Annotated in this window: 45 protein-coding genes and 1 pseudogene (1 of these 46 running past the window's edge); 32 read left to right on the top strand and 14 right to left on the bottom strand. The window is 68.0% G+C overall.

Going from position 1 to position 57,671, the window contains the following annotated elements:
• From LPU43_RS26890 to LPU43_RS26850, 9 genes are all read left to right on the top strand, one after another.
• Window positions 1-214, top strand: partial view of an LLM class flavin-dependent oxidoreductase gene (locus LPU43_RS26890; protein WP_229403341.1) — the 3' portion only. 1,124 nt of this gene lie to the left of the window's left edge; 214 of the gene's 1,338 nt are visible here — the last part of the coding sequence; its start codon lies off the left edge, out of view; its stop codon occupies window positions 212-214.
• Between the two features lie 20 nt (window positions 215-234).
• Entirely contained in the window at window positions 235-1,299 is a 1,065-nt protein-coding gene (locus LPU43_RS26885) for an aldo/keto reductase (protein WP_229403340.1), read from the top strand.
• Window positions 1,296-1,847, top strand: a complete 552-nt coding sequence (locus tag LPU43_RS26880; RefSeq protein ID WP_229403339.1) for an NAD(P)H-dependent oxidoreductase — start codon at window positions 1,296-1,298, stop codon at window positions 1,845-1,847. The genes LPU43_RS26885 and LPU43_RS26880 overlap by 4 nt, the downstream gene beginning before the upstream one ends.
• A gap of 99 nt (window positions 1,848-1,946) precedes the next feature.
• Window positions 1,947-3,008 carry an LLM class flavin-dependent oxidoreductase gene (locus LPU43_RS26875; RefSeq protein ID WP_229403338.1) on the top strand — a complete coding sequence of 354 codons (1,062 nt, stop codon included), beginning with the start codon at window positions 1,947-1,949 and terminating at the stop codon, window positions 3,006-3,008.
• 163 nt (window positions 3,009-3,171) lie between these two features.
• Window positions 3,172-4,128, top strand: coding sequence for an ABC transporter permease (locus LPU43_RS26870; RefSeq protein WP_229403337.1), 957 nt, complete (start codon window positions 3,172-3,174; stop codon window positions 4,126-4,128).
• Window positions 4,125-5,117 (top strand): ABC transporter permease, encoded by a 993-nt coding sequence (locus tag LPU43_RS26865; protein WP_229403336.1) that lies wholly within the window; start codon window positions 4,125-4,127, stop codon window positions 5,115-5,117. Before LPU43_RS26870 ends, LPU43_RS26865 begins: the two co-directional genes overlap by 4 nt.
• Window positions 5,118-5,146: 29 nt before the next feature.
• Window positions 5,147-6,811 carry an ABC transporter substrate-binding protein gene (locus LPU43_RS26860; RefSeq protein WP_229403335.1) on the top strand — a complete coding sequence of 555 codons (1,665 nt, stop codon included), beginning with the start codon at window positions 5,147-5,149 and terminating at the stop codon, window positions 6,809-6,811.
• 105 nt (window positions 6,812-6,916) lie between these two features.
• Window positions 6,917-7,618 (top strand): ABC transporter ATP-binding protein, encoded by a 702-nt coding sequence (locus LPU43_RS26855; protein WP_229403334.1) that lies wholly within the window; start codon window positions 6,917-6,919, stop codon window positions 7,616-7,618.
• A gap of 172 nt (window positions 7,619-7,790) precedes the next feature.
• Complete coding sequence (locus LPU43_RS26850) at window positions 7,791-8,078, top strand: hypothetical protein (RefSeq protein ID WP_229403333.1); 288 nt, start codon at window positions 7,791-7,793, stop codon at window positions 8,076-8,078.
• A 794-nt stretch (window positions 8,079-8,872) separates the two neighbouring features.
• Here the strand turns inward: LPU43_RS26850 and LPU43_RS26845 are convergent.
• On the bottom strand, window positions 8,873-9,835 hold the full coding sequence (locus tag LPU43_RS26845; RefSeq protein WP_229403332.1) for a tyrosine-type recombinase/integrase: 963 nt from the start codon (window positions 9,833-9,835) through the stop codon (window positions 8,873-8,875).
• A 270-nt stretch (window positions 9,836-10,105) separates the two neighbouring features.
• Here LPU43_RS26845 and LPU43_RS26840 point away from each other — a divergent pair, with 270 nt between their 5' ends.
• Entirely contained in the window at window positions 10,106-10,768 is a 663-nt protein-coding gene (locus LPU43_RS26840) for a hypothetical protein (protein ID WP_229403331.1), read from the top strand.
• Window positions 10,769-10,925: 157 nt separating this feature from the next.
• Here LPU43_RS26840 and LPU43_RS26835 read toward each other — a convergent pair whose 3' ends face one another.
• The 5 genes from LPU43_RS26835 to LPU43_RS28595 all read right to left on the bottom strand — a co-directional run bounded on the left by LPU43_RS26835 (window position 10,926) and on the right by LPU43_RS28595 (window position 17,329).
• Window positions 10,926-11,609, bottom strand: a complete 684-nt coding sequence (locus tag LPU43_RS26835) for a hypothetical protein (RefSeq protein WP_229403330.1) — start codon at window positions 11,607-11,609, stop codon at window positions 10,926-10,928.
• Window positions 11,606-12,784 carry an AAA family ATPase gene (locus tag LPU43_RS26830; protein ID WP_229403329.1) on the bottom strand — a complete coding sequence of 393 codons (1,179 nt, stop codon included), beginning with the start codon at window positions 12,782-12,784 and terminating at the stop codon, window positions 11,606-11,608. The genes LPU43_RS26835 and LPU43_RS26830 overlap by 4 nt, the downstream gene beginning before the upstream one ends.
• Window positions 12,785-12,830: 46 nt before the next feature.
• Entirely contained in the window at window positions 12,831-16,817 is a 3,987-nt protein-coding gene (locus tag LPU43_RS26825; RefSeq protein WP_229403328.1) for an Eco57I restriction-modification methylase domain-containing protein, read from the bottom strand.
• Complete coding sequence (locus LPU43_RS28600) at window positions 16,814-16,942, bottom strand: hypothetical protein (RefSeq protein WP_255686655.1); 129 nt, start codon at window positions 16,940-16,942, stop codon at window positions 16,814-16,816. The genes LPU43_RS26825 and LPU43_RS28600 overlap by 4 nt, the downstream gene beginning before the upstream one ends.
• A 264-nt stretch (window positions 16,943-17,206) precedes the next feature.
• Complete coding sequence (locus LPU43_RS28595) at window positions 17,207-17,329, bottom strand: hypothetical protein (RefSeq protein ID WP_255686654.1); 123 nt, start codon at window positions 17,327-17,329, stop codon at window positions 17,207-17,209.
• Between the two features lie 79 nt (window positions 17,330-17,408).
• On the opposite strand from LPU43_RS28595, the gene LPU43_RS26820 reads away from it, so the two are divergent.
• The 4 genes from LPU43_RS26820 to LPU43_RS26805 all read left to right on the top strand — a co-directional run bounded on the left by LPU43_RS26820 (window position 17,409) and on the right by LPU43_RS26805 (window position 20,613).
• Window positions 17,409-17,738, top strand: coding sequence for a hypothetical protein (locus LPU43_RS26820; protein ID WP_229403327.1), 330 nt, complete (start codon window positions 17,409-17,411; stop codon window positions 17,736-17,738).
• Window positions 17,714-18,883, top strand: a complete 1,170-nt coding sequence (locus LPU43_RS26815) for a hypothetical protein (RefSeq protein WP_229403326.1) — start codon at window positions 17,714-17,716, stop codon at window positions 18,881-18,883. The genes LPU43_RS26820 and LPU43_RS26815 overlap by 25 nt, the downstream gene beginning before the upstream one ends.
• A gap of 441 nt (window positions 18,884-19,324) precedes the next feature.
• A complete protein-coding gene (locus LPU43_RS26810; protein WP_229403325.1) occupies window positions 19,325-20,098 on the top strand; it encodes a DUF7662 domain-containing protein in 774 nt (257 codons plus the stop codon).
• Between the two features lie 26 nt (window positions 20,099-20,124).
• Window positions 20,125-20,613, top strand: coding sequence for a hypothetical protein (locus LPU43_RS26805; RefSeq protein ID WP_229403324.1), 489 nt, complete (start codon window positions 20,125-20,127; stop codon window positions 20,611-20,613).
• 52 nt (window positions 20,614-20,665) lie between these two features.
• Here the strand turns inward: LPU43_RS26805 and LPU43_RS26800 are convergent, their stop codons facing one another.
• Window positions 20,666-21,241, bottom strand: a complete 576-nt coding sequence (locus LPU43_RS26800) for a hypothetical protein (RefSeq protein ID WP_229403323.1) — start codon at window positions 21,239-21,241, stop codon at window positions 20,666-20,668.
• Between the two features lie 147 nt (window positions 21,242-21,388).
• On the opposite strand from LPU43_RS26800, the gene LPU43_RS26795 reads away from it, so the two are divergent.
• Both LPU43_RS26795 and LPU43_RS26790 read left to right on the top strand, forming a co-directional pair.
• Window positions 21,389-26,491: a hypothetical protein gene (locus LPU43_RS26795; protein WP_229403322.1), complete on the top strand. Its 5,103-nt coding sequence runs from the start codon at window positions 21,389-21,391 to the stop codon at window positions 26,489-26,491.
• 90 nt (window positions 26,492-26,581) lie between these two features.
• Window positions 26,582-26,767, top strand: coding sequence for a hypothetical protein (locus LPU43_RS26790; RefSeq protein WP_229403321.1), 186 nt, complete (start codon window positions 26,582-26,584; stop codon window positions 26,765-26,767).
• A 119-nt stretch (window positions 26,768-26,886) separates the two neighbouring features.
• Here the strand turns inward: LPU43_RS26790 and LPU43_RS26785 are convergent, their stop codons facing one another.
• Together LPU43_RS26785 and LPU43_RS26780 are read right to left on the bottom strand one after the other, a co-directional pair.
• Entirely contained in the window at window positions 26,887-28,509 is a 1,623-nt protein-coding gene (locus LPU43_RS26785) for a DUF8426 domain-containing protein (RefSeq protein WP_229403320.1), read from the bottom strand.
• 419 nt (window positions 28,510-28,928) lie between these two features.
• On the bottom strand, window positions 28,929-30,245 hold the full coding sequence (locus tag LPU43_RS26780; RefSeq protein WP_229403319.1) for an IS256 family transposase: 1,317 nt from the start codon (window positions 30,243-30,245) through the stop codon (window positions 28,929-28,931).
• A gap of 53 nt (window positions 30,246-30,298) precedes the next feature.
• Between LPU43_RS26780 and LPU43_RS26775 the strand changes: the two genes are divergently transcribed.
• Window positions 30,299-30,529 carry a LexA family protein gene (locus tag LPU43_RS26775; protein ID WP_229403318.1) on the top strand — a complete coding sequence of 77 codons (231 nt, stop codon included), beginning with the start codon at window positions 30,299-30,301 and terminating at the stop codon, window positions 30,527-30,529.
• Between the two features lie 317 nt (window positions 30,530-30,846).
• Here the strand turns inward: LPU43_RS26775 and LPU43_RS26770 are convergent, their stop codons facing one another.
• From LPU43_RS26770 to LPU43_RS26755, 4 genes are read right to left on the bottom strand one after another with little or no spacing between them, the layout of a single operon-like run.
• The gene (locus tag LPU43_RS26770; RefSeq protein WP_229403317.1) at window positions 30,847-32,166 is read right to left on the bottom strand and encodes an AAA family ATPase; all 1,320 of its coding nucleotides are present in this window, start codon (window positions 32,164-32,166) and stop codon (window positions 30,847-30,849) included.
• Window positions 32,166-33,599 carry a hypothetical protein gene (locus LPU43_RS26765; RefSeq protein ID WP_229403316.1) on the bottom strand — a complete coding sequence of 478 codons (1,434 nt, stop codon included), beginning with the start codon at window positions 33,597-33,599 and terminating at the stop codon, window positions 32,166-32,168. The genes LPU43_RS26770 and LPU43_RS26765 overlap by 1 nt, the downstream gene beginning before the upstream one ends.
• Entirely contained in the window at window positions 33,596-34,762 is a 1,167-nt protein-coding gene (locus LPU43_RS26760) for a hypothetical protein (protein WP_229403315.1), read from the bottom strand. The genes LPU43_RS26765 and LPU43_RS26760 overlap by 4 nt, the downstream gene beginning before the upstream one ends.
• Entirely contained in the window at window positions 34,759-35,586 is an 828-nt protein-coding gene (locus LPU43_RS26755; RefSeq protein ID WP_229403314.1) for a hypothetical protein, read from the bottom strand. Before LPU43_RS26755 ends, LPU43_RS26760 begins: the two co-directional genes overlap by 4 nt.
• 141 nt (window positions 35,587-35,727) lie before the next feature.
• On the opposite strand from LPU43_RS26755, the gene LPU43_RS26750 reads away from it, so the two are divergent.
• The 15 genes and pseudogenes from LPU43_RS26750 (at window position 35,728) to LPU43_RS26680 (ending at window position 57,257) form a co-directional block, all read left to right on the top strand.
• Window positions 35,728-36,990 carry a metallophosphoesterase family protein gene (locus LPU43_RS26750; protein WP_229403313.1) on the top strand — a complete coding sequence of 421 codons (1,263 nt, stop codon included), beginning with the start codon at window positions 35,728-35,730 and terminating at the stop codon, window positions 36,988-36,990.
• Window positions 36,978-39,977, top strand: a complete 3,000-nt coding sequence (locus LPU43_RS26745; RefSeq protein ID WP_229403312.1) for an AAA family ATPase — start codon at window positions 36,978-36,980, stop codon at window positions 39,975-39,977. The genes LPU43_RS26750 and LPU43_RS26745 overlap by 13 nt, the downstream gene beginning before the upstream one ends.
• A 249-nt stretch (window positions 39,978-40,226) precedes the next feature.
• A complete protein-coding gene (locus tag LPU43_RS26740; RefSeq protein WP_229403311.1) occupies window positions 40,227-41,678 on the top strand; it encodes a hypothetical protein in 1,452 nt (483 codons plus the stop codon).
• The gene (locus LPU43_RS26735; protein WP_229403310.1) at window positions 41,675-42,433 is read left to right on the top strand and encodes a hypothetical protein; all 759 of its coding nucleotides are present in this window, start codon (window positions 41,675-41,677) and stop codon (window positions 42,431-42,433) included. The genes LPU43_RS26740 and LPU43_RS26735 overlap by 4 nt, the downstream gene beginning before the upstream one ends.
• Window positions 42,433-47,076, top strand: coding sequence for a coiled-coil domain-containing protein (locus LPU43_RS26730; protein WP_229403309.1), 4,644 nt, complete (start codon window positions 42,433-42,435; stop codon window positions 47,074-47,076). The genes LPU43_RS26735 and LPU43_RS26730 overlap by 1 nt, the downstream gene beginning before the upstream one ends.
• The gene (locus LPU43_RS26725; protein WP_229403308.1) at window positions 47,073-48,173 is read left to right on the top strand and encodes a hypothetical protein; all 1,101 of its coding nucleotides are present in this window, start codon (window positions 47,073-47,075) and stop codon (window positions 48,171-48,173) included. The genes LPU43_RS26730 and LPU43_RS26725 overlap by 4 nt, the downstream gene beginning before the upstream one ends.
• Window positions 48,174-48,490: 317 nt before the next feature.
• On the top strand, window positions 48,491-48,718 hold the full coding sequence (locus LPU43_RS26720; protein WP_229403307.1) for a hypothetical protein: 228 nt from the start codon (window positions 48,491-48,493) through the stop codon (window positions 48,716-48,718).
• A gap of 47 nt (window positions 48,719-48,765) precedes the next feature.
• Window positions 48,766-48,936 (top strand): hypothetical protein, encoded by a 171-nt coding sequence (locus tag LPU43_RS26715; RefSeq protein ID WP_229403306.1) that lies wholly within the window; start codon window positions 48,766-48,768, stop codon window positions 48,934-48,936.
• Window positions 48,937-49,055: 119 nt separating this feature from the next.
• Window positions 49,056-49,310, top strand: a complete 255-nt coding sequence (locus LPU43_RS26710; protein ID WP_229403305.1) for a transposase family protein — start codon at window positions 49,056-49,058, stop codon at window positions 49,308-49,310.
• Window positions 49,311-49,372: 62 nt separating this feature from the next.
• Window positions 49,373-50,224, top strand: coding sequence for an ISAs1 family transposase (locus LPU43_RS26705; protein ID WP_229403304.1), 852 nt, complete (start codon window positions 49,373-49,375; stop codon window positions 50,222-50,224).
• A 343-nt stretch (window positions 50,225-50,567) separates the two neighbouring features.
• Complete coding sequence (gene haaT / locus LPU43_RS26700) at window positions 50,568-53,252, top strand: cyclophane-containing RiPP biosynthesis TPR protein HaaT (protein WP_229403303.1); 2,685 nt, start codon at window positions 50,568-50,570, stop codon at window positions 53,250-53,252.
• A gap of 48 nt (window positions 53,253-53,300) precedes the next feature.
• Window positions 53,301-53,441: a hypothetical protein gene (locus tag LPU43_RS26695; RefSeq protein ID WP_229403302.1), complete on the top strand. Its 141-nt coding sequence runs from the start codon at window positions 53,301-53,303 to the stop codon at window positions 53,439-53,441.
• 17 nt (window positions 53,442-53,458) lie between these two features.
• Window positions 53,459-54,553, top strand: coding sequence for an FxsB family cyclophane-forming radical SAM/SPASM peptide maturase (locus LPU43_RS26690; protein WP_229403301.1), 1,095 nt, complete (start codon window positions 53,459-53,461; stop codon window positions 54,551-54,553).
• Window positions 54,554-54,565: 12 nt separating this feature from the next.
• On the top strand, window positions 54,566-55,051 hold the full coding sequence (locus tag LPU43_RS26685) for a GNAT family N-acetyltransferase (protein ID WP_229403300.1): 486 nt from the start codon (window positions 54,566-54,568) through the stop codon (window positions 55,049-55,051).
• Between the two features lie 797 nt (window positions 55,052-55,848).
• A pseudogene (locus LPU43_RS26680) lies at window positions 55,849-57,257 on the top strand (IS3 family transposase).
• 114 nt (window positions 57,258-57,371) lie between these two features.
• Here the strand turns inward: LPU43_RS26680 and LPU43_RS26675 are convergent.
• Window positions 57,372-57,671 (bottom strand): HAD family hydrolase (locus tag LPU43_RS26675; protein WP_505846359.1); only part of this gene is annotated, 300 nt, incomplete at its 5' end.

Here is a 57,671-nt window from a genome sequence, read left to right as displayed (position 1 = left end):
GCAGTGGTACCGCGGCGGCGCGGCCGACGGCTTCAACATCATGCCTCCCGTACTGCCGTCCGGGCTGGAGACGTTCGTCGACCACGTCGTGCCGATCCTGCAACGCCGCGGGCTGTTCCGCACCGAGTACACCGGGACCACCCTGCGCGAGCACTACGGGTTGCCCCGACCGGCCAACCAGTTCACGCGGCTGCCGGCGGCAGCGAACCGCTGACCCGACGCGAAGGAGGAACCATGGTCGAGCAACGGCCCTTCGGGCGCACCGGCGTACGCATCAGCTCCCTGACACTGGGCGCGATGAACTTCGGGCAACGGGGCAACCCGGACCACGAGGACGGCATCCGCATCATCCACCGGGCCCTCGACGAGGGCATCACCGCCATCGACACCGCGGACGTCTACTCCAGCGGCGAGTCGGAGGAGATCGTCGGTAAGGCCCTCGCGGGCGGGCGACGCGACGACGTCTTCCTGGCCACCAAGTTCCACGGCCAGGTCGGTGACAACCCGCAACACCGCGGCAGCTCCCGCCGTTGGATCGTCCGATCGGTCGAGAACAGCCTGCGCCGGCTGGGCACCGACTGGATCGACCTCTACCAGGCACACCGTCCGGAGCCGGACACGGACTTCGACGAGACCCTGGGGGCACTCACCGACCTCGTGCGCCAGGGCAAGATCCGCTACATCGGCACGTCCACCTTCGAGCCGTCCGCGATCGTGGAGGGGCAGTGGATCGCGCAGCGGCGCGGCAGGGAGCGGGTGGTCAGCGAGCAGCCGCCGTACTCGATTCTGGCCCGCGGGATCGAGCGCGAGGTGCTACCGGTGGCCCAGCGGTACGGCCTGGCGGTCATCCCGTGGAGCCCGCTGGCAGGCGGGTGGCTGTCCGGCCGCTACCACTCCGGGCTGAAAGCGCCGATTTCCCGACGCGCGGAGAGGCTTCCGGCCCGCTTCGATCCGACCCTGCCCGCCAACGCCGCCAAACTGACCGCCGTCGACGAACTGGCGGCGCTCGCCGACGAAGCCGGACTCACCCTCGTCCACCTCGCGATCGCCTTCGTCCTGGAACACCCGGCGGTCACGTCGGCGATCATCGGGCCGCGCACCCTGGCGCACCTGGAGTCGCAGCTCGGCGCCGCCAAGGTGACGCTGTCCAAGGACGTGCTGGACCGCATCGACGCCATCGTTGCGCCTGGCACCACGCTGAACCCCGCCGACTCCGGCTACCAGCCAGCGTGGCTGGCCGATCCGGCGTACCGCCGTGGCGGCGGGTCGTCGGCGCGGCGAACCGGGGTGGCCCCGTGAGCGACGGGCCGTCGTCGACCCCGGACGTCGTCGTGCTGGTGGGTAACCCTCGTGCCGGGTCGCGTACCCGGGGCATCGCCGAGGCGGTCGCCGTGGCACTGCTGGATCGGCTGGACGGACCACCGGGCGCCGTCCAGGTGCTGGAGCTGGCCGAGATCGTCGGAGTGTCGTTCGGACCGGAACCGGCGTACGGGGCGAAGGCCGGCCCTGATCCGTTCGCGGCGGTCCGGTCGGCGCGGCTGCTGGTCGTCGCGACGCCGACGTACAAGGGCAGCTACACCGGGCTGTTGAAGGTCTTCCTGGACCAGTTCGGGCACCGGGAGTTGGCCCAGGTGGTCGCGGTGGCGATAGCCGTGGCCGCCTCGCCGGCGCACGCCGACGCGGCCGGGTCGGCCCTGCGCGACGTGCTCGTCGAACTGGGCGCGCAGGTCCCGGCGCCGCCGCTTGCCGTGGTCGAGTCGCAACTGGCAGACGGGTACGAGATCGCGGCGCAGTGGGCCGAACAGCACACCACCGCGATCGGCGCACAGCGGGCCGGCGTGGCGTGACACGACCCTGACCCGGCTCACCCCCGGGTGGCACGGTCACCGCCCGTCCTGCGGGCGGTGACCGCTGTCGCCATCCCACCGAGCTGGAAGGCCGCCACGATGAGTTCCGAGTTCCTCTGGTACATCCCGAACCAGGTCCAGCCCGGTCACCGCGGCGACGACGTGATCGACAACCACAACAGCCTGGAGACCCTCACCAGCCACGCCAGGGCTCTCGAGGAGCACGGGTGGGGCGGCGCGCTCATCGGGACCGGCTGGGGACGGCCCGACACGTTCACGGTCGCCACCGCGCTCGCTGCCCGGACGACCACGTTCCAGCCGCTGGTCGCGATTCGACCTGGCTACTGGCGGCCCGCCAACTTCGCTGCCGCCGCCGCGACCCTCGACCACCTCAGCGGAGGCCGAACGCTCGTCAACATCGTCTCGGGCAGGGACGACCTGGCCGCATACGGCGACGGCGAGAGCGATCCGGCCCACCGTTACGCCCGAACCAGGGAATTCCTCCAGATCGTACGCAGGCTGTGGACCGAGGAGAGCGTCACCTACCGGGGCGGACACTTCGCCGTCGCCGGCTCCACCCTGGCGCTCCGACCGGTCGTCCGCGGCGAACGCCGACACCCCCGGCTCTACTTCGGCGGCGCCTCCCCCGCCGCCGAAGAAGTGGCCGCCACCGAGGCCGACGTCCAACTCTTCTGGGGCGAGCCACTCGACGGCGTGGCCGATCGGATCGAGCGACTCAAGCAGCTCAGCGAGAAGTTGGGGCGCGAGCACGCCCCGCTGGAGTTCGGGCTGCGGGTCACCACACTGGTGCGAGACACCACCGAACAGGCCTGGGCCGATGCCGAAGCCAAAGTCGCCGACATGGCCAGGGGCACAGGCTCCGCGCGCGACCAGAACTGGCAGACCGCCGTCGGTCAGCGCCGGCTGCTCGACCTCGCCGCACGCGGAGAGGTCCTCGACGACAACCTCTACACCGCGCCCGGCAGGTACGGTGGCGGCGGAGCGGGCACCACCTGGCTGGTCGGCTCCGCCCAGGACGTGGCGAACTCGCTGCGCAGATACCAGCGGCTGGGCATCAGCCACTTCGTGCTCTCCGACACGCCCTACCTTCGCGAAATCACGCGCCAGGGCGACCAACTGCTGCCACTCCTGCGCGCTTGAGGCCGTGGGACGGAAGCTGTCCGGGCGTCCGTCACCGGGCGACGGCCCCGTTCGTCGGCCTGGCGCCCCGGACTGATCCCCCGTGTTCACCAATTCCTATTAATCCGGTCTATGTTGTAGGTCTCCCCGGCCCACCCACCCCTGGACCCCGTAAGGAACCAACGTGTCCGCCGACACCCACCCCGCGCCGCCGGCTCCGACCCGACCACCGAGCCAGGCCCGCGGCGCAGCCGCCCGCCAGCTCTGGCGCCGGCTGTCCGCCGATCGGTGGGCGCTGGGCGGAGCCGGCGGCGTGGCCTTCTTCCTCGTCGTCGCGGCCGCAGCCCCACTGCTCAGCGCGATCGCGGGTCAGGACCCCTACACCTACGACCTCGACGCCCTGTCGGACTCCGGGGCGCCGAAGGGCTTCGGCGGCGGAATCAGCGCCCAGCACTGGTTCGGGGTGGAACCGATGACCGGGCGCGACCTGTTCGCGATCGTGGTACACGGCACCCGTACCTCGATCCTCATCGGTGCCGGGGCCACCACCGTCTCGGTGCTGCTCGGAGTGATCGTCGGCCTCACCGCCGGCTTCTACGGCGGCTGGTACGACCGCATCGTCACCCGGATCATCGACGTCCTGCTCGGTTTCCCGTACCTGGTCTTCGTGATCGCACTCGGCGCGATCGCCCCGACCAGCCTCCCGAAGCCGCTGCTCCTCGTCGGCGTCCTCGCGATCTTCGGCTGGCCCTCGATCGCGCGCGTGGTCCGTGGCCAGACGCTGGCGTTGAAGCGGCGCACCTTCGTGGTCGCATCGACCGCCCTCGGCGCCGGTGGCTGGCACCTGCTCGTACGGCAACTACTGCCCCACATCACCGCCACGATCATCGTCTACGCCACCATCATGATCCCGTCGATGATCGGAGCAGAGGCCGCACTCTCGTTCCTCGGGGTCGGGGTGCCGCCGCCGACACCGGCGTGGGGCCGCTCGATCGGCGACGCGGTCGGCTGGGTCCAGACCGACCCGATGTTCCTGGTCTTTCCCGGCGGGGCGCTCTTCCTCGCCACGCTCGCCTTCAACCTGCTCGGCGACGGCCTGCGCGACGCACTCGACCCGAAGACGCGAGGGCTGCGGCGATGAGAGTTCTCCGACTGGTCTCCGGACGTCTGTTCAGCATGATCATCACGCTGCTCGTGATCAGTCTGATCACGTACGCGGTGTTCGTCCTGCTGCCCAGTGATCCGGCGCGGCTCTCCTGCGGACGACCCTGCACACCCGAACGGCTCGCCGACGCCCGCGCCTTCATGGGCTACGACCAGCCCTGGGCCCAGCAGTACGTGGCCTTCCTCGGCGGGATCGTCACCGGCCGCACCTTCGGCACCGGAGCCGCCGCCGTGCACTGCGCGGCACCCTGCTTCGGGTACTCCTTCCAACTGAACGAATCGGTCACCCACCTCATCCTGGAACGCATCCCGGTCACCTTCTCCATCGCCGTCGGCGCCGCCGTGCTCTGGCTGATCATCGGCGTCGGCACCGGAGTCGTCTCGGCCGTCCGCAGGGGCACCACGATCGACCGGGCAGCGATGACGTTCTCCACGATCGGTGTCTCCGCTCCCAGCTACCTGGTCGGCCTGCTCGGCATCCTGCTGTTCGGCTTCACCCTCGACATGGTGCCCGTCAACGGGTACGTGCCGCTGACCGAGGATCCGGTGGGCTGGTTGTGGCACCTGGTGCTGCCCTGGTGTGTGCTCGCCCTGACCTCCGCGGCGGTCTACGCACGGCTGACCCGGGGTCAGATGCTCGACGTGCTGGGCGAGGACTACATCCGCACGGCTCGCGCCAAAGGGCTGCGGGAACGGCGGATCGTCGGTCGGCACGCCCTGCGCAACGTCCTCATCCCGGTGGTCACCGTCTTCGGGCTCGACCTCGGGTCGCTGCTCGGCGGCGCGGTCATCACCGAGCGGGTCTTCAGCATGCCCGGCCTGGGCGCCCTGCTGCTGGACGCGGTCGGCAACGTCGACCTCCCGCTGATCATCGGGGTCACCCTCTTCTCCGCGTTCCTCATCATCCTCGCGAACTTCGTCGTGGACCTGGTCTACGGCGTCCTCGACCCAAGAGTGGCGCCCTGATGCGCCAATCATCGAAAGGTAAGGCACTGATGAAAAGACGCAGCGCACTCGCGCTCGCAGGCGTACTCGCCCTGGCTGGTTGCAACGCGAACCCGGACGTCACGCCGGACGCCGGCGGATCGACCGGGGGCACCGAGAAGGGTGGCACGTTGACCATCCTCAGCGCCGCCAGCGACATCAACTTCGACCCCGCCAAGAGCCAGAACCTGGCAATCACCACCCTGGGCCTGGTCCTGCGCCGGCTCACCACCTGGGAGGTCCAGCCGGGCAAGGCGGCGCAGGTGGTCCCCGACCTGGCGACGGACACCGGTAGGACCACCGACGGCGGCAAGACCTGGACCTTCACCCTGAAGGACGGGCTCAAGTACTCCGACGGGGCACCGATCACCGCAGGCGACGTCAAGTACGGCATCGAACGCTCCTTCGCGCCCGAACTCTCCGGCGGCCTCGGCTACCACAAGAGCCTGCTCGCGGGCGGCACCGAGTACAAGGGGCCGTACTCCGGAGCGGACCTGGCCTCGATCGAGACCCCGGACGCGAAGACCCTCGTCTTCCACCTCAAGACGGCCTACGGCGACTGGCCGTGGATCGCCTCGATGCCGGCGTTCGCCCCCGTCCCGAAGGCGAAGGACGACCCGAAGAAGTACAGCCAGAACCCGGTCTCGTCCGGCCCCTACCAGGTGGAGTCGTACCAGCAGGGTGTCTCGGTGAAGCTCTCCCGCAACCCGAACTGGGACGCCGCCACCGACCAGGTGCGCACCGCCGGACCCGACAGTGTCGTCTTCCAGCTCGGCCAGGACACGACGGTCCAGTCGCAACGGCTGATCGCCGACTCGGGTGACGACCGCTCCGCCTTCGGCGCCGGCTTCGTGGCGCCCGCCCAGCTCGCGCAGATCGAGCAGAACGCCGGCGCGAAGCAGCGGTTGGTCACCTCGGACGCCGGCGCGCTGTCGTACCTGGCGCTCAACACCCAGCGCGGGCCGCTGAAGGACGTCAAGGTGCGCCAGGCCATCCAGTACGCCGTGGACAAGCGGGCCTACCAGGTCGCCTCCGGCGGTGCCATCGGCGGCGACCTGGCCAGCACGTTGATCACACCCGGCATCCCCGGGCGCGTCGACTACAACCTCTATCCGGCCGAGCCGTCCGGCGACGTCGCCAAGGCCAGGCAGCTGCTCACCGAGGCGGGGCAGACCAGCCTGAACCTCACGCTGCTGTCCGAGAACGACCAGCCGACCCTCGCCAAGTCCCAGGCCATCCAGCAGGGGCTGCAGCGGGTGGGCATCACGGTGACCATCAAGCCGGTGGACGATGACGCCTGGACCGCCGAGGTGACCGGCGACAAGGGTGACTACGACCTGACCGTCGCCAGCTGGCAGCCGGACTTCCCCAGCGCCAACGGCAACATCCAGCCGCTGTTCGCGTCCACCGAGATCGGCGGCGGTGGCTACAACATCGCCCGCTACCGCCAGCCCGAGGTCGACACGCTCATCGGACAGGCCACGGCCGAGACCGACCCGACGAAGGCGCAGGCCCTGTGGGCACAGGCCGACAAGCGCATCCTGCAGGACGCGCCGATCGTGCCGCTGACCTACACGAAGAACTCGTTCCTGCGCGGGTCGAAGGTTCGGAACTTCTTCGTGCCCGCCTTCCCGGCCTACCCGAACTACCTGAAGGTATCGCTGAAGCAGGGGTGACGGTCTCCCCCACGGAGCCACACCTCGCGAAGGCCGCCCGGTCACCGCTGCTCGCGGTGGCCGGGCTGGCCGTGGAGTTCGAGGCGCGGACGGCCGGTCCGGGCGGTGGATGACGTCTCGTTACACATCGGGCAGGGTGAACTGGTGGCCCTGGTCGGCGAATCAGGCTCGGGCAGATCGACCCTGGGCCGGGCGATTGCCGGCCTCGCACCGGTGACTGCCGGCACGGTAACCGTCGCTGGCGTCGACCTGGGGCACGCCTCCCGTCGTGAAGTGCGCACGTTCCGCTCCCAGCTCGGCATCGTCTTCCAGGATCCTGCGTCGTCCCTGAACCCCCGCCGGACGGTCGGCGCGAGCATCGCCGAACCGCTGTCGCTGCACACCGATCTGCGCCCGGACGCGCAACGCCACCGCGTCGACGAGCTGTTGGACGCGGTCGAGCTGCCGTCGCGCCTACGCGACCGCCACCCGTACGAGATGTCGGGTGGGCAACGGCAGCGGGTAGCCATCGCCCGCGCCATCGCCCTCAACCCGGCCCTGTTGATGGCGGACGAGCCCACCAGTGCCCTGGACGTGTCGGCACAGGCACGGATCCTGGAACTGCTCCGGTCGCTACAGGGCCACTTCGGTTTCTCCTGCCTGTTCATCAGCCACGACCTGGCAGTGGTCGAGCAACTCGCCGACCGGGTGGCGGTCATGCATCGCGGCCGGGTCATGGAGGAGGGTCCGGCGGACGATGTGCTGCGCGCGCCCCGGCATCCGTACACGTCGCGGCTGTGCTGGGCTACGAGCCCGACCTGGCCGTGATGCGCTCCGCGGTCGGCGGACGATGGGTGCCGTACCGCCTGATTCCCACCCGGGAGACGACAGCGCTCCCGCTCGCCCCTGACGGGTTAGGCGGGGGCGCGGCGCACGGTTGTTGATATCCATCTATTCCTCTGGCAGGCTCGGCATTCGGATCGCACAGAGTGGAGCCCGCATGCACGCGCTTCGTCGGATGGTCGCAGCCGCCACGCTGGCCGGGGCGGTGTCCGGCTCCGTCCTGTTCGCCGGACCGGCATCCGCCGCAGAGACCAAGGCCTTCTACGGCAGAGGCATGAACAACAACTACTTCACGGCGCTCTCCTTCGCCACCGGCGACGCGCGCTCGCTCGCCATCGCGGAAGGATTCAATCCGGACACGCAGTGCAGCCACGGCGGAAGCTTCACGACGCAGCCGTGGCCGGGCCTCTACTCGGTGTTGGTGCAGATCAACTGCACCCGCTGATCGGGCGACCCTCGCTGCCTCACGGCGTTCAGCTACGACAGACGCCCGCTCTGGTCTGACGGCCGGGGCGGGGGCGTCTGCGTGTCCGGGCCCGGACGCCCGTGGCCTGCTGGCCCCGGCACCACACCGCCCGCAGTGTGGCCGGTGCCGGTCGGGTGAGCGTGCCCGGCGCGGGGTGGCCGGGGCAACCGGGCGGGATCGCCCGACGGCTTGAGGGCTCGCCGGACCGAGTTCCCCTACCTCGCCCTGCAACGAGTCAGGCCCCCTCCGCTGGAGGGGGCCTGACCTGCAAGTTCAGAGATCATCTACTGGTGTCCGAGGGGGGAGATGAACCCCCACGCGTAGCACCCAGGCATAAAAATGGGTGCTCATGCGATTAAGGATAGCTCAATACAGAGCGTAAGCGCTACAGGCGTAAGCCGGCCACGGGCACTCGTTTCCGCGACCAACGCGATATTTCATCCGCCTCTCCAACGCCCAGCGCATTTGTCAATTCGGCCAGGAGAACGAGGATTCCGGCGGGCAGAACCGGTGCGAGGTGCCCCTCGGCGCAAGGCTGTGCGGTGAAGCGCTACCAACCGATCCAGAGGGATGCGCTCTGGTGTTGTTGTCGCCCAACCAGGAATCTTCACCTGCCATGCTGCCGCGCTGCGGCGCGATGGGGAGCCACTCCCCCACCGCGCCGTCTCGGCGAGTCAGATTGGCCGGTCAGGGCAAGGTCCCTGTCGCCGGACGGTGGGAGGTCTCGCGCCGTGACGAGTGGGTGTGGTTGGCCGGTCATCGCCGACAGCGCGTCAGCGACGGCGTGGAGGTCGGCCCTTGATGTCGGTGGTGGTGGACGATCCTGGGCTGTCGGCGTAGGCGCGGGCCACACCGTAGCCAAAGTGGCGTTCCACCCAGATGCGGGTAGTGTGCCGCAGCCAGTGCGTGGAGATGCCCTGCGCGGCGGCCCAGGGCAAGCGCTCGCCGATGCGTTTCCACAGGTGGTCGTAGCGGCGGCTGCTGATCGGCTGCCCATTGCGGTAGCGCAACAGCCGGTCGGTGGGCAGAACGGCCCTGCGGACACAGGCGTGCTCCTGCAGGTGCTCGGCGAGGTCGAGACTGACCGGCTGCCACCGCACGACACCGTTCTTCTCGGTCAGTCGCACGAGCCCGTTGGCGGCGTTCAGGTCGACAAGCCCCAGGGCGAGGGCATCACCGCGCCAGCAGGCACCTTCGGTGTGCAGGCGCAGCAGCAGGGCGTCGAGGACGACATCGTTACCGCTGGCCCGCGTCACCACGTTGATCTCCTCCAGCTCGTGCGAGGTCAGGGCGCGGCGTGTGCTGGGGAGGCGGCGAAGTTTGGCGACACGGTGCGCGGGACTGGCCGATGCGTCGATCAGCCCGTCAGCGACGGCCCGGAAGTAGAAAGCGCGGGCGGCAGCGATCACGTGCTCGCCGGCGTGCCGACCGTTACGGCTGTTACGGCGCGACCGCGCTGTAGCGATCATCTGCTGTTTCATCGCCTCGATGTCGCTGGCCGCGACGCGGTCCAGGGGCCGGTCACCCCACCCGGCGGGAATCCGATTCCAGTACGTGCCGTACGTACGCCTGGCACCCGGGCCCGCCGCCGCGATCGCCCGCGGCAGATACTCCGCAACAGTGGGCACAGATATCAACACGTCGGCGTCGGACTCCAGATCGGCCACGGTGACGCCAAGGTAAGCCAGCACGTGACGGGCTGCGGCAACCATGGCGGGATCAGCAGGCACGGTCACCTCCCGCCACCTCGACGTGCAGGTCGGCGAGCAGACGAGCGACGGCGCCGGCCTCGGATCCACTCGTCACCTGGTCAGCGGGGGCGCGTTCGGGCCGATCGGCAGCGCCGAGCCGGCTGGGTAGCCAGCGGGCGCAGGCTGCGGGACGGCCGTGGGCGTGGCGGCTGCTGGCCCGGCAGGCGCACCGCCTGGAGTGGCTACCCGATCCGGTCGACAGCGCTGGATAGAGTGCCGGGCGCGCACCCACCCCCGCCCGCAAGGAGATCCGCCATGCCCGGTTGGCTCAATGGTCTGCTTGGCTGGCTGAACGTTGATCGTGCCGGTGTCATCGTCGCGCTCGCCGCAGCGGTCGCCGCCATCATCTACGCGCACCGACAGACCGGCGTCGCCAAAGAAGCCACCAAGGTCGCCAAGGAAGCCAAGGTGGAGGCGAAACGCTCCGCCGACGCCGCCGAGAAGCAGGCGCAGATCGCTGAAGCCGCGAAGATTGAGGCGCAACGTGCCGCCGACGCGGCAGAAGACTCGGCCAGCACCGCCCGCGACGCCGCGCGGATCGAAAGCCGCCGGGACCATCAGGCCGGCGCCAACAAAGACGTGGAACTCGTCAGGGTTGAGCCACGCAAACACGGGCGCCTTCCGCACCGAGAGCTGTGGGCGGTCTTCAAGAACAACGGCCACCGCGTCTACAGGTATCAAGTCCGGGTCGAGTACAACGCCAGAAGTCACTCTCCGATAGGCACGGGTCGCATCCACGCCGGCGAAACGGTCAGCGTCTGTCTCGGCCGGGAACGACTGGAGTACAGCGGCATCGAGGTTTGGTTCGATGGGGAATGCCCCTGCACCGAGCCGGACGGCCCGGATGGTCACTGGCGACGGTTTTGGCCAGCCCCGGAACCGGAGGAGCCGCCCTCGGCGATGTTCTACACCTTCTGAGTCGGCGGAACCGCCGGTCAATATGGCTCGCCGAAGTAGCCTTCCTGTTCGCCGAGTAGCAGCGGCACGTCGTACACTCTCCACCGCCGGCAGGCACCTACTCGGCATGGTGACCGCTAACCATCGCTCAATGTCGGAGATCTAGGTCTCTGTATCGTCACTGCGAACTCCTTTGCTGCGGGACGTGCTGCCGACAACAGGTGCTCACGTCGGTCCGAAACTGGTTCCACGACCGGTTGGTGCCACCCGGCTGATCGAGACAGCCAAGCGCGATCGCCTTGGCGAACACGTCCGGCGCATCGGTCTCCTTATAACGTCGCGCCGGGCCACTCACTGCATGTTTCATGATGTGTTTCGGGTCGCTCAGCGTCCCGGTGTCCCGATTGCGGAACTGCCTCGGCACGCGCCAGGAGGACACCGTCTCAGCCAGCGCATCCGGAAACAGCAGCAGCCACGCCTCGACCTCCGCTGTCGACAGCACGTAGTGAGCGGTGCGGAACCGCTGTTCGAGCGCCATCTGCACCCGGTCCCGCTTCTCGAGGTACTCGGCACCGTCGGAATCGTCGAGATCCTCCTGCACGAAGACGCAGGCAAGGTCAGCGTCCTCCCGCGCAGCGCGGGCCCGAACCAGCCTCGCGAGCGCGTCGACCCGAGAGTCGAGCGTTCCTTTTGCACTCCGCAGCCGCGCTGGGTCCTTCACCTCCACAAGCTGACCCCGCAACTGCGGGCAGAACTCTTCCAGCAAGATGCGCAGGCATTTCCGGTCGTTGCTGTCCTCCCCGACCAGCACCACGACCGGCTTACGGGCGGCGCGTATCCGGGTCCCGCCGCGTGCCGTCACAGGTCACCGCCGAGCGCCCCCGAGAACCACAACCTGCCGAGCGGCTCACCCTCACTCGCCTCAACGATGCGCTCGATGTCTTCGGTCGATACGGCAGGAATCACCGATGAGCCATCATCGCCTCGCTCGCAGACGATGAGCTCCGGCGGCGCGAGCCGATCGGCCAAGGCCGGGGAGTGAGTTGCGACCAGCAGCTGCGTACGTTCGCTGGCCTCCCGTAGCCGCGTCACGAGTAACTCTAGCGCCTGGGGATGAAGGCCATGGTCGATCTCCTCAATACAGGTCAACGCTGGCGGATCCGAGTCGTAGAGCAGCGCCAGGAGGCCCAGCAGCCGGATGGTGCCGTAGGAGGCGTCAGCCAGCTGCGTTGCCCGCCGCAGGCCGCGTTCACGGAGCATCACGACGACTTCTCGGGCGGCGCCTGAGGGGCGGTCGAACTCGATGTCGTCGAGCTGCGGCAGGACCGCCATCGCATCCTCGACCAACTGCCGCCACGCGTCCGGGTCCTGTTCAGACAGCGTGAAGAGAAACGCCGCAAGGTTGGAGGAGTCGTCGCGCAGCGTCTCCCTGCCGCGCTGTGGGAACCGCGACGGCCGGCGGGCGGCGTCCACGTGCACCTCGAACGCCCGGAACGACGAAAGATTCTCCGCTATGGTCGTGACCTCCTCTCCACCCCATTGGTGACTGAGCCGCGGCAATGTCGAGAGGGCTCCACTGAACCGACTTATACCGATCTTTTGCTTGGTGGGCTTGATCCCGTCCTCGTCGATGGTCTCGACGATCAACTCCTCCCCGCTGACCGTTATTTCTTGGCGACCTCCCCCGGGGAGAGCATAGCGAAAGAATTCGCGACGATAGAGCTCGTTCGACAATCGCCACACTCTCAACTCATATTCGTCCGGAGTCTCCGGATTGCTGAATGGTGTCCAGGTCGCCGTCAGGTTGATACGCACACCAGAAGGCCGCTCCTCACCACCGCAGAAGAGCACCTGATCGAACCCGCCTCGCTCACTGAGGGCCGGCTCTAGATCAGTGTGCACTGTGTCGGCCAAGAATCCGAAGACATCCAAGAGATTCGTCTTGCCGGCACCATTCGGCCCGACCATGACAGCCAATGGACCCAGTGGCACGGAAACCTGTCGGAGACTCCGGAAGTTCTCGACCTCCAGCCGCACCAGGCGATTCTCTGCCCCCACCGCCATCTCAACCCCTATCCACGACTCAGTCGGAAAAGACACTCGCCTGCATTGCCTGGTCGGCCCCCCTGCGGTGATGACCAGCGGCGACCTCGGCTGCGTATCGCTCATGGTTAAGCCTCAACAGCCGATCCAGGATCTCGCGTCGCGCCACGGGGCCGATCGTGTACCGCAGGTACGCGCCAGATCTGTGGAAGCCGTGGTCAAGCCCTCGTTCCGATAGGTCATGCCACCCGTAGGCTCGGCTTACAGCTACATCAATTGCCCGATGGATGCGCCGCAACTCCACGATGTCCTTGTCCTGGATTTCCGGATCAAACACTAGGTTATAGGTGTTCCTCAGCCCCGCCTGCCGGCTCAGCATCACGCCTCTCCGGTACATGTCCAATCGGTGCCCTAACCCGCGCAGCTCCGCCGTCAACTCTGACAGTGGAAATGTTTCGAACACGTCAGACGGCGAGTAGCGAAGATCCGCCCTCATCGTGGAGGCCCTACTGGCCGCCCACCAGTAATGCTGTGCACTTGAAAGCAACCCCAGCATCGCTGTGTCCTCGGTCGCGAAAACCACCACGGCCCCGCTGATCACCTGGCTGGTAGAGACCATCGCGGGCATCACCATCCTGCTCACCCGGGCAATTGCGATGGCATGCTTCTGTCCTGCAATAGCCTGGCCAAGCTGTGGTGCGCGTTCGGCGAACTGCCACCAGCGTTCGCGCCGGACCTTAAGGTTGTTTCGGTCGCGCTCTGGCTTTACCAGGCGAAGGACCTGGTCATAGCAGTCTGGATACGCCTTGGCCTTCTCCTCCGACCAGTCGTGGAAATTGATGACCCACCGACTCGCAGAGAGATCAGGGCGGAAGTTAAGGTCCTGCCCATTGAGATACGGGAAGAGTACATCCCGATTCCGGGAATCCTTCTCGATGAGTGCCGCAGCAGCCTCGGGCTCCATCGTGAAACCAAGGCCAACGATGTTCGATCCCTGGAAAGCCAGGCCCCCGTTGACGGCAAGGCGGTAGGGTTTTCCTGTGACCGTCGACTGCGGATCAAGCGACGGCGTGATGCCGGAGACCGCGACGCCGTCGGCTATCCGTTCGGCTCTCTCGTCCAGGGGCGCACGGCTGGTCCAGACCGCGCAATACTCCAGCGCCGCAAATCTCGATGGCCAACGGCCACTCTTCACCGAACGGCGGATCGTCACGCCATCACAAACGATCTGATCTAGACCGACCTCGCGGGTGTCGCCCTGCGCTAAGGTGTTCGCAGCGATCAGCCCCGTCTGCCCAGCACCATTGAGCAGCTGGTGCGCTCGCAGCACAAAATAGGCAACCAGATCTGCACTCCTACGCGCGCCCCGGCCAATCACAGTGATGAGATACTCTCGGTACGCAGCGCCGAGCATACCAGTGAGCTTCTGACCGCCAAGAAAGGGTGGATTGCCGATGACGGCGTCGAAGCCGCCGCTCTCGAAGACCTCGGGAAACTCGATCGGCCAGTGCAGCGGATCGCGGGGGACCGCCTCCTCCGGCCGGTCGAGAGCGAGCCACGACGCCGCCTGCTCCACAACCGGCCCAACGTCACCATCACGAGCCAACTGCTGAGCCAACGTGGCGATTCGCTCTGCTATGACGCGTGGATCCTGCCCGCGCTTAGCCGAAGCGAGCGACCCCCCGGCTACCAGGTCGGCATTTGCGGCACCCCGCTTTCCCCATTTGCGTGCATCGTCGAGGAGCCGCTGTTTCTCCGACAGCGTCTCCAGACTGTCCGGTAGCGAGGTGATCCGCCGACGCCTCTCCAGCAGCTCGGACAACTCACCGTCCAGCCGACTATCCCGCAGGAAGCCCTTCGACAGCGCGGCGAAGTTACCTATGCCAAGGAGAGAGTCGCCAGCGACGAGGCGGTCGTCGAGGAAGGTGAATGGGCGCTGCGGATCCATGGAGACCAGCCAGAGTGAGAGCTTCGCCAACTCCACGGCCATTGGGTTGATGTCCGCGCCGTAAAGGCAGTGCTCGATGACCCGCCGCCGCGCCTCGATGACGAGTCGGTCCTCGTCTGCTTCGAGCAAGCGATCACCTGCGGCGGTCAAATAGGAGCCGGCGCCTACGTTGCCCTCGCGGAACCATGCCTCGATTAGGCGATCGCCGAGGTAGCGGGCCGCCGCGACCAGGAAGGCCGCCGAACCCATCGCGATGTCGACCACCTTGAGCGCCAGGATCTGCTCGCTGGACTTTGGTCTCCACTCGTCCTTGTCCGCAGTCTGCAGCGGGCCCGGCTCATAGACCAGCGGCTCTAGGGCACCCTCGACTACCTGCTCGGCAAGGAACCGTGGGATGTAATGGGTTCCGGTGTTTTTCCGCAGCGCAGACGCGGTCACGAAGAGCGCACCGGGCAGGACCACCGTCGGCAGGCCGCGCAGATCGGGACGGATGATGCCGTAGAAGGGCAGCAGCCTCTCGGCGAGAAGATGGTCGCCGCCGGTGACGGCCAGTAGCCTCTTGCGAGCATCCTCCCGCTCGGCTCCGCTCAGTGGTGCCAGCTTCTTGCTCAGCACTGCGGCAGGGCCAATCCCTGACTCCTTGTACTCAACAGCGAGCGCATCGGCCAGGCCGGGCACATCGATCATCTGGGCGGCCAGAGCCTCCAAGTAATCGAGCCGGACCTCTTCCTCCAGTCCCTCCCTGCCGATGAGCCCGACCGTCACGCCCTCGGCGCGATAGCCTTCATAGGAGAGCAAGCCCTCGTAGACGTACCCGATCTGTTCGATGTCGAAGGCGCGGAAGCTAAGCGTATGGCGTCCGCGAGAGCGGCCGGTGCCGGTTTCGACGCACTGTACGGCGCGCAGCATGTGCAGGACGGTCCGGTCGTCTATGTTCATCGGCAGCTTGGGGTAGGCGTCCGGATCGAAAAGCGAGCCACCGTAGCCGTGTAGCTTGAGGCGGGGGTGGTCAATGCCACGGTAGACGGCGGTGAAGAGGGCGAGTAGCCGATGCCATGCGGCGTAGCTGTGTTCCAGGTCCTCCTCGCTACCCTCGACGACTCGCTGGTCCAACTCGACGCAGATCCGTCCCGCCGAGTACGCCGTCGCGTAGATGTCGTTGTCGACAGGCAACAGCCTGCGTTCCTCAGCGAACAGCAGGAAGGCGATCCGCATCATCACGGCGACGGCGCCGCGAAAGACGTCGTGCGCGGCCACGTCCTGCAGAGCACGGCCGCCACGCTGCCGATCGCGTACTTCGGCCCGGCCGATCGCGGCAACCAGCAGCTCGACCGCTTTGCGGACCTGGACGCCGAGCGCCTCGGTGACCTCCTCTTGGCTGTTCAGGCTCGCTCGCAGCAACGGCTCCAGCCGCTCGGCGGCGGGTACATCGAAGAAGCGCCGCCGGCACAGCAGGGTAAGAAAGGCGCGCACCACGTCCCGCTCAGCGGTCTCCGGCCAGGCAGACGCGTCGAAGGCCGCGGTGGTGGTGACACCGCCGCGCGACGCCCAGACCAGCACCCACCAGCGACCGTCGGTGGCGAGGCCGAGCTCGATTTCGTGGTGCCGGCACAGGTGTGCCAGCCGGTCCGCATAGGTCGCTGCCCAGGCCGAACCGGGAATCCGGGCGGTCGGCTGGCTGCCGGGTGGGCAGATCATGCCGAGCAGTCGGACGTTGTCGGGTTTGGACTCCTCCCCCGGCTCGATCAGCGCGAACGACGGCCGGATCTCGGTATCGTGCTCGACGACCTCGACGGCAAACGCCTCCAGACTGGTTTCGTGCAGCGCGTCGCCCCAGCCGAGCAGCTCGCGCAGCACGTACCCGATCCAGGCCCGCTGTCCGGCCGCGGTGTCGGCCTGCCACGTGGCGTGCTCGACGCGCAGCCGCTCGCGGACCTTCTTGTCGAGCGGATCGAGGCTTGGCCAGGTGGCGCAGAGCACTGGCAGGCTAAGGATGGGTCCCCTTACCTCGACTAGGCTTAGCCAGTCGCGGAGCTGCTGGGCGCTTTGCGGCATGGGGCGCCGGAAGGTGCGGCTCATGGGGTCGCCTCCGGCTTCGGTACGGCGAAGACCACCGCCACCGGGAACCGGTGGAGTTGCGGATTGCGGTAGCGGGCGGCGATGGCGGCCAGCTCGCGGTCTCGTTCGGCTGCCAGGGCGGACAAGCGTTCCTCCCAGGATTGGCGGTCCCTGCGGTACTGGGCCAGTTCATCGTGCTCTTGCCACCTTCGGCCTGGCTGATCAGCGTACGGGAAGACGGACTGGGGAGCCGAGAACCGCTATGGCATTTCATCCTTCACCAAGGCTGTTTTCTTCGCCATGACTCAACCCAGCCATGGCTGCTGATCGGTTGGATGGGTATCCCGCCATTGCCCAGCCAGCCAACCGCCGAACGGCTCGCGGCTGGCAATGAACGGCGCCCTCGCTGCTCAACCAACCACCACTGTCTCCCACAGCCGGTCATAGATCTCAGCCGGATCGGCTCCCACGAGAACCTCCGTGCCGAGCTGCTGTTCGCGGCGGCCGGCGGCTATCTCGACCGCGCCGATCACGTCGACGCCGGGAAGACGTGGCGGCGAGCGCTGGTAATGGCGACCATCCGGCGCGCTGGGGTGACGGCGTTTGGTCGGGATGACAATCCAGCCGACCCGACCCGACCCGACCCGGTACGACGGCCTGCGCCTGCACCGCTGCCTGGAACGGCACGGCGTCCGCACCCGCTACCGGGAGCTCGCGCCGGCGCCGGTCTGGCTGGCCGTCGCGGACCACGTCGTCTCCCCCGACGTCGCCTTGGCGATGGCGGAGCGGGCGAGGTCCCGGATGCTCTTCGCCTACGCGGAGCTGCTGTACGAACGGGCGGCCCACTCGGGCCGACCCGCTGCCGATGAGGCTCGGCTCCGGCTCTGGGTGGCGCAGGGCGGCTCGCGGACGTCGAGGTGCTGGCCGGGGGCGGTGACCTGAACGCGCACCGCGCGCTGGCCGCAACCGTGGCGACGGTTGAGGTGCTGCGAGCGGCCGTTGACGTAGGCTGTGTGGACCTGGCCGGCGATCTCGGCGATGGGCTGCGGAAGGCGGGCGATCTTGAGGGCGCTGCCGAGGCCTATCAGACGGCGATCACGGCCGGGCATGAGTATGCGCGACGCGGACTGGTCAAGGTGCTCGACGATAGGCAAGTTGAGGCCGGGTGCGAGGGCGGATCGGTGCCCGGGTGGGTGCTTCGAGACCTCTTCGCGCACGGGCACGCCGAACTGGCCAGCGGGCTGCTCAGCGACATGCTGGACCGGGGTAAACGCTCCGATCTCGCCGATGAGGCAGGACTCGTCGATGACCTGGAAATGGCCAGGCGGCTGGATCTGATCGAACGGCTCGCCGCAACGGGGCTGTCAGCGGCCCGGGTGAAGGTCGACCGACAACGTGTGAAAGCTACCGACGACCTCGACGCGCTGATCGTGGAGGGGGTGCCCGGGGCTCGTGAGGAGCGGGCGAAGCGGCTGCTCGCGGCCGGCGACGAGCCGGGGCTACGCACACTGGCGGCTGACGGCGACCGGCCCGCGCGGCGTCAGCTCGCGGAGCTGCTCATCGCTCGGGGCCGGCCGGCGGATGGGGCACGGCTGCTGCGCGACCTGCTGCACAGTGACGGCGGCAGCAGTATCGCTGCAGCCCTCGACATCGGCCCGCGTCTCGTCAGCGTCCTGGTCGAGCTCGGCGACGAGAAGACGTTGCGCCAACTCACCGACGACGGCGTCAGCGGCGTTCGGAGGCCACTCGCCGACTACTGGCTCGACCGAGAGGATGCCGATCAGCTACGCCGGCTGGCGGTCAGCCCGGACGGTTACCTCCGTCGTCGCCTCGTGACGCTCCTCGAGCGGCAGGGACGGTACGAGGAGGTGGAGGAGATGGCCGAGCACAGCAACGCCGCGCACAAGGCGGCAAGCCGGCGACGGGTCACGGACGCCGACTTACCGAATCTGCTGCAACTGGTGGTACTCGGCGAACACGGCGCAGACCGAGCCGTGCGGAAACTCATCGAGACACAACCCGACCGCGCCGAACTGCGCGACCTCGCCCGCTACGGCCTGCGACCCGACGGCACGATCGCGACGTAACGCGAGACAGTCTCCCCGGCCCCCTTGTTCAGGGCGGTCTCTACGATGCGGCGGATCACCTGTACCGGCAGCTTCATCAGGACAGACCAAAGGGTGTGAACCATGCAAAAATCAGCAAGTGTCTACATCCGATGCGGGTGGGTCTGTTTCTACACTCGATTGCCGGCTCATGGCGCTGTCCTGGCACCCGACGTTGGTCACCGCACGGAACCTTGCGATGAGCTGCGATCGGCCGCGGGTGCGTCGGGCGTGTTGGGCCGCCGTCCGTCTCGACGTGCGGCGCTCGGCCAATGCGCTGTTACGCCTATACTACTGGATGCGCGACGCTGGCGGGATCGTCGCCGAGTCGGCCGACCGGCTCAGCGACGTACGGTTGCTTGACATCCTGGTCTGGTCCTCTGGTAGACGCCAACAGCGGGCGGCGTCGCCTGCGGAGCGATGATGGCCGGCAAGTACGGGCCGCTTACCGCCCATTTAGCTGCGGCAGCAGGGCGTAGGTGCAACCTTGTCGAGCTGACCTTCGATGAGATTGCGCGCTTGGTCGGGGGCCTGCCGCCATCGAGCACTCAGCGACAATGGTGGGCCAACACCGGCCATCCGCAGGCACGGGCATGGATGGCTGCCGATTACAAGGTGCAGCAGGTTTACCTGGATCGCGGTCGGGTCCGCTTCGAACGCGGCGGTCGCAACGCAGTGCCGCCCGACCGGCGAGCGCGTGCGCTCATCGTCGAACCGAGCACAGCCACCGAGCGGCCCGTACGCCCGGAGGCCGACTCCGAGGTTGACGTCCGCGTCGTGCTGTCCTGGCGGCACAGCGGCACGGTCGTCCTCGACAGCGCCAGCCGGCTGTCAATCCCCGACCTCCCTGCCGCTCCGGGCCTGTACCGCCTCAGCCTGCCGGCCACGATGCCCGACGCCTCGCGGCGCCGCATCTACATCGGGGAAACCAGCAGCCTGAGCCGACGGCTCGCTGGCAACTATCGGCACCCAGGCCCCACGCAGCGGACCAGTCTGCGGATCAACGCGCTGCTCCATGGACACCTGTCCCAGGGCGGGGCGGTACATCTGGCCACCGCTCTCACCGCCACGGTGTACCGGGCCGGTCGACCACAGCCGCTCGACCTCACCGTCAAAGCATGCCGGCTGCTAGCCGAGAACGCCGCACTCGTAGCTGTCCATGCCTGCGAAGACTGGGAGACCATCAATTTGCCATGAATGTCGTACCAGTTCCCACCCGTGTAGTGACGCTGATCGCCGCGCTCGAGGCGTACCGCCAAGCCCGGCAGGATCTACTGGCTTCGCTCGGCTTACCCATGTCAAACCGGGACCCCCTAGCCGAAATCAGCGAGCATCTCGTCGCGGCGCTCACCGGTGCCACTCTGGCTCCCAGCCGAGTGCAGGCCGACTACGACCTGATACTGCCGGACGAGCAAAAAATCCAAGTCCGCTACCTTGCCAACCCGACCGGCACATGGGTCAACGAGCATCTCATCACGCGACTGCCCAACGTCGAGTGGTACGCCTTAGTCCTGTTCGAGGCATTCACTCTACAAGGGGTGCTCGCGCTTCCCACCGCCGAACTGGCGCCCATCGGTGCCGCGCTCGGCAAACGACACCCCCGGCAGGACGAGATGTTGCGGTTCACGCACCGCAACTGGTGCACCATCCGGGGCCACCCCGAACGGTTCCGGGAGATGGGTGTCCGCGTATGGCGTTCACCATTCGCGTGAGCCAAGACCAGAGTCTGGGAGAGCAGCAGCCGATTGGGCCACGGCGAAGGCCCTATCGCTGGTCGAGAAGTCCAAGATCGGTGCAGTCGGCGCGCCGCTCGGCGGCGAAGAGGTGACTGCGGCTGTCGACCGAGACGTCGCGGTCGGCCATGGTGCCGTCGGCCAGGGGCACGGTGAGCGGTTCGCCGGGCCGCAGGAACGTGCGGTTCGGCATCAGCCGGGAGTCCAGCGGTGTGGCTGGTGCGATCAGGTAGCGGTGGGTCGCGACGCCGTACGGCGACTGCCATCGCTCGTCCACCGTCACGTACCCGCCCATTGGGACGGAGGTGGCGGGCTCCACCAGCCCGGCGAGGACGTCGCGCAGTCGCTCGTTGTCGACCGGTACCGCCCCAACGAACTCGGTCGACGGCGGGTCGGCGGAGAGCGGACGGGTGACCGGCTCGCTCTCCCCCTCGGTGAGCAGGGCGTGGGACGTCGCGGAGCGGCGTACGACGGTGACGCCGTCGGCAGGGGTGCTGTGGCGCAGCTCGTTCACGTGCGGGGCCTGCAACGGGTGGCGCACGACCGCCCGGGTGGGCGGCAGCCCCGCCCCGGACACCAGGCGGGCCAGATGTTCCTCCGCCCCCACGGTGGGCCGGGCACGCCGGGGGCGAACAGGGTGCTGCTGTGGCTGCCGTCGGTGAGCAGGCACACGTACGACCGGTGCACCCCGTCGATCTCGACGCTCACCCGGCCGACGGCGGCTGGGTGGGGTGCGGGCCGGTAGCCTCAGGCGATGTCGAGCAGCGAGGCGTCGGACGGGCGGTCGGTGGCGACGGCGTTCATCACGGGCGGTGGCGGCTTCAGTTTCGAAGACCGTGTTGGTGCGTGGCTCACCGCTGGGATGGCCGCTGGCGAGATGCCGCTGGGCCTCGGGGTCGCGGTCCCGGTGGAGGTGCGGTTCCAGGGCAGTGCGTCGGGGTTCTTCCTCGATGACATGGTCGTTACCGGTGACGCGGCCGGTGGGCCGCGGTGGTCGGCGTCGGTGAAGTCCTTCGACATGCTGACCGGAGCCAGGCTGCACACGGAGTTCGTGGAGGCTGCCTGGCGCGACATCCTCGCCGACAGGTTCCGGCCCGCTGTAGACCGGGTCGGCCTGGTGTCAGGGTCAGCGGCGCAGGGCACCTGGGTCGAGCTCGGGGAGTTGATCGGGGAGGCCGCCGCCGACCAGGCTGGCATCGCCTCACGGATCGGCGTGCCCGGCGCGTTCAACGAGGCGAAGCGCTCGCTGTGGGAGTCGGCGAAGTGCCCGATAGAGCTCGCCGAGCAGCACGGGGTCAACGTGGACTCCTCTCCCGCCCGGCTGCTGGCCTTGCTTCTGCCTCTGCGTCTGGACTTCCTCACCCCTACCTCCCAGGCGATCGCGGACGCGATCCGGTGGTGCCGCGCCGCGCTCGTTCCGCAGCAGGCCGGGAGGGCCGTGGATCTGTGGACGGCGCTGCTCGAGGTGGTCGCCGACCTGCGGCCCAAAGGCGGGGCAGTCACCTGGCAGCTTCTGGCTGACCGGCTGGGCGGGCAGTTCGCGTTCCAGCTGCGCCCGGATGTCGCTCCCGACTGGAGCCTTCTCACCGCGCACAGCACCAGCATGACGGCCCGGGTCCGGGACCGGCTCGGCGACGACGTGGTCCTGGTCCGTGAGGACGTGACCGCCGTGCTCGCCAACGCCGGGGCGGTCAGCGTGCTGTCGGGGCCGTCGGGGTGCGGCAAGACCGTGGCGGCCAAGAGGTGGCTGGCCGCCCCGGGCACGCACCGGGCGGTTTGGCTGTCGGCTGCGGACCTCGAGGCCGGCGTCGGCGCTCGTCTCGGGCTGACCCGGGGCCTGGAGGAGGTCCTGACGCTTGCCCCCGGAGAGGTCCGCGTCGTCGTTGACGGCCTCGACCGGGTCTATACCGACGAGCCGTTCGCCGCGACGGCCGCCCTGGCACGCCTCGCAGCCGCCGCCGGCGGCCGGATCCGGTTGTTGATCACCTCGCAGCAATCTGAGTTCCCCCGAGTGTCGGAGCACTTGGTGCAGGCCAACGGTCCGCAGGCCGCCCCGCTCGTGATGGGGGACCTGTCTGACGCCGACATCGGTCTGGTGTTGCGCGGGCACCCGGACCTGGCCGCGGTGGTCGTCGCCGGTGGGCTCCGTGGTGTCCTGCGACGCCCGAAGGTCCTCGACCTAGTGCTGCGGATGCCTGGGGCTACGGTTGCCGCTATCCGTGACGAGCCGTCGATCGCTGGCTTGTGGTGGCAGCGGCTGGCCGGCGCGGGCCCGGACGGCGCCACCCGCCAGACGTTGCTGCGGCGGATCGCCGTCGAGCAGGCGGACCGTCTGCGGGCCCACACTCCCCTGGATGACCTCCCGGTCGACGCCGTTGGGCTCGTTGATTCGCTGCGCGTCGACGGGATCCTCTCGGCGGTCGACGGCCGGGTCTCCTTCGCCCACGACCTGTTCGACGACTGGACGCTGTTGCATTACCTGCGCTCCCGTGACGACGTCATCGGCGTGATCGCGGAGAAGGCGGCGCTGCCGTCGTGGCACCGAGCGATCCGCCTGTATGCCGCCGGCGTGCTCCGCGAGCACGGTGTCGACCGGTGGGAGGCCGACCGGTCTGCGCTGGACGCCGCCGACCAGCCGCTCGTGGCGGACTTGTACCTCGACGCGGTGTTCTACGCCCACGACGCCGACCGGCTTCTGGGCGAGCTGTGGTCGCGCCTCGCCGCCGACAGCGCTCTGCTGGCACGGCTGCTGCGCAGGTTCAGGTTCTCCGCGACCGTGCCGGACTCCAGTTGGATCACTGTGTTCGCCGACATGCCGGACGTGGCGGTGTACGCCGCCGCGCAGTCGCGGCTGCCGGTGTGGCCGCTGTGGCTTCCGGTCCTGCGCGTCCTGGCGGCGGAGCATGAGACTGCGGTCGCCTCGGCCGCCCCGGAGGTCGCCGCGATCGCCGACCTGTGGCTGCGGCACGCCCCCGACACGTGGCCGGCCCGCGATCAGGCTGCTGTGATCGGCCTGGCGGTCGGACGGCACATCGTCGCGCACATCGCCGGCGGAGGCTATTTCGACGACAGGGTCGAGCCGGTGCTGTGGCGGTGCGTGATCGCCGCTGGCGCGGTCAAACCCGACGCCGTCGCCACCTTCCTCGACGCGCTGCTGCCCCCTGTTGACAGCCAGCTCGAGCACAGCGGCCAGGTCAGGGGCCGCCAGCGTCGCGGCCAGACGGGACTCCGTGCGGCCTTGCTGGACGTCGACACCGTGATGCCGTTGCTGCCGGCGTCCGCGCAGCTGGCCCGGGACCTGGTGCTGCGAGCTGCCGTCGACTCCGACCGCCGTCACCGCCATCACTTTCACCACCGGCTGCGTGACGGCCTCGGCATCGCCAGCGCTCCGCGCTCCTTTGATCCGATCCCCGAGTGCGGGCCGTTCCGCGCGATGCTCATCAACGCCGAACCGCAGGGCATCGACGTGGTGCTCGCCCTCGTCGAACACGCGACCACCCATTGGAGACGCACCCGCAACGCCCCGATGTCAGGCGGCCAGGAACCCACGCAGGAGCGGCCGGCGTTCGAGCTGCTCATCGACGGCGCACCCGTCGCGCTGGTCGGTGACGCTACCGTCCTGGCCTGGAGCCACGGTGGCCACCAGGTGCCGGACATCCTGGCGGCGGCAATGATGGCCCTGGAGGCCCATCTCTACAAGGCCCTCGACGACGGCCGCGACATCACCACGCTCCTCGTCCAGCTCACCGGCAGCCGATCGGTCGCGACGTGGGGGCTGCTCGCCGACATCGCCCGCCACACTCCTGCACTGCTGGAAGGCCCGCTTGCGCCCCTGGTCACCAGCGCCGACCTGCTCGACGACGACCGGATGAGCGTGCAGATGCGCTCCTTCAGGTTGCTCCCGCTCGTCATGGATCCCACCCGAGCGAAGCGAGCCCGCAACTGGCACACCATGGACCACCGCAAGACCCCGCTCCTGGACTTGGTGCGCCTAGGCGCATTCGTCACCGGCCGACTCACCGAGCAGCTCACTACCGCCCGAGAGCACTGGGCCGCAACAGACGCACACCGGTGGCGGGTGATGCTCGCCGCGACCGACATCGCGAACTACCACGCCGTCCGCGCCACGGACGGAAAACCCTACCTCGTATACACCCCGCCGGCGGCCCTTGAGGAAGAAGCCCGCGAGATGCGGGACCACCTCGACCGCGATCGCGCCTGGATGGTCTTCGCCCACACCATGCGCCGCAACATCACCGACCATGTCCGCCCCAGCGACGCCGAGCTCGAGGAGCAGTGGGCCACCGTCCAGCCCCAACTCGACGCTCTCGGCCCGGACGCTGAGTCGCCGAGCTCCATCAGCAGTGTGGAAGATCTGCGGTGCGGGTACGCGGCGTGGCTGGTGCTGTGCGCCCGCGACTGGCTGCGGAACCACCCCGACCGCGAGGCGTGGTGCAGGGCCGTGCTAATGCGCCCCCTCACCGACCCGACCGCCACGCGGTCCCACGCAGACCCCGACAGCCCCTCCGACGATGAATGGGACGTCTTCTGCGCCGAAGCGCTCACCGCCCTGTGGGCCGAGACCCCCGACGACGTCACCGTGCGCGCGGCCATCGCACGGCTGCTCGTTGCCCGTCGCATCACGGTCACCACCGTGATGCGGCTCGCCGCCGCACACCCGCACCTCGCCGACGACCTGCGCCGGCTCGAGTACCTGACGCTGCACTGCGCGCGGCTGTCGATGTGGCACAACGAAATCGACCCCTACTTGCAAGAAGACCTCGACTTCGACACCGACCCGGAGGAAGCCGATGGACCCGACGTGGACCAAGAGGACGACGAGCCCGGTCACGGCCCGATCGACGGCCTCCCGGAGTTGGAGGCGGCCGCCGAGGCCGCATTCGACGCCTTCGCCGACGGCTGTCTGCCCGCCGAGGTGCCCCGGCTCCCGGACTGGATCGCCACCACCCTCGCGGCCAAACTCCCCGACGCCCACGACGACCGCTCCCGCATACTGCGCACCCTCGACCTCGGCTACCTCGTCGCCTCCCGCCCGCACTTCACAGCCCTTGCTGCTACGGCGGATACGCTCACGCGAGCCCGGGCGGTCGAGTTCGCCGCCGACCTCGCGACGTTCCTCGCCTCCGGGCTGACCCCGACCAAGGCCGCCAATCGTTCCCCCCGCTACCCCAACGACGAGGAACGTAGCGCTCTTAGGCTTCTCGCCGACATCACGATCAGCGCCGACGCCGCACAGGCCCGTACGATCTGGGAGCCGATCCTCACCCTCGGCGCCACCGCCTCCTCCTGGGTGGACAGCTACCTCAGCCAGGTCTGGAAAGCCGCCTGCACGAAGAACCCGTTGCCAGCAGCCTTCCCCGCCCTAGTCGCAGACATGCTCGGCTTCGCCACCACCGCCAGCACATGGCAGGGCCACTCCGGCAGGGGCGTCCTGGCGCTCGCCGTCGCCGGGCTCGGCAAGTGGGGGCACTCGTCGGTCAGCGAGCAGCAGACAGCCGCCATCCGCGCAGCCGTGCCGGCGTGGTCGACGTGGTTCGGCGCGCACATGGGCCACGACGACTTCGCCTACGCGGCCGTCCGCTTCTTCCAGGAGTCGGCCGCGGCAGCGTTCGTCCATGACGCCGTCGGCTGGCTCGCCGCCCGCGAACGTTCCTCCAACCCCACCAGTGAGCGGGTGGATACCGCGGTTACCGAGTTCCTGGTCACCATCTCCACCCGCACCCCTAACCCGCTGCACGGCACCGGCCCCACCGCAGACAACGGACGGCAAATCCTCGCCCGCCTCCACGGTCGAGGTAACACCGTGGCCGGCCAACTCCTCAACAGCCTGACCTAACCGCATCCCACCACCGGCCAGCCACATCGGCGTTCGTCCAGAAAAATGCGGACTTGCTCTGCTCGACCGCAAGGGGTCCGCAAAACGCATATGGCCGTCGCGTTGGCGGTGGCTGCCCACGGCGCCGGGTTCACGGCAGCGACCGCCAGCGCCGGCGGGCTGCTCTACGCCACGACGGTGATGACGGCGGCGCTCACCGCCCTTCTCACTCGAACCCCCGCAAGCCGCCGAACCGCCATCGAGATCCTCAAGATCTTGCTCCGGCGCCGCTCGTGATGCACAACTTCGACCGAGTGGCAGAGGATGGCCAGTACGAGTTCGGCTTCTCGCCCGACAGCACGGTGATCCGGCAGGAGTAGCTGCATCCATCTCCGAAGGCGGCGGCAGGTCTACGACTACAGCAGCAGATGGTGGGTGCCTGAGGTGCTGCTGACACAGCGGCCATGATTGTCGTGCGTGCCACGGTGGCGCTCCCACAGGTGGCCCCGTTTACTGCCGTTCTGCGCAACGCACAGGTCAGCGGTCACCCTCAGAGGCGGCGGCAGATATTGGGTGCCGTGATGCGGCGCGAGCATCAAGGCGTAGTGGGCTGGGTTCAGGTCGGTCTTGGCAAGCCAGGACAACACTGGTGGACCGGCATCGCCGAAGACAACGAGGCGGCCCGGCTCTGCGTCCTCAAAGACCAACGACATGTTGTTGTTGGCGCGGCGCATTTCATCCCAGACTTCCCGAAAGGCATGGCGGAGGTCATCGGGGAGGTTCAGCCGGTCGATGTGCAGGCCACTCCCCTCGTCGCTGTCATCTAGGTCCTCGCTGATGGGCTCTCCGTCGACGAAAGGATCGCCCCTCATCGTCCACCTCTGCGTTTCGTCGTCCGGTCCGTGCAGCCAGCCGCCTTGCCTGGCCGCCTCAAAGTTGTCCCGCAAGACCGTGTTGCCCCTGTCCGCGAGAGCTTCCGCGAGTTCCTCGAAGCCGTGCACCGCCCTGCGCACCTGCCGGGTAACGGTCTTCGGCAGCACAGCCAGCGGCCACAACACTTCATAGCCTCGACCGCCGGCGAGGAAGCTGCTGCCGCGACACAACGGCGCATATCGGAACTGACCACCTCTGGTCACCTGCTCCAAGCCGACCGCCAGGTCAAGGCTGCGGACCCCGGTGACGGTCAGGGCCATCGCCAGGTAGGCGGCGGCGAACCGTGGTTCGCTCTCCGGCGGTCGTGGTGAGATCAGCCGGAGCGCATCGAAACGCTGCCCGCGGACGCTCATCCGCTCCGCAAGGCGCACAAACCCGAGGTAGTGGTCTGCGTCGAAGTGGGTGACCACGATCGTGTCGATACGCTCCGGTCGGCCGTCGAGGGCGTCCAACAGGCGGTCGCACGCCTCATCGGCGGAGATGCTGTTGCTACCGCAGTCGACCACCGTCACGGTGTCGCGGCCGTCGTGGGGTGTTCTGATGATCGTGCAGGCACCGTCACCCACATCGACCACACTTGCCCTGTACCGGACCGGGATAACCTCCACTCCAGAGGTCGGTCCGGGGTCGGGTTCTCCCCGGGCCAGCGCGGCGAGACGTCGCCCGTCAGGGTCAGCCAAGAGGCGGGAGATCCTCATGATTGACCCCAAACTGTTGCGCAGATCGTCGCGCAGCAGATTCAGTGACACATCCTTGCGGAGCCATTCCACCGCCCGCGTATGCCGTAACCCCTGCGACGCGTCGGCCCGGAAGCGGTAGCGGCCAACGATTCGGCCGATGGCCAGGTGCCGCGACGAGCCCACAAAAGGCATGGCAACGTAGTCCCCCGGACACATCTCCCCCAAGAAGCGCCACAGCTGACCGGCGTAGTTGCCCAACGTCCTGCGAGGCTTCTCTTCGTAGGCGGCGCTGAGGCGTTCACGGACGTCCTCTGGACCCTGGCATTGCGAGATGTCGCCCAGCTCGGGCCAGTTGGCGACGATGACGCCGTGGCGAAGAGCCACCTCATCAGCATCAGCGACTCGTACCATCCAGGAACCTGCCACCCAGCCCTCCCTGCCCACATGAGGCTGCTCCCGCCATGCGCGCAGCGACAACGAGCGACGCCAGGTGCCAGCTCGATCGGCGTCTGAGAGACACCCTCATCAACGCCGTCGAGATTATCGCCCGGCCGCGAGGTCACGAAGCGGAGCGTGCCGTGAGTGCTATGCCGAGAAGCTAATACTCCAACGTCACTTGGCTTTGGCGTTGGGCGTGGCGTGGGCATGAAGACGGCCACCACGTTGATCATCGATGGTTTGTGAGGACAACCGAAGATCGGGCGGTGGCCGCGTGCCACAGCGTAGACGTTGATCGGTGGCGGGTCATCCTGGACGAGGCGGTGGCGCGTGTCGCGGGCCGGTTCGTGCGGGCCGAGCGGCAGTGGGTCTGTCAAGTTAACGGTGTAACTGGGGTTTGTTGATGTCTACTTGCGGCCGGCGGACAGGCGTCCGTCGAAGGTCATGTCGAAGGCGTTGAGTGCGCTCTTCCAGCGGATGGCCCAGCGCTTGCGGCCTTGCCCGGTCGGGTCCAGGCTCATCACGGCGAGGTAGACGCACTTGAGCGCGGCCTGCTCGTTGGGGAAGTGGCCGCGGGCGCGGACGGCGCGGCGGATGCGGGCGTTGACGCTCTCGATGGCGTTGGTGGAGCAGATAATCCGGCGGATCTCGGCGTCGAAGGCCAGGAACGGCACGAACTCGGCCCAGGCGTTCTCCCACAGCTTCACGATCGCCGGATACCGGCTGCCCCAGGCCTCGGCGAACTCCAGGAACCGTTCGGTGGCGGCGGCCTCGGTCGGTGCGGTGTAGACCGGTTTGAGGGCCTTGGCGATGGCGTCCCAGTGCTGGCGGGCGGCGTAGCGGAAGGAGTTGCGCAGCAGGTGCACCACGCAGGTCTGCACCACGGTGCGCGGCCAGACCTGCCCGATGGCGTCCGGCAGCCCGGTGAGCCCGTCGCAGACGGCCATGAGCACGTCGTCGACGCCGCGGTTGTTGAGCTCGGTGCAGATCTGCAGCCAGAACTTGGCGCCTTCCCCGCCGTCGCCGGCCCACAGGCCGAGGATGTCGCGGGTGCCGTCGGCGGTGACGGCCAAGGCGACGTAGATCGGCCGGTTGGCGACCTTCCCATCGCGGATCTTGACGTTGATGGCGTCGAGGAAGACCACCGGGTAGACCGGATCGAGGGGCCGGTTCTGCCACTCGGTCATACCGTCCATCACCTTGTCGGTGATGGTGGAGATCGTCTGGCGAGAGACCTCGGCGCCGTAGACCTCGGCCAGATGGGCAGAGATCTCGCCGGTGGTCAGGCCCTTCGCCGACAGCGACAGCACCAGGTCCTCCACCCCGGACAACCTGCGCTGACGCTTCTTGACGATGGCCGGTTCGAACGAACCCGCCCGATCCCGCGGCACGTCGATCCGCACCGGCCCGACATCGGTGAGCACGGTCTTGGACCGGCTGCCGTTGCGGGAGTTACCGGAGTTCACGCCGGCCGTGTCGTGCTTGTCGTAGCCGAGGTGGTCGGTGATCTCACCATCGAGGGCTGACTCCAGCACGATATTCGTCAACTGCTGCAGCAGCCCACCCTCGCCGGACAGCTGCAGCCCCTGCTCACGGGCCTGGGTCACCAACTGCGACACCAACGCTGGGTCGACACCCGCCTGCGTCGCCTTCGTACGCGGCCGCTTGGCCTTCTCATCACCGGGCACAGCGGCAGTGTCCACTGCATCGGTCGTGATCGTCATCAGGTGCTACTCCCTTGATCGGAGTTACACCGTTGTTTTTACAGTCCCCGGCGATGGTCGAGGCGGGCATCGATGACGGGGACGTGATTGTCGTACGTCAACAGCCGGTGGCTGACTCCGGGGATATCGTCGCGGCGCTGATCGATGACGAAGCCACCGTCAAGCAATACCGAGTCCGGGAGGGGCAAGTCGAACTCGTCCCCCGCAATCCCCGCTATCCCGTGATCCCCGCCGACAGCGCGCAGCTTCTCGGGAAGGTCGTTTGCGTCCTGCACGGCCACTGAAGGCTTCCCTTGGGGCAGCACAAGACGGACAAGTGCTCCGACCTCGGCAGATCATGCGGAGTCGGGGCACGGGAGCCGGGGCGCGCCGTACCCGCGTGAGGGCTCGTGAGCTCCGGTGATCCTGGGCGTTGCCTCGGCTCCCGACTTACGTCTCGTTCTCGAAAGCCCGGCTGCGTGGACGAACCGGTGGCGTAGAGGCACACCAGTGAGCCCGCGACGGGTACATCGAGTCGGTGCGGGGTCGGTCCGACGACGAGCCGGGCCGGCGGGTTCGGGTGCTGGAGCAGCTCCGGTACCGCCGGTTGAAACATGCGGGGTCACGCGTCGACGGAAACAGCGAATTGGTTGAGGCCGTCGAGGAATCGATGGTTCGCCTCCCACCCGTCAACCTCTGGTGTCGCGGCGCCGATCCATACGGGTTCGGTGTGGGGGTAGGCGTCAAGTTGCTGGCGGACGCCGTCTCGGGTGACGACGATGCAGGCTTGCCGGTGGCGTGAGGCGAGGACGCAGAGCCGTCCCGCTTCGAGGTGAAAGGCGGACGCATCGCGGCGGCCAGACAGCGGGTGCCAGGCGATCACCACTTCAAATTGCCGGCCCTGAAGCTTGTTGGCGGTGTCGACCACGATTGAGCCCGGCGCGAGGTCGAGGGATTCGCAGACCGTGTCGGCGGCTGCCCGTACGAGGGCTTGTTGGTCGCGGTGGGTCACACCGATGGCGATGTCGCGGGGGTAGAGGTTCCGTAGCTCCTTGCCGTCCTGGATGCGGGCTTTGCTGGAGAGCAGCCGGTGGGCGATGTTCGCGATCGTGGCGACAGCCTGGGGGTCGGTGCGGGGAAGTTGGGCATCGGGCAGTTGGGCCAGGCACCACCCGTATCTTTCCGCGACGCGCAGAACTTCGTCGACGGAGTCACGGATGGCGCCGAGGGGAAGACGAAGGCCTCGCTCGCCGTGGTCGGAGCCGGCGGTGAAGGCGCGGCTGTAGAAGGCGTCGGAGACGATGCCGGCCCCGCTGGGCGGGAGTCGCCACGACACGGGCAACGGCACCACGGGTGTGTCGGGGTAGGTGCCGAGTACGGTGCCGGCGGCGGTTTCCAATGGCCAACTGCCCGTGGACCTGATGGCGCCTTCGTCGGCCGTGGTGAAGGGGCTGAGCTGTCCGGGGTCGCCGACCAGGAGCAGGGCGTCGAACCTGGCGGCGAACTTGGCGAGGTCGACCGACGACACCTGGTAAGCCTCGTCGACGATGCCGAGTTCCCACCGGTGGTCGGCGCGGACGAAGCCCCACTTCGCGGCGGGCGCGACGACGATGTCGCACTCGTTGAGCTCGTCGATGTCCGTTGACGCTGTGACGCCGACGGGTGGCGTGTATTTATCGGCGTGCAACCGACCGGCGCGAATTGGTGAGTCGCGTAGATCTTCGAGCAGGTCGCGTGTGAGGTCGTCTGCTTGTTCGTTCGTCTGGGTGATGATCGGGATCTGACCATGGCTGCCCGCCATCCGGCGGGCGGTCGCGCGGACGAGTGTGGATTTTCCTGCTCCGGGCGGCGAGTTGACGATGACGGCCTGGGCTCCGGCGTCGAGCAGGCGCCAGACCTGGTCGATGGCTGCGGTGTGGGCGGCGCGAGGGTCGGTGGGCATCAGTCTGCCTCGGGTTCGCGGTGCGTCCAGGGAAGGACGTCAGGGATGGCGTCGGGGCGGAAAGTCGGCGGTTCGAACGGGGCGAAGACCTGACGGGTGTCGGGTAGCGGAAGCCGGCGGTGGTGCTCGCGCTTGATCGCGTTGCTCACGACGGTCAGTTCGACGATGCCGTCAGCGTCGAGCCCGGTGACTTCCAGCTCCACGGTGGGCCGCACAGGGTTTCCGGCGCGGGACGTCTCGACGGCGCAGTGCAACCAGAGATGGGTTCCCAGCGGGCGGGCGAAGGGGAGATCTGGCCTAATGTGCATGATCGGCCGGGGCTGGCGGCGGCCTTGACGGCCGGTGCCTTCTGGCAGGACTTTGACGACCGTTCCGGAGAGCGCGTCGCCGGAGGCGACGTGGCGGGCCATGATCTGCGGGTCGTCGAGAGCCATCTGCCGGTCGAGGTTGCCCGTCAGCCGTTCCAGCCGGTTGAGATACCGAAAGACTTGGAGCTGGCGCGGCCGGCGCCGGAAGTAGGCGCGGTTGCCGCGGACGCGTTCGGCGTGACGATGCCACTGCATCTCATCGCCACGAGCGCGTTCGTCGACGTGTTCGGCCTCGGGAAGCTCGTCGACCGCGTCCAGTGATTCCCACACAGCCTTCCAGGCCGGCTCCAGGGCCTCCCACACCGTGTCCGACGCTTCCCGAACGGCGTCGGCAGGTCGTCCGGCGACGCCGCGCAGCTGGTTGAAGACCTTGGTCGAGCGGGTGTACGTCTTCCGCTCCCACTCGGGATCCGGGACGGGCCCAGCGGGAAGCGCGTTCTCCGCCTCCAGGATCGTGTCGGGCCGTCGGATCCAGGCCAATTGCGAGGCCAGGTTGCTGTCCATCGACGGAAGCTGGCCGGTCTTCCAATGCTGAGCGAGCACTTCGGTCATGGCAAGGACGAGCGACGCCCCGGGCACCCGCTGCTGGTCGAAGAACGACAGGTGCGCCCCGGCCACCGGCAGCGCGGGGCTGATCCGGGGGTCGCGCTCGGGTTGTAGATAGCGCAGGAGCAGACCGAGTTCCTGGCACAGCCACTGTGCGGTGTCGGCGTTGGGCACTACGAGCTGCGGGATCACCGGACGCGCTCGGGCCGGGCTGCGGCCCTGGCGGCTGGGCGGCGTCGGCATGGCGTATCGGCCGAGATAGCCGTTAAGGTTGAGCGCGAACTCGGTGAGGGTGCGCCACCGCTCGTCGTAGTCGCGGGGTTCCCCTGCCGCGATGACCCGCGGCTGGTCGCGCCGGTCGCCGCAGAGGATGCCGAGCGGGGATCCCGGGTCTCCGGGCACGTGGTAGCCGACGACGACGAAGGGCCGCCCGGAGAGATGCACGTGGCATTGGCTGGCCCGCGGCACGGCACGCCGGTTCGCGACGGCCGTCAGGCCGAGCAGGACATCTAGACTCATCCACGCGCTCCGGCGAGTTCGAGCGCGATCGAGGCCCGGCGCAGTTCGTCGGCGACGGCGATCTCGGCGGCACCGTCGGGTTGCCGGGTTCCCGCCGCGAGTTCGAGGGCAGCCGTGACCGTGCCGACGTCGCCGCACAGGTTGGCGGCCTGGTTGCCCAGTTGGGCGACGTTGTCCTGCAGTCGCGCCTCCGTGCGGCAGAAGGTCAGCATCGGGCAGCGGGTGCAGCCGTCGCCGAACCGCATCCCTAGCGCGCCGACCGCCTCACGTGCCTGTTCGCGGGCCGCGTCCTTGACTACTTCGGGCGCGTCCTCGTCGGGCAGGCACGGAAGTTCGATCGAGACCGGAACCGACGGGGCCAGCCTGGTCGCGTCCGGGAACGCCCGCAGGGTCCGCTCCAGCCGCTGGACTTGCGGCCGCAGGTTGATCACGTGCCCGGTAGCCCGCAGGAACAGGTTCTCGGTCATCACCAGCAGCCCGCTGGTGTTCACACGATCCTTGGCCCCGCCCAGATCGCCGACCAGCTTGCGCAGCCCCAGCAGATACACCGCCATCTGCCGGGCTGCCTCGGACACCTTCACAGGGTCGGCAACCCCGTTGACGCACGAGAACGACTTGATCTCGAGCGGGGCGAGGTTCCCGGAAGCGGCGAACGCGACGACGTCCGGTTCGAGATGCGTGGGCATGTCGCCGAGCGACAGCGGCAGATAGGGGTGGCGTAGGAGATTGATCGCCGCCTGATCGCCGTCAAGCATCTGCTCGACGGCGCTACGAGTCAGCTTCACCCTCAGCCTCGTGAGATCGATCTCGGGATCGGGATACTGGGTCTTGAGCTCGGACGTGGACAGATCTAGTTGCCGTATGTCCTGCACCTGTAAGCCGAGTTTCTGCCGGACCAACGGCAGCAGGTCCGTCATGCCGTTGGCCACCACGCGCTGCTCGAAGCGCCGGCCACGATCGAGCGCCAGTGGGCTACTTCCGGCCCACCGGCCGCCCAGCAGCGGGACCAGGTCCTCCATCGGGATCGACGCGGCATCAAGGACTTGCCGCCGAGTGCAGCCCGGCGCTTCGAGCAGGCCGGCGATACGGCGGGCATCAAGCGGCTTCACGGGAAAGCCGCCACGGAACCGTACGAGACGTTCGCGGGCGTCTTCGACGATCATGCACTTGCCTCCGAGGAGGAATTCTGGGATGCGTTACGCAACGCGGAACCGAACAGGAGCATTTCCGGGTCGAGCTGCCGACGCGCGCGTTCGGCTGCCGCGTGACGTTCGGCGGTGTCATCAGGAGCGATGAGCGCCAGCTCGCGTTCGGCGGCATCGCGGATCTGCTGGTTACCAACCCCGTCGCGGTTGTCGATAGCGCCGGCCACCGAACGGGCGAAGCGCCACACCATGCGCCTGATGTTCGGCGCCCACGATGCTTCCGGATCGCGGTCGAGCTCGTCAATCAACCGAACGAGGATGTGCAGCGTGTCGACACGGTGGCTCGCCGGAGCGATAATCCGCACTTCCAGCGCCCAGCTGGACATGGCGAGCATCCCGCGTACCGGCGCGAAGCGGTCCGCGGTCAGCGCCGGAACGATGTAGGCCGGCCGTGCAAGGCTGCGGCCCTGGCTGCTGGGTCGGTTCGCGGCCTGCCACGACCGCTGCTCGTCGCGGCGTACCGACGCCAGGCGGCTGGGCTGGATCGGTTCGCCGAATCGTGCGGTCGCTGCATCCTTGATCAGCGCGACCGCCGCCGGCCGGCTCAGCAAGCCCAGGACGGCCGCCAACTGCTCGCGGACCGGGGGGACGGCGTCGAATCCCGAAGGGGAGGCGTTGCTGGCCCGCTGCAAGAGCCGGTTACGGCGCCGCTCCGCGACCGTGAGCTCGGCGAGGATCCGGTCGACGTCCTCCGGCCTGCCGTCGTCCAGAGCGGCCGTCAGTTCCTGCTGGAGCCGGAATACGTCCGAAAGCGCCGCGCGGACATCAGGATGTTCTGGCATAACCCGACACTACCATGCTACTTGACTTGCTTCCATGTTCTGCCAGACTACGTGGGTCTGTACGGTGTGTGATCATCTGCGGACACCCCGGCGTCCGCGAAACGCCATCTATACCTGCCCGTATCCGCGAGAAGGGCCCTCATGAAGTTGCTTCACACCTCGGACTGGCATCTGGGTCGTGCCACCTACCAGGAATCCCGCGCGCCGGACCACGACGCGGTGATCGCCGAGATCATCGACATCGCCCGCGAGCGCAAGCCGGACGTCATCCTGCACACCGGCGACCTGTTCGACCAGTACCTGCCCGGCTACGTCGAGATCGAACGCGCCGCTGCCGCCCTGCAACAACTGGCGGCGATCGCCCCGACGGTCGTGGTCCGGGGTAACCACGACTCGGCCGCCCTCTTCCGGATCTTCAACCGGCTCCTTGGCGCCAACGGCCGGCTGCGGTTCGTCGACAAGCCGCGCCACGGCGACGACGGCGGTGTGCTGCGCTTCCCAGTCGCCGACGATCAGGTCCTGCGCCTCGCGGTACTGCCCTTCGTCCACGTCAGCGAGGTCGTCGACGCCTTCGGGCCGCCCGAGACCTGGGGGACGGCCTACAACGGCAGAATCCGCGGCTACGAGGCCGCGCTGGCCGACAACCTCATGCAGGACTTCGACCCGCACCGCGACATCGCCATGTTCGCGGCTCACCTACACGTCGGCGGCGCCCAACTGTGCAGCAGCGAACGCTCCCTGCACGTCGACGAGACCTACGCGACCGATCTCGACGCGCTGCCGCCGGTGAGCTACGCGGCCTTCGGGCACATCCACCAACCCCAGCGGCTACCCAACACCGCCATCACCGGCCGCTACGCCGGATCACCCCTCCAACTCGACTTCGGCGAGGTCAACGACCGCAAAGGCATCGTCATGGTTACCGTCAAAGCCGGCGAACCCGCGCAGGTCGAAAAAGTGCTGTTGCACAGGGGCCGCCGGTTGCGCAAGTTCGAGGGCACGCTCGACGAGCTCAGGATGCAGGCCGCCGACTTCACCGACGAGATCTGCCTGATCACCATCCACAGCCCCGCCCCAATCCCCACGCTGAAAGAACAGGTCTACGACCTGCTCCCGGACGCGACGATCCTGCCGATCACCAACCTGGCGGACAACCAGCGCAACGACACCGAACTCGCACGACCCGACACCGTCGCGCCCGAGACCGACCTGGTCCAGGAGTTCCGCCAGTACCTCGCCGAGCAAGGCGGCGTCCAGAACGGCGCCGTTGCCGACGTCATCCGCGTCTTCGCCGCCCTGCGGCAGGGAATCGACGAAGAACGCGACACCGTCTTCGCCGAAGAGACCGCCCTGGCCCAGACCCTCGCCCCGACGGCCGCAGGGAGCGCAACGTGCGACCACTGACCCTGCGCCTGGCCGGCCTCCGCGCCTACCGTACCGAGCAGACAATCGACTTCACCGACGCGTCTCTGATGGCCATCGTCGGCCCGACCGGAGCCGGGAAAACCTCCCTGTTCGAGGCCCTCTTCTACGCCCTCTACGGCGGCTGCACCTGGGACCACCGCAGCGCCGTCCCGCTCATCGCCGACGGCATGAACACCATCCTCGTTGACCTGACCTTTCGAGCCCGCAACCGGACCTGGCGCGTCCTGCGCTCCACTTCCCGCAGCGGATCCCCGACGGCTCAGCACGTCCTGGAATGCCTTGACGACACAGCTATCCGCCACGATCACAAAGACCAGGTCAACGCGACCATCGAGGACCTGATCGGGCTCGACGCCAAGGCCTTCCTCAAAGCCGTTATCCTCCCGCAAGGCAAATTCCAGGAGCTGCTGCACACCACCGGCAGACCGCGCACCGAGATCCTCAAGAGCATCCTCGGGCTCGACCAGCTCGACACCATGCAGAACCGGGCCCGCGAAGCCTACGACCGCATCCACCCGCAACTGGCCACCATCACCGGTCGGCGGCAACTCATGTTCGCCGACCCGCAAGCCGAGGCGAACGCGGCCACCCAGCGCAAGCAGGACAGCGAGACCCGCCGCACGCGGCTGCGAGACGCCAAGAACACCATCGCCGCTGCCCAGCGCGAACGCCAACGCCTGGCCGACCGGGCCCAGAAGATCGGCGACGCGGCGGCGGCCCTGCAACGCGTCCACGTCGCCGACGCTCCGGACACCTATCAGCGCCTCCTGGCCGCCGACGAGGCCTTGGGCGTCGAGTCGGACCGGGTCACTCGGGAGATCGCGGCGGCCGACGCGGCGATCGCCTCCGTACGAGCGGATCTCGCCACCGCCGAAGCGGACGGCACCGGGCAGGATGCCGTCAACACGGCCATCGCCACTCTAGAAGACGCCGCACGTCAGCAACCCGACCTGGACGCGGAGAAGGACCACCTTCACCAACGAGCCGAGGCACTCGCGACCGAGCGAACCGGCCTCGCCGGCCACCGCGAACAGGCCGAGCGGGCAGCGACCAACGCCGCGAATGCCGGCACCGCCGCCAGCACGGCCCAGCAACACGCCGACGAGCAGGCACAACACGTCGAGCAGTGCACGACGGCGTTGGCCGCCGTCCGGAAACAGATCGATCGTGGCCGCCAGGCTGACGAGGCGCGGGCCAAGGCGGACGCCGCCGTCATATCCGCTCAAGTGGCCCTCGCAGCAGCGGAGAAGGGCGCCAGCGAAGCCCACATCGTGCTCGCCCAGGCGGAAGAAGACCTCGAGACCTGCCGACGCGCCAGCTCGGCGGCACACGCGGCGAGCCGCAGCCACGCCGGCGACCCATGCCCCATCTGCTCGCATGAGCTGCCCGCCGACTTCGTCGCCCCTACCCCGGACGGACTCGAGACAGCAACATCCAAGGTCAGAACGGCCCAGACCGGAGTCCGTAAAGCCGACAAGGCGGTAGCGACCGCCACCGCAAACCTGGAACACGCCACCTCCGCGCAAGCCGCCGCCGCGGTCGACAGCGAGACGGCCCGCGAGACTCTGGTCGACCTCATCGCCGAACTTTCTCGCATACTCGGCACCGTCGACCTGGACGACCCGGACGACTGCATCCTGGCCGCCGTCCGCACGGTAGCCGGCACAGCCTGCGCCGAGGCCGAGAAGGCGGCCGGAGCGGGTGCCGCAGCGCTGAAGGTCTCGACCGAACTAGCCGTGGCTCTGGAACTTCACGAGCGGCGACTCTCGGAAAAGAGCGACGAGCTGGCGGACGCGCAGCTCGCGTACGAGAAGAAGGCCGCGGCTCTCAGCGCCCGGCTGGCCACCTTGCCGGTCCCGTTCCAGGCCGAGGGCCTGCCGGCGATAGCGGCCATCAACACGGCCCTTACTCTCGCGAAACAGCGCCGGGCCGCACTCAACGAAATCCGCGACGACCTGGAACGCGCCGCCCAACACCGCGAAGGGCTCGGAGCGCAAGAACGTACCCTCCAGCAGCGCCATTTGGTCGAGATCGAACGTCCCTCTCAAGCGCTGCACACGAAGATCGTCACTACGTACGAACGTGCCGCCGATCTTGCCAGGCTCCTGAATGCCGAGAGCTTGTCCGAATTTGTAGGTGACGATCTGCAAGCGCGTGCCACCTGGGCACGAGAGATCCAAGAAACAGCCCAACGCCTTCAGCAGGTAAGCGAGACAACGCAGACCGATCTACGAACCGCCGCCGAGGCCCAGAACAAAGTCGTGCAGCAGGCTCTGACGGAATCGCAAGCCGACACGAGCGACGACCTCGACGACCTCCTCGGCCACGCCGCCGCCGATCTCAAGCTCGCGACCGAGCACCTGACCGAGGCCCAACGCCAGATCCCCATCGCCGCACAGCTTGACATCTGCATCTCCCAAGCCCAGCCCTTGACCGAAGGGCTCAAAGAGCTCTGCCGGCTCCTGGCCGACGGCAAATTTCCCTCCTTTATCGTGGCCCGACGCCAGCACACCTTGCTCGACCTGGCCTCCGAACTACTCCTGGGCATGACCGGCCACCGTTTCCGGTTCGCCGACGACTTCCGCATCATCGACGGCCAAACCGGGCAATCCCGAGACCCCAAAACGCTCTCGGGTGGCGAAACGTTCATGGCAAGCCTCGCGCTCGCCCTCGCCGTCGTCGAACTGGCCAGCCGCTCCGGCGGACGTATCGAGGCGCTGTTCCTCGACGAAGGCTTCGGCGCGCTCGACCCCAACGCGCTCGCCGGAGCCCTCGACGCTCTCGCGCAGCAAACCCGTGGCGGCCGGCTTATCGCGGTGATCAGCCACGTAAAATCCGTCGCGGAGAATATCGATCGACTCCTGGTCGTCTCCAAACGCCCCGACGGAAGCGTGATCCACTGGGCGACAGCCGCCGAAAGAGATCAATTGGTGACCGACACCATGACCGAAAGCATGACCGCTTAACCGCCAGCACTCATAATCCGCGAGCACGGCCTTCCCGGGCGCATTTGCGGGGAACAGATGTTTAAATCTCGAGTTCCCGTCGTACCACTCGTTCACGATGACGTTTACCGCTTACCGCACAGACGGACGGAAGATCAAGGCCGAACACGAGCAATCATCCAAAGGATGGGGGAGGTTGAGGTACGGGTGGAGTCGGCACTCGATGACTTCGTCAACAATTGGCAACCGCGACAGCGGCAATCTTTCGGCATGATCGCGACCCTGGCGATCCGCCTGCAAAACCTGGTCGGCAGCCACCCGTCCTGGGACATCTACGACCTGCCGTCAATCGCCCTAGGCGCCCTGCACCTGGTCCTGGAGGACCGTCTAGCTGGCGGCTGGACCCGCGCGCAGCTGATCGAAGGGCTGCTTCCGCTCGCACGCCGAGCCGGACCGGACCGGCCGGGACAAGAACACCGCGACGCAGTGAGCGCCGCAGTAGATGTGCTGCTCAACCGCAGCGGCGGCGGCTCGGCCATCCGGCACCCCTACGGCGACTGGACCGGCGAGCCGTACCAGCTGCGGGAGAAGCCGCTGAGCTATCTGCTGGTCGTCGGCGCCGAGGACGAGCAAGAGCCGACGCTGAAGGCGGACGCCCGCGCGATCAACATGCACCAGGGGCTCTACCTGCTCAATCTGGAGGACCGCCGAGCCGCGGACCTGATCGTGGCGGAGCGGCAGCTGGCCCGCGGCGACGTCGACGAGGTCGTGGCCTCCGTCCAGCGCCAGCACATGACCTTGCAGGTGTCCGTCGACGAGATCCGCGCGCAGATCACACAGATGCGCCGCGACGTGCGCGCGGTGGACTATGCCAGCGACGTCGCGCCGCATATCGGCCAGCTGCTGGATCTGCTGCGCGAGCAGTTGACGACGACCGAGGAATTCAAAGCACGGGTGGAACAACGGCTGGAACCAGGGGAGCCCGGGGCGCGGCAGCTGATGCAGACCCGGCGGATCCTGGAGCTGCGCAGCCACACCTTGGCCGCCGTCTTGGACGAGGTGGCCCGGGTCCAGCAGGTCTTCGAGGAGGAACAGGACCGGCAGGTCTGGACCCGCTACAGCGGCACCCTGCTGGACGCCGAGGACAACTTATTCAAGCCGCTGCTGGACCTGACGATGCGCGATCTCGGGCACCTGCTGGAGCCTTTGTGTTTGCAACTGATGGGAGTACGCAAGCCGCGGATCGTCTCGGCCCACGCTGTGCTCGAGACCACCACGCCCCGCAAACGCACGCCCACCCCGGCCGCCGCCAATGACCCCTTCGATGTCGGTGAGCTGACCTCGCCACCGACATGGATGAGCGCGCAAACCAGCGCCGCCTTGCGCGAGCTTCTCGGGGACATCCGCCGCCCCATCCGGCTCTCGGCGCTGCTGAGCACGGCGGTCCGCGAGTACCCGCAGTTGTGCAACGCCGATGACCAGGCAGCCCTGCCGCATCTGGTCTGCCTGCTGGTGCTGACCAATTACGCGCCCCCGCTCGCCGCGGAGTTCGCCGACGAACAGGCCGCCGCCGTGCTGATCCGCCACCGTGACCTGCTGGACCCCGACCGGATCACCGTCACCCGCGACGGCACAGTCCTGGATCTGCCGGGCGCGTCCGGCGACGACCTTCTGCTCACGCCCGCCCCCGCCGGCGGCCCCCAACCGGGAGAGAACGCATGACCGACCTCGTCGATGTCGGCCGCCTGATCGGCTACGCCACCGACATCACCCGCACCCCGGGCGCTAGCGGGGCCGGCGCCGACTACCGGCACCTCGCGCAGCGCTATGTGATCGACGGCGAGTTCCGCACCGCAGTAGACGAGGTGCTCGACGGCGTGGACTGCGAGGTCACCGACGCCTCCGAGGACATCGGCCTGATCGTCTACCCCCGGCCATCGAGTCCGTGGGCGTGGCCGACCGGCACCGGCGACCTGGCCTGGAACAAGGGCGACGCCGACGACCGGGCTGCCCGGATGCTGGTCATCGTCGCCTTGCTGGCCCGGCATTTCCCGACCGGCATCGACGTCGAGTCGTTCCTCGACGACCCGCAACGCTCCCAGCTGCCGATCTCGGTGCAGGAGTTGGAGCAGTACATCCGCGACTTCTGCGAGCAGCAGCAGGCCGGCCGTGCCGACATGCCGAGCGACCTGAGCGACGACGATACCCCGCTGTGGTCGTGGTGGACCTCCCGCGACGCCTACAGCAAGACCGACCACGCCATCTCCCGAGGGACCACCAGCTACCTGGTCTACAAGACCCTCGACGGGCTCGCCGAGATCGGACTCACCCTCGACACCACCCGCGACAAGCCCGCCGAACGCAAGCGGTACCGGATGAAGCGACGCCTGCTGCTGCAATACCGCGACTTCCTCATGAACCCCCTGTTCAACGCCTTGCGCGAGCACACCACAAGCTTCGAGACGACGGAGAACTGATGCTCACCCCGACCCGGATCCGCCTGGTGAACGTCGGTATCGAACGCCCGCGGTTCCCCGACCTGATCATCGACATGCGCGCCGGAATCGACACCGAAGACGTCGTGATCATGCTGCAAAACGGTGGCGGCAAGACCACCTTCATCTCGATGTGGATGCACCTCTACGAACCACACCGCAACAAGTTCCTGGCCAAGATGTCGCAACGCGCGCAGAAGAAGTCCGGCCCGGCAAAGGAGTTCGACCACTACATTCCCGTCGGCCAGACCACCTACGTCGTCTGCGAGCACGCCATCCCCGGCGCCGCACCGAACCTGTTCGGCCAGGTGCCCCGCCTGGTCGCCGGTTACGCCGCCTGGCGTGACAACGAAGCGCAGGAACGCGCCGACGAGCGCTTCTTCTGCTTCGTCAGCAACGACAAGCTGACCTTCGACACCTTGCCGTTGCGCTCGGAAACCGGGGAACCGGTCGACCACGACGCGTTCTTCGACCACCTGATCGCCGTGAAACATCAAGATCCCAGCCTGCAACTGGCCGACGAGACCCGCGACAACCACTGGCGCGACGAACTCCGATCGCGCAACTTCGACCTGGACTTCCTGCGCCAGTTCCTGCTGCGGATGAACGTCGATGAGGGTGCCACGGACCGGCTGTTCACCTACAGCAGCTCCCGTACGTTCATCAATAGCCTCATCGACATCCTCGCCGACGACGCCGACACCACGGTCATCACGACCGAACTGGGCCGGCTGCGCGGCAAGGTCGCCGCCCGGACGGTTAACCTGGCCACCGACCAGTTTTTGCAACAGGCGATCAAGCACACCGGCCAGCTGGCCGACTCCGCCGCCACCTACACCACCGAGCTGGCCGCCCGCGCCGCCGCCCTCACCCAGTGGGCGCAGGCCAGCCATGTGGTCGAGCAGTGGACGGCGCTGACCAGCACGGCCCTGGTCCGGGTCGACGCCATCGTCAATGACGCCCGGGAACGACGCGACGGCGCGGCGCAGCGCCATCGGCACTTGCGTCAGCAACACGCGGCCTCGATGATGCGGCGCCGGCAGATGGAACTCGACCAGGTCCGCGCGGACCTAGACACCGCCCGCCAGCGCGTCACCGACGCCGAGCATCACCAGCAGGTCGCTCGCGCCAGCACGTTGATCGCCTCGTCAGCGACCGCATCACAGATCAAACAGCACGCGGCCGAGCAACTCGACCGCAAAGTCCGCGAAGCCGCGCCGCTGCGGGGTCGTCTCGCCTGCGCAGCTCACGCTCTGACCGCCCGCTACACCGCCGAGGCCGAAGGCCTCGCCGGGCAGCGCACGCAGATCACCGCCGACGACACCACCGCCCGCAAAGAACTGCAGCGCATCGCCGCCGCGCAGCCGGTGCTGGCAGGCCAGCACGCCGACGCGCGCCGTGATCTCGAAGATGTCGCCCAGCGGCGCAAGGACGGCGAACTCCTGCGGCGCGAGCTCCGTGAGTCCGGCACCGTTCTGCCCAGCGAGACCGGCGAGCAAGCACAGGGCCGCCACCAGCGGGTCGCCCAGGACGCCCACGATGAACGCAACAAGGCCCTCGCGGCTGCTGCGGCTGCCACCGCGGCGGGCAAGAGCGCCGCCGCCGACGCCAGGGCCCTGCAACGCCGGATAACCACGGTCGGCGAACAGATCGTCACCGCCGAGCAACGACTGCGCACCTGGAACCAAACCAGCGATGAGCTGGTCGCCGCCCTGCTAGCGTCGGGCCTGATCGACCTCGACCCGGTATCGCTGGACGAGCACGCCGACATCCTCGCCTCCGCCCTGCGCGAGCACCGCGAATCCTTACGCTCCCAGATCCGCGACCACAGCATCACCGCCGGGCAGATCGAACGCGACGTCGACGCCCTGAACCGCACCCAGCTCCTGCCACCCCGCCACGATATCGAGGCCCTGGCCGAACGCGTACGCACCGCCACCACTCGCGCGGTGCGTCCCGGCTGGCAGTGCCTGGCCGACCTGCCCCCGCACGTCGCCCAGGACTTCGCCCACCGGCACCCCGAGGTCGCCGACGGCCTGATCGTCACCATCGACGACGACTACCAGCAGGTCGCGGACTGGCTTACCGCCCACGCCGGCGAGGTCAACCTCTCCGCACCCGTCGTGCTGACCACCGCCGCCGCGTTCCAACCCAGCACCGGCACCGATCAGCCGCAACGGGCGGTACTGCTGCCCGACCCCGCACACTGGGACAAAAACGCCGGCCGCGAAGCCGCCACGACCGCCAACAGCCGCCACGAGCAGGCCCTGCACGAGCGCGATGCCGCACAAGACCGCGCCCGCACCGTCGAGCAACTGCTGCACGACCTCGACCGATGGCAAACCCACATCGGCGCCGGCGCCCGCGACCGGCTCGCTGCCGAGATCACCGCCCTGCACGAGGACAAGGCCGCGCTCGTCGAGCAACAGAACGAGCACGAGCGCGCAGCGGCAGACGCGAACTCCCTGGCCGAGGAATCCCGCGAGCAGGCCGAGGGCTACCGGGAGACGGAACGCACTGCCCTCGACGAGGCCAGGAGCGTGCAGCCCCTGGTCGTCTTCGAATCTGAGGCTGCGGACTTGGACCAGCGCCAAGCCGACGCCCAGAGCCGGCGTGACAACGCCGAGCGGCAGATCCAGCAGGACAAGGACCGCGGCCAAGACCTGGAACGCACCCGCGAGGACTGTGGCCGGCGCCTGATCGCGCTCTCAGTGAAAGAACACGACCTGCAGAGCCGGCAGACCCTCGTGTCCGCCGTCGTACGCACCCATCCGGCACCGCCCGGCACGTCGACCGCGGCGTTTGGCGCGACCTCGACCGATGCCCTGCACGAGCAGGTGTTCGCGCTGCAAGCCGAGTACGACGGCTTGGTCACCGACGACGAACTGCGGCTGACCATGCGCGACGCGGACAAGACCATCGAACAGATCACCAAAAAGCTCAAAGACCTCGACGCCCAAGCCGTCCACGACGCCGCACAGCGCCACACCGACGATCCGCAGAGGTCCCAAGCCGCCTGGGACCAAGACCTCGCGGACGCCTGCGACAACGTCGACCAAGCCAAGGAACACCGCGCGGAACTCACCGAACGCGAACGCGGCGCGCTCCGCGACCTCGCCACCGCACAAGGCATTGACGGCGCGAACACCACGCTGCTGGTCCAGTGGAACTCCGGCAGCCTCGCCACTCTCATCCAACTCCAACAACAGCTGGAGAAGAGCATCAGCGGCGCCGCCGGCCAACGCGCCGACGCCGCTGCCACACTTGACGCCTCGGTCGCCGCCCAGATCCGGCTGACCGCCTTCACCTCGACCGTCAAGGACCGATTCGCCAGCCGTCTCGAGACCGCCGCGACCACCCTGGCCGCCCCCGGCAAACTCGGGCGGCACATCGACCTGACCGACCTGCGATTCCGGGAACAACCCGGGGGTGGCGACATCGATCCCGCAACCGCACGGCTCACCCTGATCCGCGAAGCGCTCGACGAAGCCGCCGACAGCGGCAACCTCGACGCCTTCACCCCCGCCCTGGACCGGCTCAACCCCGACGACCTTCAGCCCCTGGTCGACCGGACCATCGGCAACCTTGAGAACGTCGACCGCCGCTACCGCCACGCCGAGAACCGCACCCACGCCCACGCCGAGGCATTACGGCAGTGCAGCAGCCGCGCCTCCAAGGACGCTGCCGCGAAAATCGTCGACCGACTCAAATCCGAAACCGTCGACGAACTCATCAGCAACGCCGCCAGCAACCACCACAACGCCAGCCAGCGCCTGTCCGCGGTACAAAGCGAGCTGAAAAACTTTGAAAAAGAACTCGACGCCTCCGCCCGCGGGGTCAAGAACATTATCGAGACCATTCGCGGACGCATCGTCTCCACCACCAAACAATCCCGGCTGCCCAACGACCCGAAACTCGGCCGCTGGGCCGGCCAGGACTTCCTACGCATCAGCTGGAGCGAAGTCGGCCGCGAAGCCCGCACCGATCAACTCCGAGAAGCATTCCAGCGGATGATCACCACCGGTGCCGACGACGACCAGTCACCGATGCACCGCCTGGTGGAAGCCATCACCGCCAACCTGTCGGTCTCCATCCTGATCCCCAAGGTTCCCTTTGACGGCACCCACTACCCGATCGAACAACTCGCCCGGCGCACCTCCGGCGGCGAAGGCGTCACCGCCGGCATCCTCATCGCCGCGCTCATGCAGTCGATGCGCACCAACAACCCCACCTTCCTGGTTATCGACAACATCTTCGCCAAAGTCAGCGAACCCGGCCTGCTACGCCTCATCCAGCACGTCGCCCGCGGCCTAAACGTGCAGCTCATCCTCATGACCCCCTCACGCGACGAACACGCCCTGAGCGCCTTCTCCCACTGGATCCAACTCAAAGTCGAAACCACCGCCAACAACCACACCATCGTCGCGCCCGCCGCGATCCCCACCGCCACCATCCCGCACCAGCTACGTCGCCAGCCCCTCACCGCCAGCCCCGCAGTTCCCAGCCTGGGCATGTCCTCCGCGGTCGTGTCCATCACCGACGCCTCCCTCGGCACGACGATCCCGATCACGAACAACGCGAGCGACGAACCAGCGGACGCCCCCGTACTGGCGGATCCGGCATGACCGCGACGTCCCCGCTCACCGAGCGCCTCTACGACGCCCTGGCTACCCACGCCACGAGCACCGGCCGTACCCGGATTTCCCTAGTCAGCCTGATGAGCATCCAGGCGCAGATCGAGCAGCACGCCGCCACCCGCTCCGGCGCCCGCGCCCGCCTGCGCGCCGCCCTCGACACCCTCGCCGCCGCTGGACGGCTGGAACCCCCACAAGGCAAGAAACTCTGGGACCAGACCGCCCAGCCCGCACTACCGGCCTGGATCACCGTCATCACCGACCTCGCCCCGGCCACGATCAGCGTCGACCTGGACACCGTCTTCTGGGCCCCGACCATATCCAGATGGCTACGCGAGTGGACCCGGATCAGCCGGCCTGGAGCCGGGATCCGCGCCAGCCTGCGAGAGATCAACACCTGGCTCCTCGAACACCTCGCCGGCCCACCGCCGATCGTCGCCCGCGAGGAACGCTCCCTCGACATCTTCGGCGACGAAAAGAAACTCGCCCGCATCGAAGCCAGCAGCATCTTCGCCGCCCACCGCCTCAGCCCTCAAGAGCTGGCCTACGAACGTCCCATCCCACCCCTACGCGCCGCCCGCCTCGCCGACCACGGCGACCTGCTTCTCATCGAGAACCAGTCGACGTTCGACTCCGCCTGGCGAGCGCTCCGTCACGACCCCAGCCCGTTCGCCGCGGTCGCGTTCTCCAACGGTTGGGAAGCCGCCTTCGCCGAACCCACCCTCCACGTCACCGAACACCTCCAGCTACGCGAGCCGCCCGCGAGGATCTGGTACGCCGGGGACCTCGACCTCGACGGCCTCGACATTCCGCTCACCCTGACCGCCAACCTGGAAACTCACGACCATCCGCTGCCATACCCGCTGACCAGCGCGTACGCAGCCATGCTGGCTGCGGGAACGACGACACCGTCCGGCCCGATCGAACGCGGAGTCGCCGAGCAAGCCGCAGAATGGCTCCCACAGCATCTGCGCCAGCAGACTGCCGACCTCCTGACGACTGGGAATCGCATTGCGCAGGAGGTGCTCGACCGCGCTTGGTGGTCGAATCCCACCTGGCGACGAGAAGTGCTTAGTGGCGCTGGGTGACTCGCGGAGCCGCGGCTTTTCGGCGGACCAACCAACACCGTGGTCGCACTCCTACCGGGTTGAGGAGTGGCCAGGCCGTCGCCGGGCCAGAACGGGCCCAACACGGCGAAGCGGTGGACGCGGTTGGTCAGCATGTCCAGTTCCCGCTGCCGACCGGCCGGGCCGACCTCCCAGGGCGCCCGGCCGGCGAGTGAAGCGTCAGCTGCGTCTGCGGGCTGTTCGCGAGCAGGTTGGCGGTCACCGGCGGCCGAGCGAGGGCATCGCATCGCACCTGCTTACGGTTGATCGCTTGAGCTACCCGCGTCGACTTCGACCCCGTGGGCGTCACCGTCGACAGCGCCTACGGCATCGCCATCTACATCCGCCGCCGACCCCACGGCATCCCGCGCCCCAGCCCCGCCTCCCTGCACCGGCTCCCGCCCGTGGTGCCCGTCTACGTCCGCAACGCCCGCGAAGCCCACGAACTGATCCGCACTGGCAACATCGAGCCTGCTCGCGTAGTGCACTTCAACCTTCCCGACCACGAACAGATGTCGCTCATGTGACCCGTTACCGACGAATGCGCAACGGCCACCGCGAGGAGGGAGACCGCATGTCGATCTACGTCGTACTCATCGACGGCTGGGACCAACGCAGCGCCTGGTTCTGCGACGACGGCACCCGCAGCTCCGACGCCCGGCTCACCCGCAACAGCAACTCCGACGACAACAGACCATACGGCAAGGCGAAGAGTTGCTGCCCTAGGGCCCCGGCAAAGTCGTGATGGTGTCTGACTTGGGGGTCTTGGTGTAGAAGCGCCGCTGTTGGTGGCAGCAAGACGGGCATGACCTGTTCAGAAGATCATCAAGGTTCCTACGCCACGGTGATCGTCCGAAGTGAGTCATGCCCGCGCTGCCATCATCGCTGATCTCGTCCTTGGCCCACGCACCGGCTCTGACCCTGCCAGAAACCGCTGGTGGGCTGCCCGAAGCACTCGCCGGTCTGCCTGATCCACGGGCCCGACGCGGTGTCCGGCACCGGCTGACAGTCGTGGTCACCGCAGCGGTGTGCGCCGTGGTCGCCGGCTACCGCTCCTACACGGCGATCGCCGAATGGGTCGCGATGTTCCGGCCTCGACAGCTCTCGCCCTGGGCATGACTCCCGACCGACGCCCGTCCGAGGCGATGATCCGTCGACTGCTACAGGCCGTGGACCCGCAGTTGCTGACCACCGCGATCGGGGCATGGCTCGCTGGCCGGACCACCACCGCTGCCCCGACGAACCCGCAGGCGATCGCCGTCGACGGCAAGACCCTGCGCGGCTCCCGCACCACCGACACCACCGCCCGGCACGTGATGACCGCCTGCGACCAGGCCACCGGCGTGGTCCTGGCCGGCATCGACGTCGACGGCAAGACCAACGAGATCACCCGATTCGCACCGCTACTCGACCAGATCAGCGACCTGCGCGACACCGTGGTCACCGCCGACGCCCTGCATTGCCAACGCGAGCACGTCACCTACCTCGCCCAACGCGGGGCCCACTGGATCCTGACCGTCAAAGGCAACCAGCCCCACCTACACGCCCAACTCACCGCACTGCCCTGGCGGGCGGTCCCCGACGCCGCACGCGACACCGACCGCGGACACGGCCGCCGCGAGATCCGCAGCTGCAAGATCCTGACGATCTCCACCGGCATCGACTTCCCGCACGCCGTCCAAGCCATCCAGATCCGCCGCCGCAGACGCCGCCTCGACCAGCCGAAACGCTTCACCACCGAAACCGTCTACGCCATCACCGACCTCCACGTCCACCAGGCGAAACCGGCACAACTGGCTAGCTGGGTCCGTGGCCACTGGTCGATCGAGAACAAGGTCCACTGGGTCCGCGACGTCACCTACGACGAAGACCGCAGCCAGATCCGCACCGGCACCGGACCCGAAGTCATGGCCGCACTACGCAACGCCGCGATCGGCGCACTCCGCACCGCTGGCGTCACCAACATCGCCGCCGCCAACCGGCATCACGCCCGCGACAGCACCCGACCGCTGGCACTACTCGGCATCACCTGACGACTTTGCCGGGGCCCTGGGTGTCCGGTCCTGGGGTGGAACTTCACGGTTCCCGACGTGTGCAGGCCTGCGAGTGCGGGAGCTGCGCCCGCCGCCGGGCTGTTGCGGGAGCAGGGAAACCTCGAGCGTCACGGGATTCGGGCCGAAACTTGTGTCGGTTACCCGATTGCTTCGATGTAGCGGCAGGCTCGGCAGCCTGCTCGCCGAGCGACGGCGTAAGTCCGTCACAGGGCAGGGGCACTCCCCCGGGACGCCCGGCGCACGATCCGGTTGGTTGGCGTGGGGCGATGACGCCGTCGCCGTCAAGGACCTGCCATAGTGCTCCTTGTCGATATGCCTTACGGTGCTGATCGTGAAGTTGCGCCGGGTAACCGTTGCGGGACTGGTTGCTGCCGGCGTTGCCGCAGTGACCCTGATGATCGGTCTGGTGACCAACGCCGCCTCCGATCAGCAGCGGTGGCCCGGATGGTTGTCTCTGGTGCAGCGGCACCCGTGGCAGTCGTTCCTGTTGCTTGCGGTCGTTGCCGTGCTCCTCGCCGCGTTACTGCCGGGCCTGACCGACCCCGGCCAGGTCGGCATGCGGAAAGCTGACGATGAGCCCACGCCCTCGGTGGGATCGGCTGCGGTCTTGCGTACCCTGCCGCGCGATGTCGCCGGCTTCACCAACCGACGGGACGAGATCGAGCAGATCCTGAACGATGCGTCGAAGGATCAGTTGGTCATGCCGGTCCGGACGATCGACGGCATGGCTGGCGTCGGTAAGACCGCCTTCGCCATCCACGTCGGCCATCTGCTGGCGCCGAGGTTCCCGGACGGTCAGCTATTCCTGAACCTGAACGGGCACACGCCTGGGCGTGGGCCGGTCGGGCCTGCTGAGGCGCTCGCGTCGCTGTTGCTCGCTGACGGCGTCGCTCCGCAGAAGATCCCGAACGGCGACGATCAGTGGGCGATGACCGAGGCCCGCGCCGCATTGTGGCGCACCCGGGTCGCTGATCGGCGGATGCTGCTCATCCTCGATAACGCCGCCACGTACGCGCAGGTGGAGCAGTTGCTGCCGGGCGCGGCCGGCAGCCTCGTGTTGGTCACCAGCCGACGTCGGCTGGCCGCACCGGACGCGACGAGTCTGCAGATGAGCGCATTGTCTGCGCCGGACGCCGCCGCGTTGTTCATGCGTCTGGCAGGTCGTAGCCGGCTCAGCAAGGGATCGGTCGGTGAGCTCGTCGCTGTCTGCGGCCACCTTCCGTTGGCGGTTGCCTTGCTTGCGGCGAGGTTACGGCACCATCCGTCCTGGACCGTCGAGGATCTCAAGGATCGCCTGCTGTCGACGCAGCACCGCCTGGTGGAGATGCAGGTAGGCGAGCGCGCCGTCGCGGCCGCATTCGACCTGTCCTACCAGGATCTGCCAGTTGAACGTCAGCGGTTCTTCCGCCGACTCAGCCGGTTCCCGGGGCTCGACGTCGGTGAGGAGGCCGCGGCGGCGCTGGCTTCGGTCTCTCGGGAGGTGGCGCGGTCCGAGCTTGAGGCGCTGTACGGGGATCACCTGCTGGATGAAACCGAGCACGGGCGATACCGGTTCCATGACCTGGTCAGGGACTATGGACGCAGCCTCGGGGATGACGGGCAGGATGGGATGATGTCGATCAAGAATCTCGCGGGACACTACCTGGAGACCATCGGCGCGGCGAACGCCTACATCAGCCGTGGGTCCACGGCCACCACGGCCCGATTCGACTCGCTGGCCACGGCCTCGGCGTGGCTTGACGCTGAGCGGGCGAATGTTCTGGCCTGCGTCGAGGAGTGCGTGCGCCGCGAGCAGCATGCCCTGGTCGTGGGGCTCGCCGCCGCGATGGCGCCGTACCTGCGCCAGGCGGGCCCGTGGGACCAGGCCGCCGAGCTGCACCGGACCGCGGTCGTGGCGGCGCGCCGCGTGGGTGACCGGAAGGCAGAGGCCGACGCGTTGGCGAACCTCGGCATGGTGTCCCGCCTCATGGCCCGGTACCGGGTGGCGGTGGAGACCCTGGACGAATCGCTCGCGGTCTACCGGGCTCTCGGCGATCTGGATGGGCAGGCGTCAGTGCTCAACCAGATCGGCATCGTGCACTACCTGATCGCGGCGTACGACGAGGCGGCCCGAGCTCAGACGGAGGCGTTGGGGATCTGCCGGGAGAACGGTGACCTGCTCGGCCAGGCGAACGCGCTCGCCGACCTGGGCATGGTGCGGCGTATGACCGGTGACTTGGGGCCTTCCGCCGAAGCGTCGACGGATGCGCTGGAAATCTACCGGCGGCTCGGTGATCGTTATGGCGAGGCCAACGCACTCCGCGACCTCGGACTGGTCCGGTCCCTGACCGGTGACTACGCCGAGTCCGAGCACAATGCCCGCGAGGCGCTGGCGATCTACACCAGCATTGGCGACCCGGTGCACCAGGCGTATGCGCTCAACGAGCTGGGCGTCGTTCGTCGCCTGAAGGGGGACCTCGACGGGGCGACCGAATCGCACGAACAGGCGCTGGCCAAGTACGCCGAGCTCGGTGACCGATTCGGCGAGGCCAACGCCATCCGGCACCTCGGGGTGTTGCACCGGCTCCGAGGGGACCGGGCGGCGGCGATCGAGGCCCAGGAGCGGGCGGTGACCATCTACGCCGACTTGGAGAGCCGGGGTGGGCTTGCTGCCGCCACGGCCGAGATGGGCGTCCTGCGTCGTCTCGAGGGCAACCTCGTCGGCGCCAGGAGCGCGCTGGACAGCGCTGCGGCCGGGTACGCCGAGCTCGGAGACCGCACCGGTCTACTGGAAGTGCACAACCACATCGGCGCGTTGCAGCTCGACGCCGGCGAACTCGATCGGGCGAGGATTCGATACGAGCTCGCGCTGTCCCTCGCCCGCGAACTGGGCGTGCCGCTGCAGGAGGCGCATGCGTTGGACGGCCTCGCACGCTGCGAGCAGGCTTTGGGGCGACCCGAGCAAGCGGCCGACCTGCGCAGCGCCGCCCAGATGCTCTACGAACGGCTCGGAAATCGGCATACGTAACTCCAATGCGTCCCGGTATCGTCACCGTAAGACATGAAGGAGGCGGCCATGCAGCAGTCGACGACGTCGAACGTGCAGTCTGTGCTGGCGACGGTGATCCAGAGGGGCCGCGCCCGGATCGCGGCCGAGCAGGTCAAGCCCGAGGCCGTTCGAGCCGCGCACGCGGCGTCGATTCCCGCGCAGTCCTGAGCAGCCACGGAGCGGGTATGCCACCACTGCGAACCTTCGTCCTCAAGGTGGTCAACCGCTGCAACATCAACTGCGACTACTGCTATGTCTTCAACGGGCCAGACCAGTCCTGGCGTGGCCTGCCCGTACGGATGAGCGTCGAGGTGGCCCACGCCGTCGCGCAGCGAATCGCCGAGCACTCCACCGCCCACGACCTCGACCACGTGGACGTCGTGCTGCATGGCGGGGAGCCCCTGCTCGCCGGGCCGCGCCACCTCGGTGCAATCCTGCAGATCCTTCACAACCGGGTACCGTCCGTCCGCATCGAATTGCAGACCAACGGCATGCTGCTCAACGACGACTGGCTGGACGTCTTCGATCGGTTCGGCGTCCGAGTCGGCGTGAGCCTCGACGGCCGGCCGGTGGCGAACGACCGCCATCGTGTCAGCCACCGCGGCCGGTCCACGTCGCACGCCGCGGTCCGCGGCATCGAACTGCTCCGCAACCGGCCCCACCTGTTTGCCGGCGTTCTGGCCGTGGTCGACCTCCGCAACGACCCTGCCGATGTTCACGACTACCTCGCGTCACTCGGGCCTGCGGTCATTGATTTCAACCTGCCCCACGCCACGCACGACAGCCCGCCGGAGCGCACCGATCCCGCTGAGCCGGAGTACGGCCGGTGGTTGAGCCGCGTCTACGACGCATGGACCCACGCCGACTCCTACACGCACTCGGTGCGCATCCTCGAAGACATCGTGGCTCTCAGCCTCGGCGCCAAGGGCTCCGTCGAATCACTCGGACTCGCACCGGCCGACATCGTCGTGGTCGAGTCCGACGGCTCGATCGAGAACGTCGACACGCTCAAAGCCGCCGCCCCGGGTGCTGCAGAACTCGGCCTCAACGTCTTCGACCACACCTTCGACGAGGTGGCGAGCCATCCAGCCATTCAGCAACGGCAGGCCGGAGCGGCGGCCCTGGCAGAAGAGTGCCAGCGCTGCCCCCTGGCGTCCGTCTGCGGCGGTGGGTATCTGCCGCATCGGCTGAGCGCTGAGCGCGGGTACCGAAACTCATCCGTCTACTGTCAGGACCTCGCGCACCTCATCCGGCACGTCCAAGCCACGCTTCCGGCCTGAAGGAGAAGCACCGTGCAGCACCTCGTCGTCCGCCACGCCGAGCCCAGCGACGCCAAGACCGTCGCCGCAATGATCGAGGAAATCGAACGGTACTACGGCGCCACATCGATCCAGCCGTTCGAGGAGCGGCTGGCACAGGTCGAAGCGGCACTGTTCGGGATGCCGCCGCTGGCGTACTGCGTGCTCGCGATCGCCGAGGACGACGTGGTGGGGTTGGCGGCATACTCATTTCTGTGGCCGGCGGCCGGATCGACGCACTCACTGTTCGTCAAGGAGCTGTACGTGCGGCCGGACGGGCGGCGGCTGGGCACTGGAACGCGGCTCATGCGGGAGATGCAGGCAATTGCGGCCGCCGCGCCCGGGTGCAGTCGAGTGGAGTGGATGACCGACCGGGACAACGACGCCGCCCGCGCCTTCTACCGGCAGCTCGGATTCGAGGAATTTGAAGGGAAGGTGAACTACCGCGTCGGGTCCGGCGTTCCGGAGCCACTCGGCTGAGCCGACGAGGACACCCGGCGGGTTCGACACAGTGGCGGCGGGGCCCCAGCGTCGAGCGCAGGAGAAATGCCGAGGGCGCGCGGGGTATGAAATATAGCCCCACCCTGCCGTCCCGCAATCGGCGCACGGCCTTCGGGCCCCCGCCTCCCGGGCCGCCCGCGCTGGCTCCGGCACCTAACCCGACACCGTGACGTGCCCCGACGGGCAGGGTCCCCGCCACCCGCAGAACATGCGCGTGAGGTGTCAACGCCGGCTGAACTTTTTCAGGCGGAGCCGACATGAGGGAAGGTCGGGTCGGCGCACTACGCGGCTCGGGCCCACTTCCACCACCTCCGCGCCTCCTATCGGCGTCACCCTTCCGCTGACCGGGCGAAGTGCTCATGAGTCAGAGACTGGGCCCTTCGTCGGGCCCCTCGCCGTGGATGTTCCGGTCGGTCAGCGCCTGCGCTGCGCCCGATGGCCACGATCGCGGAAGGTCCCTATTGGCTGAAGGATGACTATATTTACTCACCTCTAACCCAGCCTCCTTCTGGAGACGGCTGCGTGAGCTTGGTGGATGCGGCGAGGATGGCTGTCCGGTGCTGGCTGTGACACCGGGTGCTATGGTGCGGTCGAGCTTGGCCTTGCGCAGCTTGCGACGCTCCGCCTCGTGAAAGCCAGGCATGACCTTGCTGCCCCCCTGTCTGTCAGGGTGAGTTGAGGCCAGCGGTTCATAGCAAGTCCGCCGGACAGGGCGAGTTCAGGATCGAGAACCGTTGAATACTGCTGCTGAGATGGTCGTGGCCCAGGATGGGGTCATGAGTCGGAAGAAGGGTCTCCGTTCGGACGGCCCGCGAGCACGCCGGTCTTTCACCCCGGGTCAGAAGCTGGAGCTGCTGGCCGGATACGAGCAGGCCGTCGCCGCGGGCGAGGGCGGTGTCGGCGGGGCGTTCCTGCGGCGTGAGGGCTTGTACTCGTCGTTGATGTCAGAGTGGCGCCGGACCCGCAACGCGGGTCTGCTGCAGGGCAAGCCGGCCGGGGAGACGGTCGGACGGCCGTCGGCCGAGCAGGCCGAGATCGCCCGGTTGCGCCGCGAGCTGGATGTGGCGCAGGCGAAGCTGGCGCGGACCGAGACGGCGTTGACGATCATGGGAAAAGCGCGCGAGCTCTTGGAGGACATCTCCAGGAGCGAGCCGGACGGTCCGGACGTGTTCGGGCTCGGCAGACGCTGATGGCCGCCCTCCACGCGTTGACGGGCGCGAAGACCCCGACGAGGCAGGCGAAACAGTTGACCGGCATCGCCCGTTCCAGCGCCGATCGGGACCGCCGCCGGCCGAGTCCGGCGCCAGCGGTGCGGCAGACGCCGGCGAACGCCCTCACTGCGGCCGAACGCGAGCAGGTGCTGCGCCTGTTGAACAGTGCGCAGTTCGTCGACGCGGCCCCGGCGCAGATCTACGCGGCGCTGCTGGACCAGGGCGTCTACGTCAGCTCGATCGCCACCATGTACCGGATCCTGCGCGAACACAAGCAGATCCGCGAACGCCGCCGGCAGGCCCGGCACCCAGCCCGGCAGCGTCCCGAGCTGGTCGCGAACGCACCACGGCAGGTCTACACCTGGGACATCACCAAGCTCGCCGGGCCGGTCAAAGGCTCTTACTACGACGCCTACGTGATGATCGACATCTACTCCCGGTGCATCGTCGGCGTGCGGGTGCACGCCCGGGAGTCCGGCCCGCTCGCCGAGAACATGATGCGCGAGGTGTTCAACGTCCACGGCGTTCCCCACGTCGTGCACGCCGACCGGGGCACATCGATGACCTCGAAATCAGTCGCTGACCTGCTCGAATACCTCAACGTGACTCGCTCGCACTCCCGACCGAAGGTATCCAACGACAACCCGTACAGCGAAGCCTGGTTCAAGACGTTGAAGTACGCGCCGGTCTTCCCGGACCGGTTCGCGTCCCTCGCCCAGGCGCGGGCGTTCATGACCGACTTCGTGAGCTGGTACAACCACGCCCACCGGCACTCCGGCATCGGCCTACACACCCCCGCCGACGTCCACCACGGCCGTCACCACACCGTCCGCGCCCACCGGGAGAACACCCTCGCCGCAGCCCGAACAGCGCACCCGGAACGGTTCGGCGCCGCCCGATCCCTGCCCAAGATCCTCGACCTGCCCGAACAGGTCTGGATCAACAAGCCCGAGCCGCAACGACAAGCCGCTTAACACCCGTTGGCCTCAATCCCTTGACACGTTCCGGCCGGCCGCAAGTAGACATCAACCAACCCCAGTTACACCGTTAACTTGACAGACCCGCACCATGACAGCTATAGAAGCATCTCACTGATGCCCAGCTCCGGCGCAGCCGCAGTGCACGGTTACCTGGGCAAGCGACGACGCATGGGTCACGGCAACGCCACGAGGTACGTCGGCGTTACACGCGCCTTCCGGGCATATATGGGCTGCCGGCCAGCCGCCGTTGGCCGCCAGCTGCAGGTCCTGGGTGGCGCTGTCGCCGACGACTAAGCAGGCTCGCTGCCCGTCCTGCCGCAGTAATCGCCCGACTGCTGCGGCGAACCGGGGATCGGCCTTCGTTACCCCGACCTCGCCGGAAACCAGGACCCGGTCGAGGAGCGGTTC

The sequence above is a fragment of the Micromonospora okii genome (assembly GCF_020884795.1).
GTDB lineage: Bacteria > Actinomycetota > Actinomycetes > Mycobacteriales > Micromonosporaceae > Micromonospora > Micromonospora okii.
The sequence above is the reverse complement of the archived record's forward strand: the minus strand, read 5'-3'. Positions and strand labels throughout refer to the sequence as shown.

What these genes read in the sequence shown, in the direction of transcription:
- LPU43_RS26885 (WP_229403340.1), top strand. Translation starts at nt 235, where the DNA reads ATGGTCGAGCAACGGCCCTTCGGGCGCACCGGCGTACGCATCAGCTCC.
- LPU43_RS26875 (WP_229403338.1), top strand. Translation starts at nt 1,947, where the DNA reads ATGAGTTCCGAGTTCCTCTGGTACATCCCGAACCAGGTCCAGCCCGGT.
- LPU43_RS26865 (WP_229403336.1), top strand. Translation starts at nt 4,125, where the DNA reads ATGAGAGTTCTCCGACTGGTCTCCGGACGTCTGTTCAGCATGATCATC.
- LPU43_RS26860 (WP_229403335.1), top strand. Translation starts at nt 5,147, where the DNA reads ATGAAAAGACGCAGCGCACTCGCGCTCGCAGGCGTACTCGCCCTGGCT.
- LPU43_RS26850 (WP_229403333.1), top strand. Translation starts at nt 7,791, where the DNA reads ATGCACGCGCTTCGTCGGATGGTCGCAGCCGCCACGCTGGCCGGGGCG.
- LPU43_RS26840 (WP_229403331.1), top strand. Translation starts at nt 10,106, where the DNA reads ATGCCCGGTTGGCTCAATGGTCTGCTTGGCTGGCTGAACGTTGATCGT.
- LPU43_RS26825 (WP_229403328.1), bottom strand. Translation starts at nt 16,817, where the DNA reads ATGAGCCGCACCTTCCGGCGCCCCATGCCGCAAAGCGCCCAGCAGCTC.
- LPU43_RS26820 (WP_229403327.1), top strand. Translation starts at nt 17,409, where the DNA reads ATGACAATCCAGCCGACCCGACCCGACCCGACCCGGTACGACGGCCTG.
- LPU43_RS26810 (WP_229403325.1), top strand. Translation starts at nt 19,325, where the DNA reads ATGGCCGGCAAGTACGGGCCGCTTACCGCCCATTTAGCTGCGGCAGCA.
- LPU43_RS26795 (WP_229403322.1), top strand. Translation starts at nt 21,389, where the DNA reads ATGTCGAGCAGCGAGGCGTCGGACGGGCGGTCGGTGGCGACGGCGTTC.
- LPU43_RS26790 (WP_229403321.1), top strand. Translation starts at nt 26,582, where the DNA reads ATGGCCGTCGCGTTGGCGGTGGCTGCCCACGGCGCCGGGTTCACGGCA.
- LPU43_RS26780 (WP_229403319.1), bottom strand. Translation starts at nt 30,245, where the DNA reads ATGACGATCACGACCGATGCAGTGGACACTGCCGCTGTGCCCGGTGAT.
- LPU43_RS26775 (WP_229403318.1), top strand. Translation starts at nt 30,299, where the DNA reads ATGGTCGAGGCGGGCATCGATGACGGGGACGTGATTGTCGTACGTCAA.
- LPU43_RS26770 (WP_229403317.1), bottom strand. Translation starts at nt 32,166, where the DNA reads ATGCCCACCGACCCTCGCGCCGCCCACACCGCAGCCATCGACCAGGTC.
- LPU43_RS26765 (WP_229403316.1), bottom strand. Translation starts at nt 33,599, where the DNA reads ATGAGTCTAGATGTCCTGCTCGGCCTGACGGCCGTCGCGAACCGGCGT.
- LPU43_RS26760 (WP_229403315.1), bottom strand. Translation starts at nt 34,762, where the DNA reads ATGATCGTCGAAGACGCCCGCGAACGTCTCGTACGGTTCCGTGGCGGC.
- LPU43_RS26755 (WP_229403314.1), bottom strand. Translation starts at nt 35,586, where the DNA reads ATGCCAGAACATCCTGATGTCCGCGCGGCGCTTTCGGACGTATTCCGG.
- LPU43_RS26750 (WP_229403313.1), top strand. Translation starts at nt 35,728, where the DNA reads ATGAAGTTGCTTCACACCTCGGACTGGCATCTGGGTCGTGCCACCTAC.
- LPU43_RS26740 (WP_229403311.1), top strand. Translation starts at nt 40,227, where the DNA reads ATGATCGCGACCCTGGCGATCCGCCTGCAAAACCTGGTCGGCAGCCAC.
- LPU43_RS26735 (WP_229403310.1), top strand. Translation starts at nt 41,675, where the DNA reads ATGACCGACCTCGTCGATGTCGGCCGCCTGATCGGCTACGCCACCGAC.
- LPU43_RS26730 (WP_229403309.1), top strand. Translation starts at nt 42,433, where the DNA reads ATGCTCACCCCGACCCGGATCCGCCTGGTGAACGTCGGTATCGAACGC.
- LPU43_RS26725 (WP_229403308.1), top strand. Translation starts at nt 47,073, where the DNA reads ATGACCGCGACGTCCCCGCTCACCGAGCGCCTCTACGACGCCCTGGCT.
- LPU43_RS26715 (WP_229403306.1), top strand. Translation starts at nt 48,766, where the DNA reads ATGTCGATCTACGTCGTACTCATCGACGGCTGGGACCAACGCAGCGCC.
- LPU43_RS26710 (WP_229403305.1), top strand. Translation starts at nt 49,056, where the DNA reads ATGCCCGCGCTGCCATCATCGCTGATCTCGTCCTTGGCCCACGCACCG.
- LPU43_RS26695 (WP_229403302.1), top strand. Translation starts at nt 53,301, where the DNA reads ATGCAGCAGTCGACGACGTCGAACGTGCAGTCTGTGCTGGCGACGGTG.
- LPU43_RS26690 (WP_229403301.1), top strand. Translation starts at nt 53,459, where the DNA reads ATGCCACCACTGCGAACCTTCGTCCTCAAGGTGGTCAACCGCTGCAAC.